The 57,671-nt window shown below is 62.5% G+C and carries 45 protein-coding genes and 2 pseudogenes (1 of these 47 running past the window's edge); 34 read left to right on the plus strand and 13 right to left on the minus strand.

Going from position 1 to position 57,671, the window contains the following annotated elements:
* Positions 1–151 precede the first annotated feature (151 nt).
* Positions 152–1,441 carry a citrate synthase gene (gltA, locus tag ACIPZH_RS22835; protein ID WP_241807051.1) on the minus strand — a complete coding sequence of 430 codons (1,290 nt, stop codon included), beginning with the start codon at positions 1,439–1,441 and terminating at the stop codon, positions 152–154.
* A 352-nt stretch (positions 1,442–1,793) separates the two neighbouring features.
* On the opposite strand from gltA, the gene sdhC reads away from it, so the two are divergent.
* The 11 genes from sdhC to ACIPZH_RS22890 all read left to right on the plus strand — a co-directional run bounded on the left by sdhC (position 1,794) and on the right by ACIPZH_RS22890 (position 15,766).
* A complete protein-coding gene (gene sdhC / locus ACIPZH_RS22840) occupies positions 1,794–2,180 on the plus strand; it encodes a succinate dehydrogenase, cytochrome b556 subunit (protein ID WP_012315350.1) in 387 nt (128 codons plus the stop codon).
* Entirely contained in the window at positions 2,174–2,542 is a 369-nt protein-coding gene (gene sdhD / locus ACIPZH_RS22845; RefSeq protein ID WP_003254214.1) for a succinate dehydrogenase, hydrophobic membrane anchor protein, read from the plus strand. The genes sdhC and sdhD overlap by 7 nt, the downstream gene beginning before the upstream one ends.
* Positions 2,543–2,545: 3 nt before the next feature.
* A complete protein-coding gene (sdhA, locus tag ACIPZH_RS22850; RefSeq protein ID WP_241807050.1) occupies positions 2,546–4,318 on the plus strand; it encodes a succinate dehydrogenase flavoprotein subunit in 1,773 nt (590 codons plus the stop codon).
* Positions 4,319–4,329: 11 nt separating this feature from the next.
* Positions 4,330–5,034 carry a succinate dehydrogenase iron-sulfur subunit gene (locus ACIPZH_RS22855; RefSeq protein WP_012315348.1) on the plus strand — a complete coding sequence of 235 codons (705 nt, stop codon included), beginning with the start codon at positions 4,330–4,332 and terminating at the stop codon, positions 5,032–5,034.
* Between the two features lie 246 nt (positions 5,035–5,280).
* Complete coding sequence (locus ACIPZH_RS22860) at positions 5,281–8,112, plus strand: 2-oxoglutarate dehydrogenase E1 component (RefSeq protein ID WP_241807049.1); 2,832 nt, start codon at positions 5,281–5,283, stop codon at positions 8,110–8,112.
* A 42-nt stretch (positions 8,113–8,154) separates the two neighbouring features.
* A complete protein-coding gene (gene odhB / locus ACIPZH_RS22865) occupies positions 8,155–9,378 on the plus strand; it encodes a 2-oxoglutarate dehydrogenase complex dihydrolipoyllysine-residue succinyltransferase (protein WP_400637953.1) in 1,224 nt (407 codons plus the stop codon).
* A gap of 96 nt (positions 9,379–9,474) precedes the next feature.
* A complete protein-coding gene (gene lpdA, locus ACIPZH_RS22870) occupies positions 9,475–10,911 on the plus strand; it encodes a dihydrolipoyl dehydrogenase (RefSeq protein WP_241807047.1) in 1,437 nt (478 codons plus the stop codon).
* Between the two features lie 172 nt (positions 10,912–11,083).
* Positions 11,084–12,250: an ADP-forming succinate--CoA ligase subunit beta gene (gene sucC / locus ACIPZH_RS22875; RefSeq protein ID WP_011534748.1), complete on the plus strand. Its 1,167-nt coding sequence runs from the start codon at positions 11,084–11,086 to the stop codon at positions 12,248–12,250.
* A complete protein-coding gene (gene sucD / locus ACIPZH_RS22880) occupies positions 12,250–13,134 on the plus strand; it encodes a succinate--CoA ligase subunit alpha (protein ID WP_016393102.1) in 885 nt (294 codons plus the stop codon). Before sucC ends, sucD begins: the two co-directional genes overlap by 1 nt.
* A gap of 391 nt (positions 13,135–13,525) precedes the next feature.
* Positions 13,526–14,839 carry a branched-chain amino acid transport system II carrier protein gene (brnQ, locus tag ACIPZH_RS22885; RefSeq protein WP_267817429.1) on the plus strand — a complete coding sequence of 438 codons (1,314 nt, stop codon included), beginning with the start codon at positions 13,526–13,528 and terminating at the stop codon, positions 14,837–14,839.
* A gap of 177 nt (positions 14,840–15,016) precedes the next feature.
* Entirely contained in the window at positions 15,017–15,766 is a 750-nt protein-coding gene (locus ACIPZH_RS22890) for a DUF599 domain-containing protein (RefSeq protein ID WP_241807045.1), read from the plus strand.
* Positions 15,767–15,833: 67 nt separating this feature from the next.
* Here ACIPZH_RS22890 and ACIPZH_RS22895 read toward each other — a convergent pair whose 3' ends face one another.
* On the minus strand, positions 15,834–16,103 hold the full coding sequence (locus ACIPZH_RS22895; RefSeq protein WP_012315342.1) for a hypothetical protein: 270 nt from the start codon (positions 16,101–16,103) through the stop codon (positions 15,834–15,836).
* A gap of 170 nt (positions 16,104–16,273) precedes the next feature.
* Between ACIPZH_RS22895 and ACIPZH_RS22900 the strand changes: the two genes are divergently transcribed.
* From ACIPZH_RS22900 to ACIPZH_RS22915, 4 genes are all read left to right on the plus strand, one after another.
* Positions 16,274–16,750 (plus strand): PaaI family thioesterase, encoded by a 477-nt coding sequence (locus tag ACIPZH_RS22900; protein WP_400637955.1) that lies wholly within the window; start codon positions 16,274–16,276, stop codon positions 16,748–16,750.
* Positions 16,747–17,229 (plus strand): PaaI family thioesterase, encoded by a 483-nt coding sequence (locus ACIPZH_RS22905; RefSeq protein ID WP_400628370.1) that lies wholly within the window; start codon positions 16,747–16,749, stop codon positions 17,227–17,229. Before ACIPZH_RS22900 ends, ACIPZH_RS22905 begins: the two co-directional genes overlap by 4 nt.
* A gap of 69 nt (positions 17,230–17,298) precedes the next feature.
* Entirely contained in the window at positions 17,299–19,203 is a 1,905-nt protein-coding gene (htpG, locus tag ACIPZH_RS22910) for a molecular chaperone HtpG (RefSeq protein WP_241807042.1), read from the plus strand.
* 64 nt (positions 19,204–19,267) lie between these two features.
* The gene (locus ACIPZH_RS22915) at positions 19,268–19,993 is read left to right on the plus strand and encodes a dienelactone hydrolase family protein (RefSeq protein WP_241807041.1); all 726 of its coding nucleotides are present in this window, start codon (positions 19,268–19,270) and stop codon (positions 19,991–19,993) included.
* A gap of 174 nt (positions 19,994–20,167) precedes the next feature.
* Here ACIPZH_RS22915 and ACIPZH_RS22920 read toward each other — a convergent pair whose 3' ends face one another.
* The gene (locus ACIPZH_RS22920; protein WP_400637957.1) at positions 20,168–21,031 is read right to left on the minus strand and encodes a pirin family protein; all 864 of its coding nucleotides are present in this window, start codon (positions 21,029–21,031) and stop codon (positions 20,168–20,170) included.
* Positions 21,032–21,146: 115 nt separating this feature from the next.
* Here ACIPZH_RS22920 and ACIPZH_RS22925 point away from each other — a divergent pair, with 115 nt between their 5' ends.
* A complete protein-coding gene (locus ACIPZH_RS22925) occupies positions 21,147–22,151 on the plus strand; it encodes an amidohydrolase family protein (RefSeq protein ID WP_400637958.1) in 1,005 nt (334 codons plus the stop codon).
* Positions 22,152–22,241: 90 nt separating this feature from the next.
* Here ACIPZH_RS22925 and fabB read toward each other — a convergent pair whose 3' ends face one another.
* From fabB to ACIPZH_RS22950, 5 genes are all read right to left on the minus strand, one after another.
* The gene (gene fabB / locus ACIPZH_RS22930) at positions 22,242–23,462 is read right to left on the minus strand and encodes a beta-ketoacyl-ACP synthase I (protein ID WP_400637959.1); all 1,221 of its coding nucleotides are present in this window, start codon (positions 23,460–23,462) and stop codon (positions 22,242–22,244) included.
* An 11-nt stretch (positions 23,463–23,473) separates the two neighbouring features.
* Positions 23,474–23,989, minus strand: coding sequence for a 3-hydroxyacyl-[acyl-carrier-protein] dehydratase FabA (gene fabA / locus ACIPZH_RS22935; protein WP_241807037.1), 516 nt, complete (start codon positions 23,987–23,989; stop codon positions 23,474–23,476).
* Between the two features lie 201 nt (positions 23,990–24,190).
* The gene (locus tag ACIPZH_RS22940; RefSeq protein ID WP_241807036.1) at positions 24,191–26,122 is read right to left on the minus strand and encodes an ATP-binding protein; all 1,932 of its coding nucleotides are present in this window, start codon (positions 26,120–26,122) and stop codon (positions 24,191–24,193) included.
* The gene (locus ACIPZH_RS22945; protein WP_400637961.1) at positions 26,119–27,009 is read right to left on the minus strand and encodes an ABC transporter substrate-binding protein; all 891 of its coding nucleotides are present in this window, start codon (positions 27,007–27,009) and stop codon (positions 26,119–26,121) included. The genes ACIPZH_RS22940 and ACIPZH_RS22945 overlap by 4 nt, the downstream gene beginning before the upstream one ends.
* On the minus strand, positions 27,009–29,156 hold the full coding sequence (locus ACIPZH_RS22950) for a TonB-dependent receptor plug domain-containing protein (protein WP_400637962.1): 2,148 nt from the start codon (positions 29,154–29,156) through the stop codon (positions 27,009–27,011). The genes ACIPZH_RS22945 and ACIPZH_RS22950 overlap by 1 nt, the downstream gene beginning before the upstream one ends.
* 349 nt (positions 29,157–29,505) lie before the next feature.
* Here ACIPZH_RS22950 and ACIPZH_RS22955 point away from each other — a divergent pair, with 349 nt between their 5' ends.
* From ACIPZH_RS22955 to ACIPZH_RS23040, 18 genes and pseudogenes are all read left to right on the plus strand, one after another.
* Positions 29,506–30,531 carry an NAD(P)H-dependent glycerol-3-phosphate dehydrogenase gene (locus tag ACIPZH_RS22955; RefSeq protein WP_241807033.1) on the plus strand — a complete coding sequence of 342 codons (1,026 nt, stop codon included), beginning with the start codon at positions 29,506–29,508 and terminating at the stop codon, positions 30,529–30,531.
* Positions 30,532–30,588: 57 nt separating this feature from the next.
* Positions 30,589–30,936 carry a DUF4389 domain-containing protein gene (locus ACIPZH_RS22960; RefSeq protein ID WP_046785237.1) on the plus strand — a complete coding sequence of 116 codons (348 nt, stop codon included), beginning with the start codon at positions 30,589–30,591 and terminating at the stop codon, positions 30,934–30,936.
* Positions 30,933–31,391, plus strand: a complete 459-nt coding sequence (gene sixA / locus ACIPZH_RS22965; protein WP_241807032.1) for a phosphohistidine phosphatase SixA — start codon at positions 30,933–30,935, stop codon at positions 31,389–31,391. The genes ACIPZH_RS22960 and sixA overlap by 4 nt, the downstream gene beginning before the upstream one ends.
* Positions 31,392–31,564: 173 nt before the next feature.
* Entirely contained in the window at positions 31,565–32,353 is a 789-nt protein-coding gene (locus tag ACIPZH_RS22970) for an alpha/beta fold hydrolase (protein ID WP_400637963.1), read from the plus strand.
* Positions 32,350–33,204 carry an alpha/beta hydrolase gene (locus ACIPZH_RS22975; protein WP_400637965.1) on the plus strand — a complete coding sequence of 285 codons (855 nt, stop codon included), beginning with the start codon at positions 32,350–32,352 and terminating at the stop codon, positions 33,202–33,204. Before ACIPZH_RS22970 ends, ACIPZH_RS22975 begins: the two co-directional genes overlap by 4 nt.
* 109 nt (positions 33,205–33,313) lie before the next feature.
* Complete coding sequence (locus ACIPZH_RS22980; protein ID WP_400637967.1) at positions 33,314–34,105, plus strand: DUF4892 domain-containing protein; 792 nt, start codon at positions 33,314–33,316, stop codon at positions 34,103–34,105.
* Between the two features lie 12 nt (positions 34,106–34,117).
* A complete protein-coding gene (locus ACIPZH_RS22985; protein WP_241807028.1) occupies positions 34,118–35,170 on the plus strand; it encodes an AI-2E family transporter in 1,053 nt (350 codons plus the stop codon).
* A gap of 173 nt (positions 35,171–35,343) precedes the next feature.
* Positions 35,344–35,433 (plus strand): K(+)-transporting ATPase subunit F, encoded by a 90-nt coding sequence (gene kdpF, locus ACIPZH_RS22990; RefSeq protein WP_039602773.1) that lies wholly within the window; start codon positions 35,344–35,346, stop codon positions 35,431–35,433.
* Between the two features lie 9 nt (positions 35,434–35,442).
* The gene (kdpA, locus tag ACIPZH_RS22995; protein WP_400637969.1) at positions 35,443–37,137 is read left to right on the plus strand and encodes a potassium-transporting ATPase subunit KdpA; all 1,695 of its coding nucleotides are present in this window, start codon (positions 35,443–35,445) and stop codon (positions 37,135–37,137) included.
* A 10-nt stretch (positions 37,138–37,147) separates the two neighbouring features.
* A complete protein-coding gene (kdpB, locus tag ACIPZH_RS23000) occupies positions 37,148–39,202 on the plus strand; it encodes a potassium-transporting ATPase subunit KdpB (protein WP_400637971.1) in 2,055 nt (684 codons plus the stop codon).
* A gap of 10 nt (positions 39,203–39,212) precedes the next feature.
* Entirely contained in the window at positions 39,213–39,764 is a 552-nt protein-coding gene (gene kdpC / locus ACIPZH_RS23005) for a potassium-transporting ATPase subunit KdpC (RefSeq protein ID WP_400628348.1), read from the plus strand.
* A gap of 149 nt (positions 39,765–39,913) precedes the next feature.
* Positions 39,914–42,568: a DUF4118 domain-containing protein gene (locus tag ACIPZH_RS23010; RefSeq protein ID WP_400637973.1), complete on the plus strand. Its 2,655-nt coding sequence runs from the start codon at positions 39,914–39,916 to the stop codon at positions 42,566–42,568.
* Entirely contained in the window at positions 42,565–43,260 is a 696-nt protein-coding gene (locus ACIPZH_RS23015; RefSeq protein ID WP_241807023.1) for a response regulator, read from the plus strand. Before ACIPZH_RS23010 ends, ACIPZH_RS23015 begins: the two co-directional genes overlap by 4 nt.
* A gap of 396 nt (positions 43,261–43,656) precedes the next feature.
* Positions 43,657–45,429, plus strand: a complete 1,773-nt coding sequence (locus tag ACIPZH_RS23020) for an EAL domain-containing protein (RefSeq protein ID WP_400637974.1) — start codon at positions 43,657–43,659, stop codon at positions 45,427–45,429.
* 39 nt (positions 45,430–45,468) lie between these two features.
* Positions 45,469–46,230, plus strand: a pseudogene (locus ACIPZH_RS23025) (PAS domain-containing protein); the annotation flags it as partial.
* Positions 46,231–46,332: 102 nt separating this feature from the next.
* A pseudogene (locus tag ACIPZH_RS23030) lies at positions 46,333–46,767 on the plus strand (methyl-accepting chemotaxis protein); the annotation flags it as partial.
* Between the two features lie 134 nt (positions 46,768–46,901).
* A complete protein-coding gene (locus ACIPZH_RS23035; RefSeq protein ID WP_400637976.1) occupies positions 46,902–48,254 on the plus strand; it encodes a spinster family MFS transporter in 1,353 nt (450 codons plus the stop codon).
* 201 nt (positions 48,255–48,455) lie between these two features.
* Entirely contained in the window at positions 48,456–50,648 is a 2,193-nt protein-coding gene (locus ACIPZH_RS23040) for a TonB-dependent receptor (protein ID WP_400637978.1), read from the plus strand.
* 229 nt (positions 50,649–50,877) lie between these two features.
* Here the strand turns inward: ACIPZH_RS23040 and ACIPZH_RS23045 are convergent, their stop codons facing one another.
* The 5 genes in view from ACIPZH_RS23045 to ACIPZH_RS23065 are tightly spaced (at most 1 nt apart) and all read right to left on the minus strand, a layout consistent with a single transcriptional unit that may run on beyond the window.
* Positions 50,878–52,482, minus strand: a complete 1,605-nt coding sequence (locus ACIPZH_RS23045; protein ID WP_400637980.1) for an ABC transporter ATP-binding protein — start codon at positions 52,480–52,482, stop codon at positions 50,878–50,880.
* Position 52,483: 1 nt separating this feature from the next.
* Positions 52,484–53,503 carry an ABC transporter permease gene (locus ACIPZH_RS23050; protein ID WP_241807017.1) on the minus strand — a complete coding sequence of 340 codons (1,020 nt, stop codon included), beginning with the start codon at positions 53,501–53,503 and terminating at the stop codon, positions 52,484–52,486.
* A 1-nt stretch (position 53,504) separates the two neighbouring features.
* Positions 53,505–54,578, minus strand: a complete 1,074-nt coding sequence (locus ACIPZH_RS23055; protein WP_400637982.1) for a microcin C ABC transporter permease YejB — start codon at positions 54,576–54,578, stop codon at positions 53,505–53,507.
* Position 54,579: 1 nt separating this feature from the next.
* Positions 54,580–56,415, minus strand: a complete 1,836-nt coding sequence (locus tag ACIPZH_RS23060; protein ID WP_400637984.1) for an extracellular solute-binding protein — start codon at positions 56,413–56,415, stop codon at positions 54,580–54,582.
* Positions 56,412–57,671 carry the 3' portion of an extracellular solute-binding protein gene (locus tag ACIPZH_RS23065; protein ID WP_241807015.1) on the minus strand. Its footprint extends 570 nt past the window's final position, so 1,260 of the gene's 1,830 nt are visible here — the last part of the coding sequence; the start codon falls outside the window, past its right edge; its stop codon occupies positions 56,412–56,414. Before ACIPZH_RS23065 ends, ACIPZH_RS23060 begins: the two co-directional genes overlap by 4 nt.

The raw sequence follows: 57,671 nt of genomic DNA on the forward strand, positions 1-57,671 counted from the left end.
AGGCTGTAATCGCTGTGAGCTTGAATTGCTCGGTGTACTTACCCATAGATCCCCCAAGGGTTGGATTGGTGTCCAACTTCTTGGGGGCAGTCCATCCCTGTGGGAGCCGGCTTGCCGGCGATGGGCCGCAAGGCGGCCCCAAAACCTTGGCTTACTTGCGGTCTTTCAGCTCAACGATGTCACGCTGCTGCTCGCCGGTGTACAGCTGGCGCGGGCGGCCAATCTTGTACGGGCTGGAGAGCATTTCTTTCCAGTGCGAGATCCAGCCCACGGTACGTGCCAGGGCGAAGATCACGGTGAACATGCTGGTTGGAATGCCGATCGCCTTCAGGATGATGCCCGAGTAGAAGTCCACGTTCGGGTACAGCGAGCGCTCGATGAAGTACGGATCGGTCAGGGCGATCTCTTCCAGGCGCATCGCCAATTCCAGCTGCGGGTCGTTCTTGATGCCGAGTTCGCCCAGGACTTCGTCGCAGGTTTTCTTCATCACGGTGGCGCGCGGGTCGCGGTTCTTGTAAACGCGGTGACCGAAGCCCATCAGCTTGAACGGGTCGTTCTTGTCCTTGGCCTTGGCGATGTACTTGTCGATGTTCGAGACATCGCCAATTTCATCGAGCATGGTCAGCACGGCTTCGTTCGCACCGCCGTGGGCAGGGCCCCACAGTGCAGCGATACCGGCGGCGATACAGGCGAACGGGTTGGCACCCGAAGAGCCAGCCAGGCGGACGGTGGAGGTGGAGGCGTTCTGCTCGTGATCGGCATGGAGGATGAAGATCTTGTCCATGGCCTTGGCCAGCACCGGGCTGATCGGTTTGATCTCGCACGGGGTGTTGAACATCATGTGCAGGAAGTTTTCCGCGTACGACAGGTCGTTGCGCGGGTACATCATCGGCTGGCCCATGGAGTACTTGTAAACCATCGCGGCCAGGGTCGGCATCTTGGCGACCAGGCGCACCGCGGAAATTTCGCGGTGTTGCGGGTTATTGATGTCCAGGGAGTCGTGGTAGAACGCCGACAGGGCGCCGACCACGCCGCACATCACGGCCATCGGGTGGGCGTCGCGGCGGAAACCGTTGAAGAAGGACTTCAGCTGCTCATGAACCATGGTGTGGTTCTTGACGGTGCTGACGAACTGGGCCTTCTGCTCGGCATTGGGCAGTTCGCCGTTGAGCAGCAGGTAGCAGGTTTCCAGGTAGTCCGATTGCTCGGCGAGCTGTTCGATGGGGTAGCCGCGGTGCAGCAGCACGCCCTTGTCGCCGTCGATATAGGTGATCTTCGACTCGCACGAAGCGGTCGCCATGAAACCAGGGTCGAAGGTGAAGTGACCAGTGGCCCCCAACCCGCGGACGTCGATTACATCAGGACCAACGGTGCCGGTTAAAATGGGCAGCTCGACGGGGGCAGCGCCCTCGATGACCAACTGCGCTTTTTTGTCAGCCATGTGGCCTCCTATTAATGCTTGAAATCATCAGACAGACCCCCCACGCAGGGCCCGCACCACTATAGAGAAGTAAATTCGAATGTCAATTTGCCTAAAGGCTGGTTGAAACCCGCTCTGGGGCCTGATTTTTCGCGAAATTCTCGCCCATTTACGCCTTTTGCTCGCTAAAGGCAATGCGCTATTTGGGCTACCCCGTCACGTTGTCATAAGCAGCCTAACTGTCTATACTCGGCACCCGACCGCCAGGGGCTTGCAAGCCCGAACTGCTGGGGGTCGCCGTTCCCTGGGTGGTGGGTACCTGACCAGTACACTTACCAACAACTTTGCCCTGATTCGCTAGGGGCTCTTCAGTGTGAAAAAAGCCGTGAAAAGCCAACGACCTGTAAACCTAGACCTAAGGACCATCAAGCTCCCCGTCACAGCGTACACGTCCATTCTGCACCGTATCTCCGGCGTCATCCTGTTCCTCGGCCTTGCCATCATGCTTTATGCACTGGGCAAATCGCTGGGTTCCGAGGAAGGCTTCGGTGAGGTGAAGGCGTGTCTGACCAGCCCGCTGGCCAAGTTCGTGACCTGGGGCCTGCTATCCGCCCTGCTTTATCACCTCGTGGCAGGTGTGCGTCACCTGATCATGGACATGGGCATCGGTGAGACGCTGGAAGGCGGCAAGCTGGGCTCGAAAATCGTGATCGTCATCTCCGTGGTGCTGATCGTTCTGGTGGGAGTTTGGGTATGGTAACCAATGTCACGAACCTGTCGCGTTCGGGCCTCTATGACTGGATGGCGCAGCGCGTCTCGGCGGTCGTTCTCGCGGCTTACTTTCTCTTCCTGATCGGCTACGTGGTCGCCCACCCAGGCATCGACTACACCCAGTGGCATGGTCTGTTCTCCAACAACGCGATGCGGATCTTCAGTCTGCTGGCCCTCGTTGCCCTGGGCGCTCACGCCTGGGTCGGCATGTGGACCATTGCAACCGACTACCTGACGCCAATGTCGTTCGGCAAGTCGGCAACTGCGATTCGTTTCCTGTTCCAGGCGGTATGCGGCGTTGCGATGTTCGCTTACTTCGTCTGGGGTGTGCAGATTCTCTGGGGTATCTGATCCATGGCTAGCATTCCAACCATTTCCTTCGACGCCATCATCATCGGTGGCGGCGGCGCCGGCATGCGCGCAGCGCTGCAGCTGGCCCAGGGCGGTCACAAGACTGCCGTGGTCACCAAGGTCTTCCCGACCCGTTCGCACACTGTATCCGCCCAGGGCGGCATCACCTGCGCCATCGCTTCGGCCGACCCGAACGACGATTGGCGCTGGCACATGTACGATACCGTCAAGGGTTCCGACTACATCGGTGACCAGGACGCTATCGAATACATGTGTCAGGAAGGCCCGGCTGCGGTCTTCGAGCTGGACCACATGGGCCTGCCGTTCTCGCGTACCGAAACCGGCCGTATCTACCAGCGTCCGTTCGGTGGCCAGTCCAAGGACTTCGGCAAGGGCGGCCAGGCTGCTCGTACTTGCGCAGCCTCCGACCGTACCGGTCACGCGCTGCTGCACACCCTGTACCAGGGCAACCTGAAAGCCGGTACCACCTTCCTCAACGAGTACTACGCCGTTGATCTGGTGAAAAACCAGGAAGGCGCCTTCGTCGGTGTGATCGCGATCTGCATCGAAACCGGCGAAACCATGTACATCAAGTCCAAGGCCACCGTTCTGGCCACTGGCGGTGCGGGCCGTATATACGCCTCCACCACCAACGCCCTGATCAATACCGGTGACGGTATCGGCATGGCCCTGCGTGCCGGTGTGCCGGTGCAGGACATCGAAATGTGGCAGTTCCACCCGACCGGCATCGCCGGCGCCGGTGTACTGGTCACCGAGGGTTGCCGCGGTGAGGGTGGCTACCTGATCAACGCCCACGGCGAGCGCTTCATGGAGCGTTACGCGCCGAACGCGAAAGACCTGGCCGGCCGTGACGTGGTTGCCCGTTCCATGGTCAAAGAGATCATCGCCGGCAACGGCGTGGGCCCGAACAAGGACCACGTTCTGCTGAAGCTGGATCACCTGGGCGAGGAAGTGCTGCACAGCCGCCTGCCAGGTATCTGCGAACTGTCCAAGACCTTCGCTCACGTCGACCCTGTCGTCGCGCCGGTGCCGGTCGTTCCAACCTGCCATTACATGATGGGTGGCGTTGCCACCAACATTCATGGCCAGGCCATCACCATGGACGAAGAAGGCAAGGATCACATCATTCCTGGCCTGTTCGCCGTAGGTGAAGTGGCGTGCGTATCGGTCCACGGTGCCAACCGCCTGGGCGGCAACTCGCTGCTCGACCTGGTGGTGTTCGGCCGTGCTGCCGGCCTGCACCTGGAGAAGGCGCTGAGCGACGGCATCGAGCACCTCGACGCCAGCGACACCGATATCGATGTTGCGTTGAACCGCCTGAACAAGCTCAACGAGCGCTCCACTGGCGAAGACGTTGCCAGCCTCAAGCGCGAGCTGCAGAGCTGCATGCAGAACTACTTCGGTGTGTTCCGTACCGGTGAATACATGCTCAAGGGTATCGAGCAGCTGGCCGGCCTGCGTGAGCGTATCGCCAACGTCAAGATCAACGACAAGTCCCAGGCCTTCAACACCGCGCGTATCGAAGCGCTGGAGCTGCAGAACCTGCTGGAAGTCGCCGAAGCTACCGCCATCGCGGCCGAAGCCCGTAAAGAGTCCCGCGGCGCTCACGCCCGTGAAGACTTCGAAGACCGTGACGACGAAAACTGGCTGTGCCACACCCTGTACTACCCGGGTGAGAAGCGCGTGGCCAAGCGTGGCGTCAACTTTGCGCCGAAGACTGTTCCAGCCTTCGAACCAAAAGTCCGGACTTATTGAGGGTGACTGCTATGTTGAAAGTCGAAGTTTATCGCTACAACCCGGATACCGACTCGGCACCCAAGATGGAGTCGTTCGACGTCGATACCGGCGGTAAGGACCTGATGGTGCTGGACGTGCTGGCGCTGATCAAGGAGAAGGACGAGGGCTTCTCGTACCGTCGCTCCTGCCGTGAAGGCGTTTGCGGTTCCGATGGCATGAACATGAACGGCAAGAACGGCCTGGCCTGCATCACGCCGCTGTCCGGCGTGGTCAAGGGTAACAAGCTGGTTCTGCGCCCGTTGCCTGGCCTTCCGGTCATTCGTGACCTGGTCGTCGATATGAGCATCTTCTACAAGCAGTACGAGAAGGTGAAACCGTTCCTGCAGAACGACACGCCGGCCCCGGCCATCGAGCGTCTGCAGTCGCCGGAAGATCGCGACAAGCTGGACGGGCTGTACGAGTGCATCCTGTGCGCTTGCTGCTCGACTTCCTGCCCGTCCTTCTGGTGGAACCCGGACAAGTTCCTGGGCCCCGCTGCCTTGCTGCAGGCCTATCGCTTCCTGGCCGACAGCCGTGACACCAAGACCCAGGAGCGCCTGGCGTCCCTGGATGACCCGTTCAGCGTCTTCCGCTGCCGCGGGATCATGAACTGCGTCAACGTTTGCCCGAAGGGTCTGAACCCGACCAAGGCAATCGGCCACGTACGTAACATGCTGCTGCAAAGCGGCACCTGATTCAAAGCGTTGTAACTGCAGTAAGCCGAGGTGCGGGTGGTGAGCCCGCACTGAGGTAAAACCTGAGCAAGGGCCCACAAAGCCCGCGCTCGATACCTATGAAGATATGAGACCAGCAGGGGCTTTCCGGGCTGGTACCCGGAAAATCAGCAGGATCCAAGTGGCGTGGTTCAGTCGCTGTGTTCGGACTTTTCCAGGTTTGCTGTGGCTCTCGCCGATCAGTCCCCTAACCGAGGGTGACCAAGCATGCAAGAAAGCGTGATGCAGCGCATGTGGGAAAGCGCCCACCTTTCAGGTGGTAACGCTGCATATGTGGAAGAGCTCTACGAGCTCTACCTGCACGACCCTAACGCTGTGCCAGAAGAGTGGCGCACTTACTTCCAGAAGTTGCCCGCCGACGGCAGCACCGCTACTGATGTATCGCACTCGACAATCCGCGACCATTTCGTACTGCTGGCAAAGAACCAGCGCCGCGCCCAACCGGTATCTGCCGGGAGCGTGAGCAGTGAACACGAGAAGAAGCAGGTTGAAGTTCTGCGACTGATCCAGGCCTATCGTATGCGCGGCCATCAGGCTGCCAAGCTCGACCCCTTGGGGTTGTGGCAGCGCCCTGCGCCCGTAGACCTGTCGATCAATCACTACGGCTTGACCAATGCCGATCTTGATACGACCTTCCGTGCCGGCGACCTGTACATCGGCAAAGAGGAGGCGAGCCTACGCGAGATCATCGAGGCGCTCCAGAAGACATATTGTCGCACCATTGGCGCCGAGTTCACCCATATCGTCGATTCCGAGCAGCGCAGCTGGTTCCAGCAGCGCCTGGAAAGCGTGCGCGGCCGCCCGGACTTCTCCGCCGACGTGCAGGCTCACCTGCTCGAGCGCGTGACGGCCGGTGAAGGCCTCGAAAAGTACCTGGGCACCAAGTACCCGGGCACCAAGCGCTTCGGCCTTGAGGGTGGCGAAAGCCTGATCCCGATGCTGGACGAAATGATCCAGCGTTCCGGCTCCTACGGCACCAAGGAAGTCGTGATCGGCATGGCCCACCGTGGTCGTCTGAACGTGCTGGTCAACACCTTCGGCAAGAACCCGCGCGAGCTGTTCGACGAGTTCGAAGGCAAGAAGATGAACGAGCTGGGCTCCGGTGACGTGAAGTATCACCAGGGCTTCTCCTCGAACGTGATGACCACTGGTGGCGAAGTTCACCTGGCCATGGCGTTCAACCCGTCCCACCTGGAAATCGTCTCTCCGGTGGTCGAAGGTTCGGTGCGCGCCCGTCAGGACCGCCGCAACGACACCGCCGGCGACAAGGTGCTGCCGATCTCGATCCACGGTGACGCTGCATTCGCAGGCCAGGGCGTGGTCATGGAAACCTTCCAGATGTCGCAGACCCGCGGTTTCAAGACCGGCGGTACTGTGCACATCGTGATCAACAACCAGGTTGGTTTCACCATCAGCAACCCGCTGGACGCGCGCTCCACCGAGTACGCCACCGACGTTGCCAAGATGATCCAGGCGCCGATCCTGCACGTGAACGGCGATGACCCGGAAGCGGTGGTGTTCGTCACCCAGCTGGCCATCGATTACCGCATGCAGTTCAAGCGTGATGTGGTCATCGACCTGGTCTGCTACCGCCGTCGCGGCCACAACGAGGCCGACGAGCCCAACGGTACCCAGCCGCTGATGTATCAGCAGATCAGCAAGCAGCGCACCACCCGTGAGCTGTACGCCGAGGCGCTGATCCAGGCCGGTCGCATCGATGCCGAGCGCGCCCAGGCCAAGATCGACGAGTACCGCAATGCCCTGGACAACGGCCTGCACGTGGTCAAGAGCCTGGTCAAGGAGCCGAACCGCGAGCTGTTCGTCGACTGGCGTCCGTATCTGGGCCACGCCTGGACTGCGCGTCACGACACCCGTTTCGACCTCAAGACCCTGCAGGACCTGTCGGCCAAGCTGCTCGAGCTGCCGGAAGGCTTCGTCGTCCAGCGTCAGGTGTCGAAGATCTACGAAGACCGTCAGAAGATGCAGGCCGGTGGCTTGCCGATCAACTGGGGTTATGCAGAGACCATGGCGTACGCCACCCTGCAGTTCGAAGGTCACCCGATCCGCATGACCGGCCAGGACATCGGCCGTGGCACCTTCTCGCACCGCCACGCGGTGTTGCACAACCAGAAGGACGCCAGCACTTACGTGCCGCTGCAGAACCTGTTCCCGGGCCAGCCGCGCTTCGACCTGTACGACTCCTTCCTGTCGGAAGAAGCGGTACTGGCCTTCGAATACGGCTACTCGACCACCACGCCGAATGCGCTGGTGATCTGGGAAGCCCAGTTCGGCGACTTCGCCAACGGTGCGCAGGTGGTGATCGACCAGTTCATCACCAGCGGTGAGCACAAGTGGGGCCGCCTGTGCGGTCTGACCATGCTGCTGCCGCACGGCTATGAAGGGCAGGGCCCGGAGCACTCCTCCGCGCGCCTGGAGCGTTACCTGCAGCTGTGCGCCGAGCACAACATTCAGGTCTGCGTACCGACGACTCCGGCACAGATCTACCACCTGCTGCGTCGTCAGGTCATCCGTCCGCTGCGCAAGCCGCTGATCGTGCTGACGCCCAAGTCGCTGCTGCGCCACAAGCTGGCCGTGTCGACCCTGGAGGACCTTGCAGAAGGTTCGTTCCAGACCGTGATCCCGGAAATCGACACCCTGGATCCTGCCAAGGTCGAACGCCTGGTGCTGTGTGGTGGCAAGGTCTACTACGACCTGCTGGAAAAACGCCGTGCCGAAGGCCGCGAAGACATCGCGATCGTGCGTATCGAGCAGCTGTACCCGTTCCCGGAAGACGACCTGGTCGACATCCTGGCGCCGTACACCAACCTCAAGCATGCCGTCTGGTGTCAGGAAGAGCCGATGAACCAGGGCGCCTGGTACAGCAGCCAGCACCACATGCGCCGTATCCTGGGCCGCCACAACAAGGCGCTGGTCCTGGAATACGCAGGCCGCGACGCTTCCGCCGCGCCAGCTTGTGGTTACGCTTCGAAGCACGCCGAACAGCAGGAAAAACTGCTGCAAGACGCCTTCACTGTCTAACGCCTTCGCGCACTTGAAACCGAATTTAAGGAAACACTGCTAATGGCTATCGAGATCAAAGCCCCAACCTTCCCGGAATCGGTTGCCGATGGCACCGTTGCCACCTGGCACAAGAAGCCGGGCGAAGCCGTCAAGCGTGACGAGCTGATCGTCGACATCGAGACTGACAAGGTCGTCCTGGAAGTCCTGGCTACCGCCGATGGCGTGATGGGCGACATCGTCAAGGGCGAGGGCGATACCGTCCTGTCCGACGAAGTGCTGGGTTCGATCGTGGAAGGTGGTGCTGCCGCCGCCGCACCTGCAGCCGCTCCGGCCGCTGCTGCTCCGGCTGCCGCTACCCCTGCCGCCGACGCCGGCGAAGATGACCCGGTCGCCGCTCCAGCCGCGCGCAAGCTGGCTGAAGAGAACGGCATCGACCTGGCGACCGTTGCCGGTACCGGCAAGGGTGGCCGCATCACCAAGGAAGACGTGGTTGCCGCAGTTGCCAACAAGAAGTCCGCGCCTGCCGCTGCTCCTGCTGCCAAGCCTGCCGCTGCCGCCCCGGTAGTGACCGCTGCTGGCGATCGCACCGAGAAGCGTGTGCCGATGACCCGCCTGCGTGCCAAGATCGCCGAGCGTCTGGTCGAAGCCCAGTCCAACATGGCGATGCTGACCACCTTCAACGAAGTCGACATGACCGAAGTCATGGCCCTGCGTTCGAAGTACAAGGACCTGTTCGAGAAGACCCATAACGGCGTGCGCCTGGGCTTCATGTCGTTCTTCGTCAAGGCTGCCACCGAAGCGCTGAAGCGTTTCCCGGCGGTCAATGCCTCGATCGACGGCAACGACATCGTCTACCACGGCTTCGCCGACGTCGGCGTTGCCGTCTCCAGCGACCGTGGCCTGGTAGTACCGGTACTGCGCAACGCCGAATCGATGAGCCTGGCTGAAATCGAGAACGGCATCGCCACCTTCGGCAAGAAAGCCCGTGACGGCAAACTGTCGATCGAAGAAATGACCGGCGGCACCTTCACCATCACCAACGGTGGTACTTTCGGCTCGATGATGTCGACCCCGATCGTCAACCCACCGCAGGCCGCCATTCTCGGCATGCACAACATCATCCAGCGCCCGATGGCCATCAACGGCCAAGTGGTTATCCGCCCGATGATGTACCTGGCGCTGTCGTACGATCACCGCCTGATCGACGGCAAGGAAGCGGTAACCTTCCTGGTCACCATCAAGAACCTGCTGGAAGATCCGTCCCGCCTGCTGCTGGACATCTAATCGCGCAGCTGTAAGCTGCAAGCCGCACGCTTCAAGCCGAAGCCTGCTGGTCTTGCGGCTTGCAGCTTGCCGCTTGAAGCTAAAAAGGAATCTTTTATGACCCAGAAATTCGATGTAGTGGTGATTGGTGCAGGTCCTGGCGGCTATGTGGCTGCCATCAAGGCTGCCCAACTTGGTCTGAAGACTGCCTGTATCGAGAAGTACACCGACGCCGAGGGCAAGCTGGCCCTGGGCGGCACTTGCCTGAACGTAGGCTGCATCCCCTCCAAGGCGCTGCTCGACAGCTCCTGGAAGTACAAGGAAGCCAAAGAGAGCTTCAACGTCCACGGTATCTCCACCGGCGAAGTGAAGATGGACGTCGCCGCGATGGTTGGCCGCAAGGCTGGCATCGTCAAGAACCTGACCGGTGGCGTTGCCACCCTGTTCAAGGCCAACGGCGTCACTTCGATCCAGGGCCACGGCAAACTGCTGGCTGGCAAGAAAGTCGAAGTCACCAAGGCTGACGGCACCACCGAAATCATCGAAGCCGAAAACGTGATCCTGGCCTCCGGCTCGCGTCCGATCGACATTCCGCCGGCTCCGGTCGACCAGAACGTCATCGTCGACTCCACCGGCGCCTTGGAATTCCAGTCGGTTCCCAAGCGCCTGGGCGTGATCGGTGCTGGCGTGATCGGCCTGGAACTGGGTTCGGTATGGGCTCGCCTGGGTGCTGAAGTCACCGTCCTGGAAGCCCTGGACACCTTCCTGATGGCTGCCGACACCGCAGTGTCGAAAGAAGCCCAGAAGACCCTGACCAAGCAAGGCCTGGACATCAAGCTGGGCGCTCGCGTCACCGGCTCGAAAGTCAATGGCGACGAAGTCGAAGTGACCTACACCAATGCCGATGGCGAGCAGAAGATCACCTTCGACAAGCTGATCGTCGCGGTTGGCCGTCGCCCGGTGACCACCGACCTGCTGGCCTCCGACAGCGGTGTCAACATCGACGAGCGTGGCTACATCTTCGTTGACGATCACTGCGCGACCAGCGTGCCGGGCGTCTACGCCATCGGCGACGTGGTGCGCGGCATGATGCTGGCGCACAAGGCCTCGGAAGAGGGCATCATGGTCGTCGAGCGCATCAAGGGCCACAAGGCCCAGATGAACTACGACCTGATCCCTTCGGTTATCTACACCCACCCGGAAATCGCGTGGGTCGGCAAGACCGAACAAGCCTTGAAGGCCGAGGGTGTTGAGGTTAACGTAGGCACCTTCCCGTTCGCGGCCAGCGGCCGTGCGATGGCGGCCAACGACACCGGTGGTTTCGTCAAGGTCATCGCTGATGCCAAGACCGACCGCGTTCTGGGTGTACACGTGATTGGCCCGTCGGCTGCCGAACTGGTTCAGCAGGGCGCAATCGCAATGGAATTCGGCACCAGTGCCGAGGATCTGGGCATGATGGTCTTCAGCCATCCAACCCTGTCCGAAGCGTTGCATGAAGCAGCGCTGGCAGTGAATGGCGGCGCCATTCACGTGGCCAACCGTAAGAAGCGTTAATTATAAGAAACCACGGCGGGCTGCCCGTCGTGAGTCTTGCGTGCATGACTCACCGCGGAACGTCCGCCGGACCGGATCACACGGGAAAACCCGGGGTCAACGGTCACAGGTGGTGCGGCGCCAGTAATGGCGCAGCGCCGAAGCGCAGTACCTAACGAAGACGGTAAAAAGCATGAATCTTCACGAGTATCAGGGTAAGCAGCTGTTCGCTGAGTACGGCCTGCCAGTTTCCAAGGGTTTCGCGGTCGATACCCCTGAGCAAGCTGCAGAAGCCTGCGACAAGATCGGCGGTTCCGAGTGGGTTGTCAAAGCCCAGGTCCACGCTGGTGGTCGCGGTAAGGCGGGCGGCGTCAAGCTGGTTCGCAGCAAGGAAGACGCCAAGGCGTTCGCTGCACAGTGGTTGGGCAAGAATCTGGTTACCTACCAGACCGATGCCAACGGTCAACCCGTCTCCAAGATTCTGGTCGAATCCTGCACTGACATCGCCAAAGAGCTGTACCTGGGCGCTGTAGTGGATCGTTCGAGCCGCCGTATCGTGTTCATGGCCTCCACCGAAGGTGGTGTGGACATCGAGAAAGTCGCTCACGAAACGCCTGAGAAGATCCTCAAGGCTACCATCGACCCGCTGGTCGGCGCTCAGCCGTTCCAAGGGCGTGAACTGGCATTCCAGCTGGGCCTGGAAGGCAAGCAGGTTCAACAGTTCGCCAAGATCTTCGTTGGCCTGGCCAAGCTGTTCAAGGATCACGATCTGGCCCTGCTGGAAGTGAACCCGCTGGTGATCAAAGCCGATGGCGACCTGCACTGCCTCGATGCCAAGATCAACATCGACGCCAACGCCATGTACCGTCAGCCTAAGCTGAAGACCTTCCACGACCCGTCGCAGGACGACGCCCGTGAAGCCCACGCTGCCAAGTTCGAACTGAACTACGTTGCCCTGGAAGGCAACATCGGCTGCATGGTCAACGGTGCCGGCCTGGCCATGGGTACCATGGACATCGTCAACCTGCACGGCGGCAAGCCAGCCAACTTCCTCGACGTTGGTGGCGGTGCTACCAAAGAGCGCGTTACCGAAGCGTTCAAGATCATTCTGTCCGACAGCAATGTCGCGGCCGTTCTGGTCAACATCTTCGGCGGCATCGTTCGCTGCGACATGATTGCCGAAGGCATCATCGGTGCAGTGAAAGAAGTTGGCGTTAAGGTTCCGGTCGTCGTTCGCCTTGAAGGCAACAACGCCGAACTGGGCGCAAAAGTACTGGCAGAAAGCGGTTTGAACATCATTGCGGCAACCAGCCTGACCGACGCTGCTCAACAAGTTGTCAAAGCTGCGGAGGGCAAGTAATGAGCGTCCTGATCAATAAAGACACCAAAGTCATCTGCCAGGGCTTCACCGGCTCGCAGGGTACTTTCCACTCCGAACAAGCCATCGCCTATGGCACCAAGATGGTCGGCGGCGTTACCCCGGGCAAGGGTGGCACCACCCACCTGGGCCTGCCGGTGTTCAACACCGTCAAGGAAGCCGTGGAAGCTACCGGCGCTGACGCTTCGGTGATCTACGTTCCGGCTCCGTTCTGCAAGGACTCGATCCTGGAAGCAGCTTTCGGCGGTATCAAGCTGATCGTCTGCATCACCGAAGGCATTCCTACCCTGGACATGCTCGATGCCAAGGTCAAGTGCGACGAGCTGGGCGTTACCCTGATCGGCCCTAACTGCCCAGGTGTCATCACCCCGGGCGAGTGCAAGATCGGCATCATGCCAGGCCACATCCACCTGCCAGGCAAGGTCGGTATCGTGTCGCGTTCCGGCACCCTGACCTACGAAGCGGTCAAGCAGACCACCGACGCCGGTTTCGGCCAGTCGACCTGCGTGGGTATCGGCGGCGACCCGATCCCAGGCTCGAACTTCATCGACATCCTGAAGCTGTTCCAGGAAGACCCGAAGACCGAAGCGATCGTCATGATCGGTGAGATCGGCGGTTCGGCTGAAGAAGAGGCCGCGGCTTACATCAAGGCCAATGTCACCAAGCCTGTCGTTTCCTACATCGCTGGTGTTACTGCACCTGCGGGCAAGCGTATGGGCCACGCTGGCGCCATCATTTCCGGCGGCAAGGGTACTGCGGACGAGAAGTTCGCCGCCCTGCAGGACGCTGGTGTGAAGACCGTGCGTTCCCTGGCTGACATCGGCAAGGCCCTGGCCGAGCTGACTGGCTGGGAAGCCAAGAAGTAAGTAGCACCCGCTTTACGTAGTACCCCCCACGCGCACAAAGGCCACCTTCGGGTGGCCTTTGTCGTTTTGTGGTCGGTTAACGCCACCCAAAGGTTCGGAAAATTCGACAGAGCTCATCAGGTTTTTCAACCAGACATTCGCTCGAATCAGCAATAAATTGTCGTTGAACACGGTCAACCAGACGACAAACATGTACGCACATCGGACAGGCAGCACTGTTCCAGTGCGTTTGCCGGGTAAAACGGTTAATCTACGCGTTCACTCTGTGCCCGTACCCCAAAAGGGAACGACACGCTAAACGGGTCTGGCCCATCAAGCCGGGCAGCATTTCCCTCACCCATGGGGAAATCCCTTCTCGAATCCCGATTTCAGCAGTGTGGTACTACCCTAAATGAAAGTTTTAAAAGGCCAGGATATCCTGGCGCTTGGCTTTATGACGTTTGCCCTTTTTGTGGGCGCTGGCAATATCATTTTCCCGCCCATCGTTGGCCTGCAGTCCGGGCCGCATGTCTGGATGGCCGCCCTGGGCTTTCTGGTAACGGCGGTGGGCCTGCCGGTCATCACCGTGGTCGCACTGGCCAAGGTCGGTGGGGGCATGGATGCACTCAGCAGCCCGATCGGCAAGTTCTTCGGTGGCTTGTTGGCGGCGGTGTGCTACCTGTCGGTCGGCCCGCTGTTCGCCACCCCGCGCACGGCGACCGTGTCGTTCGAAGTGGGGGTTGCACCGCTCACCGGCGAAAGCCCGCTGGCGTTGTTCATCTACAGCCTGGTGTACTTCATCGTGGTACTGGCGGTGTCCATGTACCCGGGCAAGTTGCTCGATACCGTGGGCCGTTTCCTCGCGCCACTGAAGATCATCGCCCTGGCGGTCCTTGGCATCGCTGCGTTCGCGCTGCCGGCTGGCACCATTGGTGAAGCGCAGCCCGCCTATGCCGCCGCGGCCTTCTCCAAAGGCTTCTCCGATGGCTACCTGACCATGGACACCTTGGGTGCGCTGGTCTTCGGCATCGTGATCGTCAATGCCATCCGTTCGCGGGGCGTCGAATCGCCGAAGCTGATCACCCGCTATGCCATCATCGCTGGCCTGATTGCCGGTGTAGGCCTGGCGCTGGTGTACATCAGCCTGTTCCGTCTGGGGGCCAGCAGCCATGACATCGCGGCTGGCGCCACCAACGGTGCAGCGGTATTGCACGCCTACGTACAGCACACCTTCGGTTCGCTGGGCAGCGGCTTCCTGGCGGTGCTGATCGCGCTGGCCTGCCTGGTGACTGCGGTAGGCCTGACCTGCGCATGCGCCGAGTACTTCAGCCAGATCCTGCCGCTGTCGTACCGTGCGCTGGTGGTGATCCTGGCGGGCTTCTCGCTGCTGATCTCCAACCTGGGCCTGACCAAGCTGATCATGTTCTCGATCCCGGTGCTGACCGCCATCTACCCGCCGTGCATCGTGGTGGTGGGGCTGAGCTTCGTCAATGACCTGTGGAATTCGCCTACGCGCATCCTCGCGCCAGTCATGCTGGTGTCGCTGTTGTTCGGCATGGTTGACGCGATCAAGGGCAGCAGCATTGCCCACGTGTTGCCGGACTTCATGGCGCACCTGCCGCTGAGCGATCAGGGCCTGGCCTGGCTCGTGCCGTCGGTGGTGACACTGGTTGCTGCCGTGGCGTGCGACCGCATGCTTGGCAAGCCGCGTGAAGCGCTGGCCTGACAGGTTGACGCCTGCCGTTGGCACCGGCCACAAGCCGTAGGGTGCCCGCGCTGGCTGTACACCGAACCCCGCATCCCTGAGGATGCGGGGTTTTTTATTGTGCGGATGTGGCTTTGCGTGCTCGCAGGCGTCGAACAGCGGTGCCTATCCTTGTGCCCTGGCCTTCAGGAAAACTGCATGAATTTCATCCAAAGCAATCTTCACAACGTGTTGGCCCTGTGCTGGTTCGCGCTTTGCTGGGGCGGCTATACCCGCTATGCCATCTGGAAGGGCCGCGACACCGCCTGCCTGGCCAGTGTCCTGCATTTGTATCGGGAAGACTGGATGCGCCGCATGCTGCTGCGCGACAACCGCATCGCCGATGCCAGTGTCATCGGCAATCTGGAGCGCAACGCGTCGTTCTTCGCCTCCAGCACCCTGATCATTCTGGCCGGTATCCTGACCGTTCTTGGGGCTACTGACCGCGCCCTGTCGCTGCTGGCCGACCTGCCACTCGTACAACAGGCCTCGCAAGGCATGTCGGAAATCAAGCTGCTTTGCCTGGCGATGGTGTTCGTCTATGCGTTTTTCACGTTCAGCTGGTGCATGCGCCAATACAACTTTGCCGCAGTGCTGGTGGGGTCTGCGCCCATGATAGGCGAGCGGCTGGTCAGTGAGCTTGAGCGCAAGGCTTTCGCTTCGCGGGCGGCGAGGGTGTTGTCGCTGGCGGCCAACCAGTTCAACTTTGGCTTGCGCGCTTATTACTTCGGCATGGCCATGCTCACTTGGTTCATCAGCCCCGGGTTGTTCATGGTCGTCAGTGTTGGGGTGGTAGTGATCCTTTATCGCCGGGAGTTCCACTCCGATGTGCTGGAAGTGATGGTTTTCACACCGACGGAAAGTGCGCCTACCGAGACCAGCAAAGAAGGCGTCAACACAAACGCCTGAAACGTTTAATCCCTACATGACAGGCACAAAAAAACCCGACATTGTCGGGTTTTTTTGTGCCTCGCTATTACTGCTTGGCAGGCTCAGCGGGTGCGGTAGCCGGAGTGGCCGGCGCGGCCTCTTCAGCAGCTTTCTGCTCGGCTTCAGCCTGATCTTTGGCAGCTTCGGCGTTTTCCTCGGCGGCGTCGTTCATTTTATCCTGAGCTTCGCCCATTTTTTCCTGGGCCTGCTCGGCATGTTCCTGTGCGTCTTGGGCTTTGTCTTCGCTCGCTTTATCGCAAGCAGCCAGGCCCATGGCAGCAGCCAGCATCAGAGCAAAAGCAAATGGTTTACGCATTGGGTGTTTCTCCTTGGTGGAATAAGTGACTTGTTCCTTCGAGTTCGGCCGTGCGGCAATAGTTCCGTATCGTTTACAGATATATAACACTGCAGTGCGCATAGACTTTTTATCACACTTATGCAGATGTAACTGGCGCCAGCGGCCGTGAAGTGAAGTGGAGTGTACCGATGACCGATTCAAGCTTGATGGCCATGGCCGAGCGATTCTTGTCGGCACTGAAACATTGCCAAATGTTACAAATGCGCGTGGAACAGGCGGACACCGATGGCATGACGCTGATCTTGCCCTGGTCACCGGCCATCGTCGGTAACCCGCAGACCGGCGCAGTGCATGGTGGCGCCCTGACCACGCTGATGGACACCACCTGCGGGATGGCCACGCTTTGCGTGCTGCCAAGCTTTGAGGTATGTCCAACCCTGGACCTTCGCATCGACTACATGCATCCGGCAGACGCAGGCAAGCCCATCTATGGTCATGCCCAGTGCTATCGGGTCACCCGGGACGTGATCTTCACCCGAGGCATGGCCTATCAGGACGACCCCGCCCAGCCGATATGCCAGGTTGTCGGCACCTTCATGCGCCTGGGGCAGGAGGTCAAAGGTGGCATCCGCTTCGGCAAGGCACTGAAGGAGGGCAGGGCATGATTCCCCAAGACGTACGTCGCCAGCTCAACGCGGCCCATGCCGTGGGCGATTACCAGCCATTGCTGGCGTTGATACCTTATGCCGGCCTGATCGGCATCACCTGCGAGCGCCAGGGCGATGATTTGCTGTTCTGCCTGCCGGCCAACCCCGACAACATCGGCAACCCTTTGCTGCCGGCCATCCATGGGGGTGTGATCGCTGGCTTCATGGAGCTTTCTGCCGCCTTGTATCTGCTGATCTACAGCGAGAGCGCCAGCATTCCCAAGATCATCGATTTCTCCATCGACTACCTGCGCGCCGGGCATTTTCGCGACACCTATGCGCAGTGCCAGTTGTGGCGCCAAGGTCGGCGGGTGACCAATGTGGCGATCACGGCCTGGCAGGGCGATCGACAAGCCCCGATCGCCACTGCCCGCGCGCATTTCAAGATTGAGCCGGAAAAGCCCTTGAAATCGTCAGGGCTGCCCCCATCTGCATGACATCCGCCGTTAATGCATGCCGACTCGGCTGCAGGCGCCCACTGCCATCAGATCGGAGTTTTGAAGACCATGAGTGTGGAAACACAAAAGGAAACCCTGGGCTTCCAGACCGAGGTGAAGCAGCTGCTGCACCTCATGATTCACTCGCTGTACTCGAACAAGGAAATCTTCCTGCGTGAGCTGATTTCCAACGCCTCCGACGCCGCCGACAAGCTGCGCTTCGAAGCCCTGGCCAAGCCAGAACTGTTCGAAAACGATGCCGACCTGAAAATTCGCCTGAGTTTCGACAAGGACGCCGGTACCGTGACCCTCGAGGACAACGGCATCGGCATGAGCCGCGAAGACGTGATCACTCACCTGGGCACCATCGCCAAGTCTGGCACGGCCGACTTCATGAAGAACCTCACCGGTGATCAGAAGAAGGATTCGCACCTGATTGGCCAGTTCGGCGTGGGCTTCTATTCTGCCTTCATCGTCGCCGACAAGGTCGACGTGTTCAGCCGCCGCGCCGGCCAGCCGGCTGCCGAGGGTGTGCACTGGTCGTCCAAAGGCGAGGGTGAGTTCGAAGTTTCCACCGTCGAAAAACCACAGCGCGGCACCCGTATCGTCCTGCACCTGAAGAAGGACGAGCAGGAATTCGCCGATGGCTGGCGCCTGCGTAACGTGGTCAAGAAGTACTCCGATCACATTGCCCTGCCGATCCAGCTGCCCAAGGAACAGGCAGCCGCCGAAGGTGAAGAGCAGCCGGCCGAAGAGTGGGAAACCGTCAACCGCGCCAGTGCCCTGTGGACCCGCCCGCGTACCGAAATCAAGGACGAGGAATACCAGGAGTTCTACAAGCACATCGGCCATGACTTCGAAAACCCGCTGGCCTGGAGCCACAACAAGGTCGAAGGCAAGCTCGAATACAACTCGCTGCTGTACGTGCCGGCCCGCGCGCCGTTCGATCTGTACCAGCGTGAAGCGCCCCGCGGCCTGAAGCTGTATGTGCAGCGCGTGTTCATCATGGACCAGGCCGAGTCGTTCCTGCCGCTGTACCTGCGCTTCATCAAGGGTGTGGTCGACTCCAATGACCTGTCTCTGAACGTCTCCCGCGAGATCCTGCAGAAGGATCCGATCATCGATTCGATGAAAACCGCGCTGACCAAGCGCGTGCTGGACATGCTGGAGAAGCTGGCGAAGAACGAACCCGAGCAGTACAAGGGCTTCTGGAAGAACTTTGGCCAGGTACTCAAGGAAGGCCCGGCCGAAGACTTCGCCAACAAAGAGAAGATCGCCGGTTTGCTGCGCTTCGCCTCTACCCATGACGAGAGCGGCGAGCAGAGCGTCTCCCTGGCCGACTACCTGGCGCGCGCCAAGGAAGGCCAGGACAAGGTCTACTACCTCACCGGCGAGTCGTACGCGCAGGTCAAGAACAGCCCACACCTGGAAGTCTTCCGTAAGAAGGGCATCGAGGTGCTGCTGCTGACCGATCGCATCGACGAGTGGCTGATGAGCTACCTCAACGAGTTCGACGGCAAGGCCTTCGTCGATGTCGCGCGTGGCGACCTGGACCTGGGCAAGCTGGACTCCGAAGAGGACAAGAAGGCCCAGGAAGAAGTCGCCAAGGAAAAAGAAGGCCTGGTCGAGCGCTTGAAATCTGCGCTGGGTGAGAGCGTTGCCGAAGTGCGTGTGTCGCACCGCCTGACCGATTCGCCGGCAATCCTGGCCATTGGTGAGCAGGACCTGGGCCTGCAGATGCGCCAGATCCTCGAAGCCAGCGGGCAGAAGGTGCCGGACTCCAAGCCGATCTTCGAATTCAACCCGACTCATCCGCTGATCGAAAAGCTGGATAACGAGCAGAGCGAAGACCGCTTTGCCGAGTTGTCGCACATCCTGTTCGATCAGGCGGCGCTGGCGGCCGGTGACAGCTTGAAGGACCCGGCGGCTTACGTTCGTCGCCTGAACAAGCTGTTGGTCGAGCTGTCTGCTTGAGTTGATGCATCGATAAGCCCGCTTCGGCGGGCTTTTTTAATGGTGAATGCCCAAGGAGTGCTTGATGAGCAAGGTAATCGTCGAATCGCTGGTTTATCACCTGTCCGGCAAGACGTATGAAAGCCGCCTGGTGTATGAGCCCGGTGCGCTGGGGCGCCCGGGGCTTGTAATGGCGCCGAACTGGATGGGTATTGGCGAAGGTGCCGAGCGCATTGCCAAGGAAGTGGCCGAGAAGGGCTACGTGGTGCTGATTGCCGACTTGTACGGGCAATCGGTACGCCCTGCCAATGCTGAAGAGGCGGGCGCGGCCATGACGCCTTTGAAGGATGACCGTGCTGAGCTGCGCAAGCGCATGCGCGAAGCACTCTCGCAGCTGCTGGCCCAATCCAAGGCACTGCTGACCCCCGGCAAGGTAGCCACGTTCGGCTTTTGCTTCGGCGGCTGCTGCGCCCTTGAGTTGGCTCGCGATGGCGCTGACCTGAGGGCTGCTGTGTCATTCCACGGCACGCTGGATACCCCCAACCCGGAAGATGCCAAACGTATCCAGGGCTCGGTACTGGTGCTGCACGGTGCCTCCGACCCGCTGGTGCCGAAGGAGCAGCTGCCGGCGTTCGAGGAGGAGATGAACGCGGCCAAGGTGGATTGGCAGCTGTTGAGCTACGGTGGCGCGGTGCACTCGTTCACTGACCCGGGCGCCAATGTACCGGGCAAGATGCAGTATGACCGTCGCACGTCGGAGCGGGCCTTCCGCTCGATGCACAACCTGCTGACAGAAGTGTTCCAGCGCTGACATAGCGGGGGCGCTTTGCGCCCCATCGCCGGCAAGCCGGCTCCCACCCCGACTGCGCCGTTCTTCAGGCCTGCGCTTTACCTGCGCAAGCAACCGTCTTGCCCAATTTCTAAAAGCCGGCGCAAGTCCATGTGGGCTGGCTTGCCGGCGATGGGCTGCAGAGCAGCCCCAACATTACCGGGGCAACTCGATCCTTGAGGTTTCCCCAGGCACCTGCGGCCAATCTCCCGCAGCCCAGCGGGCTCTGGCCTGCTCGATCAGTTCCGGGTCACTGGCCAGGAAATTCCAGTTCATCCGCCGCGGCCCGTCCAGCGGCTCCCCGCCAATCAGCACCAGCTGGCACTCGCCCTGCGCATACAGCGTCACATCCTCGCCCTCCGGTAGCACCACCAGGCTGCAAGGCTCCACATCCTCATCGCCCAGCAACAACTCGCCATCGAGCAGGTAAAGCGCCCGCTGCACGTGGTCAGGCGGTATCAGCAGCGTCGTTGCCGGCTGCATCTGTACGTGCGCATAAAGGGTGGGGGAGAGCACGGGCACCGGTGATTCCAGGCAAAAACCGCTGCCGGCAATCATACAAATGCGTACCCCAAGGCTATCGCTCACGGGCAGGCTGGCGGCGGGGTGATGGCTGTAGCTCGGCGGGCTTTGTTCCAGCTCACGCGGCGATGCCAGCCACACCTGCAGCCCGTGCAGGCGTGAGCCGTGGGCCAGGGCGTCGGCAGGCGTGCGCTCGACATGCGCCACACCGCTGCCGGCAGTCATCCAGCTGACATCGCCAGGCAGAACGCGCTGCTCGGTGCCCAGGCTGTCTTTGTGCAGGATCGCGCCTTCGAACAGGTAGGTCAGGGTCGACAGGCCGATATGTGGGTGTTGGCGGATATCCATGCCATGGCCCGGCGCATAGTCGGTTTCGAGCATGTGGTCGAAGAACACGAACGGGCCGACGCTGCGGCACTGCGCCGACGGCAGTGGGCGCAGGATCGGTTGGCCCTCGACCGATTCGGCGCGCGGGCGAATGACCAATGGGCTGCTCATGCTGTGCTCCAGGCGATGGGAAATAGCACCAGCATAGCGGTTTGCCGTGCACGGCTGAACCGCTGGCTAGCCCGTCAGGTCTACTCTGCTCATACACAGAGAAGGATGCTGCCCCATGATTGCCAGAGTGCTGGCCTGCCTGTTGTTGTGCGTAACGTGGTGCCAGGCGGCACAGGCACGTGATTATCGCTACAGTGACGCCCACCTGCACTATGTGGACTTCTTTCAGGAGACTGAAGGCATGTCTGCACTGATCAAGGCCATGGATGAAGCCGGTGTCGATCACTCGATGATTTCCGGTATTCCGGTGGCCAAGAAATGGCACGAGGATGAGCCCAAGCGGCCGCGCTACTACGCCGGTGACGACGCCGATGCCTACTGGTACAGCGCAACCGATACCTACGTGGCGGCGGCGCTGCAGAAGCTGCCGGCAGAGCAGCGCAAGCGCTTTCACCCTTTCCTGACCGGTTTCAATCCGGTAGACAAGAATGCGGTCAGCCATATCGAGCGCATGCTCGATCTCTACCCGGGGCTCTGGCAGGGCATAGGTGAAGTCTTCACCCGGCACGACGACCTCACTGCGCTCACCAGCGGGGACACGCCACGCGCCAACAACGAGGCCATGACGCGTATCTATCACCTGGCAGCCGAACGCGACATGCCGGTGCTGCTGCATTCGAACATCACCTCAAAGCGTGAGCGCAACCCGCTTTACCTGGCCGAGATCGAGGAACCGTTGCGTAATCATCCGCATACTCGGTTCATCTGGGCGCACGCGGGCACGAGCATGGAGATTCATCGGCATCAGACGCAGATGGATTTTTTATTGCCGGTGCTGACGCGCCTGCTCCAGGACTACCCCAACCTGTATATCGACTTGTCCTGGACTGTGCTCAAGCCGTACCTGCTCGATGACAAGGGGGTGCCGCGCAAGGCGTGGCTGGCGCTGGTCGAGCGTTTCCCTGAGCGCTTCATGCTCGGGTCTGACGTGGTGGGCAAGTTTGGCAGCGTGGGGGAGCAGATGCACGGCTTCGAGCCGTTTCTGGATGCTTTGCCGCAGGAGGTGGCGCAGCAGGTGGCGCGGGACAACTTCCTGGCGGTCTTGCCCAAGGCTCGCTGACGCTCTGCCCGCAGCGCTGCGCGGCACAGGCATACACAAAAGAAAACGCCCCGAACCAGTCGGGGCGTTTTCATTTACAGCGTCAAAGCATCACTTGCCAGTCCAGCGCTTGAGCACGAGGGTGGCGTTGGTGCCGCCAAAGCCGAAGCTGTTGCTCATGACCGTGTCGATCTTGGCGTTTTCTTCGGTTTTGCGCAGGATCGGCAGGTCAGCGACTTCCGGATCCAGTTCGTCGATGTTGGCGGAACCGGCGATGAAGTTGTTCTCCATCATCAGCAGGCAGTAGATCGCCTCATGCACGCCAGCAGCACCCAGCGAGTGGCCCGACAGGCTCTTGGTCGAGCTGATCTTGGGCGCCTTGTCGCCGAACACTTCGCGAACACCTTTGATTTCGGCAACGTCGCCGACCGGCGTCGAGGTGCCGTGGGTGTTCAGGTAGTCGATCGGGGTGTCGACCGTGGCCAGTGCCTGCTGCATGCAGCGAATGGCACCTTCGCCGCTTGGGGCAACCATGTCGTAGCCGTCGGAGGTCGCGCCGTAGCCGACGATTTCGGCGTAGATCTTGGCGCCACGGGCGAGGGCGTGTTCCAGTTCCTCGATCACGACCATACCGCCGCCGCCAGCGATGACGAAGCCATCACGGTCGGCATCGTAAGCGCGCGAAGCCAGTTCTGGCGTATCGTTGCGCTTGGTCGACAAGGCACCCATGGCATCGAACAGGAACGACTGGCTCCAGTGCTCTTCTTCACCGCCACCGGCGAAGACGATGTCCTGCTTGCCCCACTGGATCTGCTCCAGGGCGGTGCCGATGCAGTGTGCCGAGGTGGCGCAGGCCGACGAGATCGAGTAGTTCAGGCCCTTGATCTTGAACGGGGTGGCCAGGCACGCCGAGACGGTGCTGCCCATGGTGCGGGTGACGCGGTAGGGGCCGACACGCTTGACGCCTTTCTCACGCAGGGTGTCCAGCGCTTCCATCTGGTTCAGGGTCGAGGCCCCGCCGGAGCCAGCCACCAGGCCGGTACGCGGGTTGGAAACCTGCTCTTCGGTCAGGCCGGCGTCCTTGATCGCGTCCTGCATCGCCAGGTAGGCGTACGCCGCAGCGTGGCCAACGAAGCGGTAGACCTTGCGGTCGATCAGTTCTTCGAGGTTGAGGTCGATGGAGCCGGAAACCTGGCTACGCAGCCCCTGTTCCTTGTATTCCGGGTTGTAACGGATACCCGGACGGCTGTTGCGCAGGTTTTCGGTGACGGTAGCTTTGTCATTGCCCAGGCACGATACGATGCCCAGACCAGTTATAACGACGCGGCGCATGCGAATAACCCTTAGAAATTGTCAGTGGAGGTGAACACGCCGACCCGCAGGGCGTCGGCAGTGTAGATCTCGCGGCCGTCAACGCTGACCGAGCCATCGGCGATGGCCATGTTCAGCTTGCCCTTCAGGACGCGCTTGATGTGAATGTTGTAGGTGACTTTCTTGGCGGTGGGCAACACCTGACCAAAGAATTTCACTTCACCCGAACCCAGGGCGCGGCCACGGCCGGGCAGGCCCTGCCAGCCCAGGAAGAAACCAACCAGCTGCCACATGGCATCCAGGCCCAGGCAGCCAGGCATTACCGGGTCGCCTTCGAAATGGCAGGCGAAGAACCACAGGTCCGGGGTGATATCCAGCTCGGCGACCAATTCACCTTTGCCGTACTTGCCGCCTTCTTCGCTGATATGGGTGATGCGATCGACCATCAGCATGTTCGGCGCGGGCAGTTGCGCATTACCTGGGCCGAACAGCTCACCGCGACTGCAGCGCAGCAGGTCTTCCCGAGTAAAGGCGTGTTGTTTGGTCATGCGAGCTCCTCAATAACCCCCTGTGGCAGGGGATGAATCTTCCCGGCCAACCCGGCATCAGTCCGGGCGGCAGCCTACAGGTAGACTATTGCGTTGTAGTGAAAGTCACAGCGCACCTGGCGAAAGAAGTACAGGTGTGCACTGAAACGTCTATTTTCAGGGCCGATGACGGTCCTGTCCAGTCCTTAAGACTGCCGCACTTTAGCATTTATCGCCAGTCGCGACTGTCCGGCCAGGCAGCCAGCGTTGCAACACCTGCTGCAGGTCAGTGCGACGCAACGGTTTGCTCAGGTAATCGTCCATGCCGGCGGCCATGCAGCGCTCCCGGTCACCCTGCAGGGCGTTGGCGGTCAGGGCGATGATCGGTAGCTGGCCGCCGTTGGGCAGCAGGCGTATGCGTCGGGTGGCTTCATAACCATCGAGCTGTGGCAGGCGGCAGTCCATCAGGATGGCCGCAAAGCGCTGCTGGCTGACCTTTTCCACGGCCTGGATGCCGTCCTGGGCCACGCTGACCTCCAGGCCCAGGCTGCGCAACATGGCTTCGATAACGCTCTGATTGACCGGATTGTCCTCCACCAGCAGGATCCGTTCGCCTTGGGCGAGCGGGGTGTGAGCCGCCAGCGCGCCGGGCAATGCCGCAGCAGCAGAGCTGGCCAGAGCGAGCGGCATTTCCAGGGTGAAGGTCGAGCCCAGCCCTTCGTGGCTCTCCCCGCGCAGCGTGCCGCCCATGCGTTCAGCGAGGGTACGAGCGATGGACAGCCCCAGGCCGGTACCGCCATAGCGCCGTGAAATCGAGCTGTCGGCCTGCTGGAAGGCGACGAACATCATTTCCAGGCGTTCGCTGTCGATGCCGATACCGGTGTCGCGCACGCTGCAGGTGAACCAGAGCGTCTGACGATCGAGCGCCTGCCAACGAGCCTCGACCTGCACCTGGCCCCGTTCAGTGAACTTCAAGGCATTGCCGACCAGGTTGAGGAGGATCTGGCGGATGCGCGTGGGGTCGCCGACCACCTGCAGCTGCTGGCTCTGGGGCGGTAATTGCAGTTGCAGGTCCAGGCCCCGTTGCTGTGCGCTGTGCTGGAAGGACTGCACGCTGCTGGCGATCAGGTCGGCGAGGTTGAAGTCGATATGCTCCAGTTGCAGGGTGGTGCGTTCGATCCGGGAGAAATCGAGAATGTCGTTGATCACCTTGAGCAAGTGCCCGGTGGACTCGCTGGCCACAGCGGTGTACTCGGCCTGCTCGCTGGTCAGCTGGGTGGTTTCGAGCAGTTGCAGCATGCCCAGCACGCCATTCATGGGGGTACGCAACTCGTGGCTCATCATCGCCAGGAATTCCGACTTGGCGCCGTTGGCCTGCTCGGCCTCCTCGCGGGCCTGGATCAACTGGGCAATGGCTTGCTTCTGTTCGGCGCTGGCCTGTTCCAGGGCGCTGGCCAGGTTGTTGATGTGGCGCGCCAGGTGCCCCAGTTCGCTGTCGTCGACCACTGGCAGCGGGGTGTTGTAGTCACCTTGCTGAATGGCCTTGACCGCATGGCCCATGTCGCTGATCGGCTTTGCGAGGCTCATGGCCAGCCGGCGTGCGAGCAGGAAGGTGAACAGCAGGGCGAACAGTGCCAGGATGCCGGCCTTGATGACGATCTCCTGTTGGCGCTGGCTGAAGGCGTCGTCCGACATGCCGACGATCACCCGCCCCAGATAATCGTCCCCGATCGCCGGCGATGGCGCCTTGCCCTGCTGCAGGAAGTCACTGTCCAGGCGGATCTGTTGAAGGCGGATCGGAGCCTGGAATACCTCTACCCGCTGCGCCCGGTTGGTGCTTTCGTCGGCCTGCTCGACGTAGACGAGGATATGGTTGCGGCTGTCCTGCACTTCCAGAAAGCGCACATGTGGAATGCTCAGGGTGGCGCGCATCAACCCCTCGAGCACTTCGTTGTTGCCTGAGATCACCCCATATTCGGATGCCGGGGCCAATTGGTTGGCGATCAGTTGGCCGGTATGGTTGAGCTCCTGACGCAGGTCCTGAATACGCACGAAGGTGAAGAAGCTGATCAGCAGCAACGTCAGCAGCAGCGCAGGGCCCAGGCTGATGATCTGGGTGCGGGTGTGGATATCCCAGCTCAGGCGTTTGCTCATGGGGTGGGTTCTCCTTCGGCCAAAACCTTGGCAGTGGCGTTTGGATCGATCGGTTCCAGGCCCAGGGCGCGAGCCACCTGCTGGTTGCCACTGACCCCGAAGCGGTCGGGGTACAGGCTGCGCGGCCATTGCGCTGGCGGGCGGTCGAGCAGTCGGTCGAGCACCGCCAGCCAGTCTTCCTGATCGCTGTAGGTACTGGCCAGAGCACCGGCGCGGACAAAACCAGCGTTCGGGCCGATCAACGCCATCTGCCGGCCGTAGCTGCTGAGCAGCAGGTTCTTGGCGGTCTTGGAGTTGTAGAGGTCGGGGTCTTCCAGGCCCAGCAGCACGTCGCTGTTGCCCAACAGATTCAGCAGCGGCCGGCTGTCGCGCTGGTCCGGCCATTGCTGGGCGACGATTTCCAGCCCCAGAGGCCGGGCTGCCTGGCGCAGCTCGTCAAGCAGAAAATGGCTGTGTTCTGCGTACAGCACGCCGATGCGTTGGGCTTGCGGCAACAGGTAGCGGGCCAGGCGCAGCTGGCGGGCCAGGGGCGGATCACTCCACAGCAGGGTCAAGTACGCCGGTCGCGACTTTCCCAGGCGCTGCTCGGCCTCTACGCGGCTGATGCGCATGGCCAAGGCCGGCGGGCCTTTGCTCTCGGCCAGGCGCCACTCCAGTGCGGCGCTGTCAATCAGCACCAGGCGCAGGTCAGCCGGAAGCTTGCCTGGGCGCGGCAGTTGGTCGACGGTCTGAAACCTTACCTGATCGTGGTTGCGGCGGCTTTCGAGCGCTGCGACAAAGCTGCGGATGCCGGGCTGTTCCTCGCCACCGACCAACAGGATTTCGCTGGCGGACAGCGAACCCATTGGCCAAAGGCAGAACACCAGCAGGCGCAGCAGACGGGCCATCAGAACTCCAGCTCCGCGCTGACGCTCAGGCGGTGACGGCTGTCATAGCGGTTCTGCACGGTGGTGGTCGGTTCGTTGTCCAGGCGCTGCTGCCATAACGCGGCCAGTTCGAGGGTGCTGCCCTGGATACGAAAGCGTTTGGCCAGACGCAGGTCGAGGCGCTCGTAGCGGTACTGGTTGAGTGCATCGTCCCCGTAGTAGAACAGCGCACTGGACCAGCCATCACCCCATTCGCGCATCCACCCCGCCGAGCCACTGTTGCGGGCAGTGTTGGCGCTGTCGGCGGGGTTGCTGGCCCAGGCATCGACATAGGCATAAGTGAGCCGCAGGCGGTCGCGCCGGGTGGGTCGCCAGTCCAGCTGTGCCTCGCTGCCGCTGAATCGGGCCTTGTTGGCGTTACTGGCGATGTACTGGTTGTTGCGCAGTGGCTCGCTGATCATTCCGGTGATCTCGTCGTAGAACAGCTTCACATCCATGTTCAGGTCGATATCGGTGAACTGGCCGTTGTAGCCCAGCTCACGTGAGCGCATGCGTTCCTGGTCGAGGTCGCCCGGCCCGCGGGTCTTGACGAAATACTCGCCGTTCTGCTGGCCGAACGCAGTAGGGGTCAGGTTCGTAACCGTGTAGCTCCAGTTGACGTTGTTCTCGAACATGTCCGGGGAGCGCACTGCCTCGGAATACACCGCACGCAAGCCGTGGCGTGGGGTGATCAGGTAGTTGACCGCCATGCGCGGTGACAGCGAGCTGCCGGACAGTTGCGAATCTTCGAACATCGCGCCGCCCTGCACGATCCAATGCTCGTCCGCGCGCCACTCCAACTGGCCAAAGAGGCGCCAGGTCTGATCGTCGAGGCCGCCGTCGAAATACGTCTGCGAGTCGGCGCGGTCATAACGGTAGTTCATGCCGCTGAGCAGGCGCAGGTTTTCGGTCAGGCTCAGGGTGTCCTGGATTTCCAGGTCGTAGCGGGTTTCCCGGGTGCTCTGGTCGACATCGCCGCACACCACGTTGCTGCCGCCCTGGTTGTTCCACTGGTCCTTGATGGCATCGACCAGCGCCTGCTCTTCGGGGTTGCTGCTGTTGGGCGGGTTGTTGGCGCCGCGGGCGACCTGCTCGGCGAAATTCGGGTTGAGCTGCCACAGCCGGGTCAGTTCCGGGCTGAACGACAGCGCTGCGTCGCAGGCGCGCCAGACCTGCTGGCGGTCGAAGTGCTGAGCCGAGCCCTGCACGTACAGGCTGTGGTCAGGGTTGAAGTCGATGTTCCAGCGCACGGAGCCTGCGTAGTCCTTGGCGTTGACGTCGGCATTGTTGCCGCTTTCGGTGACGAAGGGGAATACGGGCTGGTAGGTATAGGGCCGCTGGTTGCTGCCTTCTTTGGCTGCCAGTTGCCATTCCAGTGTCTGGTTTGTCGCCAGGTTGTGGCTGACGCTGAGGTTGAAGCGGTTCAGGCGGCGGCTGTCGCGGTAATCCTGGCCGAACTGGTTTTCATCGAAGCCGTCATCTTTCTGGCCCGACACCGACAGGCGCAGGTCACCGCCGTCCCAGCCGAAGCCGTGGCTGAGGTAGTAGTCATCGATGCCATCCTGGCCGCGGGTCAGCTTCATGCGCGTGCCGTGGCTGTCGGCGGGATTGCGGGTGAGAATGTTGACCACCGCCATCAGTGCGTTGGCGCCGTAGCTGACGGTGTTGGGGCCGCGGAACACCTCGATGCGTTCGATGTCCTCCAGCGCCACCGGGATGTCGCTCCAGTCCACCGTGGCCAGGCCGGCGCGGTACACCGAGCGGCCGTCGATGAGCACCTGCATGCGTCGGGCTTCGTTGACGTTGGTGCCGTGGTAGTTGACGGTCGGCTGGTTGCCGGCGCCGTAGCCGATCATCATCCCCGGCACCAGGCGCAGCAGTTCGGGAATGTCGCGGGCGCCGCTGGCTCGGATCAGTTCGCTGTCGAGCACGGTCATGCTGCCCGGCACGGCGGCCGGGGACTGTTTCAGCCGGGTGGCGGTCAGAACCTGTGGCAGGTCGGCGTTGTCGATGAACAGGTCGTCGGCCACGGCCGGGCTGCCGAGCAATGCTGTCAGCAGCAACAGGCGAGGGTAGGGAGGCGTGCCAGGGAACACGATACGGCCTTGTATCAGAGTTGAAACAGGCATGTTAACTGACCATGGAGCTTTTGCCAGCCAAACGGTGGGCTGCGGGCTGCAAGCTACGAGCTACAAGCTACAAGCTACAAGCTGCAAGAAACAGCGACCTCACTGGCCACAAGGGTTTCTTATGGCTTGAAGCTTGAAGCTTGAAGCTTGAAGCTTGAAGCTTGAAGCTTGCGGCTTGCGGCTTGCGGCTTGCGGCTTGCGGCTTGCGGCTTGCGGCTTGCAGCTTGCGGCTTGCAGCTTGCGGCTTGCAGCTTGCAGCTTGCAGCTTGCAGCTTGTAGCTCGCAATCCCTGGCTTGGTCGTATAATGGACCCCGTCGCCAATTAACTAATGGCTTTAACGGATTGAATATGACTGAACAGCAACCTGTTGCAGTTCTGGGAGGCGGCAGCTTCGGCACCGCAGTGGCGAACTTGCTGGCGCAGAACGGCGTGCCGGTGCGCCAATGGATGCGTGACCCTGAGCAGGCCGAGGCCATGCGCATCAATCGCGAGAACCCGCGCTACCTCAAAGGCATCCGCCTGCATGACGGCGTCGAGCCGGTCAACGACCTGCTGGCCACGTTGCACAGCAGCGACCTGATCTTCGTTGCGCTGCCTTCCAGCGCCTTGCGCAGCGTCCTGGCCCCGCATGCCGGGCTGTTGCGCGGCAAATGCCTGGTCAGCCTGACCAAAGGCATCGAAGCACAGAGCTTCAAGCTGATGAGCCAGATCCTCGAAGAAATCGCACCCGATGCACGAATCGGTGTGTTGTCCGGGCCAAACCTGGCCCGCGAGATCGCTGAGCATGCGCTGACCGCTACCGTGGTCGCCAGCGAAGATGAAGACCTCTGCCAGCGCGTGCAGGCGGTATTGCACGGGCGTACCTTCCGTGTCTACGCCAGCAGCGACCGCTTTGGTGTCGAGCTGGGCGGTGCCCTGAAGAACGTCTATGCGATCATCGCTGGCATGGCCGTGGCATTGGGGATGGGCGAAAACACCAAGAGCATGCTGATTACCCGGGCGCTGGCCGAAATGACCCGTTTCGCCGTGAGCCAGGGTGCCAACCCCATGACCTTCCTCGGCCTTGCCGGGGTCGGCGACCTGATCGTCACCTGTTCTTCGCCCAAGAGCCGCAACTACCAGGTCGGTCACGCCCTGGGCCAGGGCCTGACGCTGGAGCAGGCAGTCACTCGCCTGGGCGAAGTGGCCGAAGGGGTCAATACCCTCAAGGTACTCAAGGCCAAGGCTGAGGAGGTCCAGGTCTACATGCCGCTGGTGGCCGGGCTGCACGCCATCCTCTTCGAAGGCCGCACGCTGAACCAGGTGATCGAGCGCCTGATGCGTGCCGAGCCCAAGACCGACGTCGACTTCATTTCCATCAGCGGTTTCAACTGAGCCTTCAGCGGCTTCAACTGAGCCTTCAGCGGCTTTGGACAGAACAAGGAGCGACACATGAACGATACCCCTGAGCGCGCCCAGCGCGAATCGATCATCCTGCGCGTGTTGTGGATGCTGGTGTTTCTGGTGGTGTGGCAATTGGCCGAGCTGTTGCTCGGCGGCCTGGTGCTGGTGCAGCTCATCTACCGCCTGATCTACGGCGCGCCGAGCGCCAGCCTGATGAACTTCGGCGACAGCCTGAGCCAGTATCTGGCGCAGATCGGTCGCTTTGGCACCTTCCATACCGACAGCAAACCGTGGCCTTTCGCTGACTGGCCCACGCCGCGTGCGCCGGAAGGCGAAGCGCCCCATGCCGTTGCCCCAGCACCCCATCCGGTACGCGACGAGGAGCCTAAACTGTGAAACTGTGGGTATTGCGCCACGGTGAGGCTGAGCCCAGGGCCAACACCGACGCCGAACGGCGCCTGACTGCCCACGGCCGCGAGCAGGTGCTGCACAGTGCTGCGCACCTGCTTGGCCAGCCGCTGCAGGCCATCCTTGCCAGCCCCTACGTGCGTGCTCAGCAAACGGCCGCCCTGGTACATGACACTCTGGGCTTCGCCGAGCCGGTGCGCACCGTGCCCTGGCTGACGCCGGAAAGCAATGTGCAAGAGGTGATCGCCGAACTCGAACGCCTGGGGCTTGAGCAGGTATTGCTGGTCAGCCACCAGCCGTTGGTGGGCGCGCTGGTGGGCATGCTGGAGCATGGCCACGCGCAACAGCCTGCGCCGCTGAGCACCGCCAGCCTGGCGCAGCTTGAAGGCGACTGGCCGCTGGCGGGGCTGATGACCCTGCAGGCCCTGCATCACGCCCCTTGAGTGATCGGCAACGGGCCTTGGTGCCTGTTGCCGTGCCCTCTGCCGATCGCTCGCATACCCGCCTGGTGAGCCCTCGGTGACCTGATCGCCCTCGCCGATGACCTTTACAGGCGTTGCCGAGCGCGAGCGGGATGCCGACAATGGGCCATCATCCCCGTACCGGACCAGGTGCCATGTCGCAGCAGATCTTCTTCGCCCATGCCAACGGATTCCCGTCGGCCACCTACGGCAAGCTGTTCGCTGCCCTGGCGCCGGATTACCAGGTGCAGCATTTGCCCCAGCATGCTCATGACCCCCGCTTTCCGGTGAACGAGAACTGGCAGAGCCTGGTGGACGAACTCTTACACCACCTGGCCAGGCAGGATCAGCCGGTGTGGGGTGTCGGGCACTCGCTCGGTGGCGTGCTGCACCTGCATGCAGCCCTGCGCTGCCCGGCGTATTACCGCGGTGTGGTCATGCTTGACTCACCGGTGCTGACCCGCGCCGATCAGTGGTTGCTGCGCACCGCCAAGCGCTTTGGCTTCATCGACCGCATTACCCCTGCTGGCCGCACCCTGGGCCGGCGAGAAGCGTTCAGCGACCGCGCCAGCGCACGGGATTATTTCGCCAGCAAGAAGCTGTTCCGGCATTTTGACCCCGACTGCCTGGAAGCCTACCTCGAGCATGGCCTGGAAGACGTGGAGCAGGGGGTACGCCTGTGCTTCGATCCGGCTACCGAGATCAGCATCTACCGCAGCATTCCTCACGCCAGCCCGGCCCCTGCACGGCAGCTTCAGGTGCCCCTGGCGATGGTGCGGGGGGAGCGCAGCGATGTGATTCGTCGCCACCATACGTTGGCGGTGCGCGGCATGCCCAAGGGCGAATACCACAGCGTGCCCGGTGGGCACATGTTCCCGCTGGAGCGGCCGACAGACACTGCCAGCCTGATCAAAGGCCTGTTCGACCGCTGGGGCCAGGCATGAGTGCCCATGTCGAGGAAATCCGCCTCAGCCTCGGCCATATCGAACTGGCTGCTCACCTGTTCGGCCCCGAAGATGGCCTGCCGGTGATCGCCCTGCATGGCTGGCTGGACAACGCCAACAGTTTTGCCCGCCTCGCACCGCAGTTGAAAGGCCTGCGTATCCTCGCCCTGGACCTTGCCGGGCACGGCTACTCGCAGCACCGCCCGCCAGGCGCCGGCTATGCGCTGGCCGACTACGCCCATGATGTACTGCGGGTTGCCGAACAACTGGGCTGGCAACGGTTTGCCCTGTTGGGGCATTCGCTGGGGGCGATCATTTCGGTGCAACTGGCCGCCGCCCTGCCAGAGCGGGTCAGCCACCTGGCGCTGATCGATGGCGTCATCCCGCCGACCGGGGCCGAGGAGGATGCCGGCGAGCGCCTGGGGTTGGCGCTGCAGGCCCAGTTGCGCCTGGATGGCAAACGCAAGTCGGTCTACAAGTCCCTGGAGGAGGGCGTGCAGGCGCGCATGAAGGGCATGGTCGCGGTCAGCCGGGACGCTGCCGAGTTGCTCGCCCAGCGCGGACTGATGCCGGTGCCTGGCGGTTACAGTTGGCGCAGTGACAGCCGCCTGACGTTACCGTCGCCGGTGCGCTTGAGCCATGCCCAGGCCATGGCCTACGTGCGCCGGGTGAACTGCCCGGCCTGCCTGGTGGTGGCGGCCGATGGCATGCTGGCGCGCCACGCTGAGTTGCTGCAGCAGCTAACCTTTGAACAGACGGTGCTGCCCGGTGGCCATCATCTGCACCTGAACGATGACCACGGTGCGGCCCTTGTCGCAGACTGTATCAATCGCTTCTTTGGCTTTGCTTGACTTGGGCCGGACAAGTGTCGAGGCTTGGCGGGTTGAACAGGGAGACAACCATGCAACTGCCAGACATCCTGGAGCTTCATCACGGCGCTCGCCGCCGCGCGGGTCGCCGATGAGCGTGCCCGTCATGATTCGTACTGCCGGCGCCTGCCTGGCGCTCGTCAGCCCGTTGCTGTGGGCCGGCGCCCTGCCGGTGCCTGTGGATGCCAAAGTGGTCGAACAACGCCCGGCAGTCGAGCAGGAACGCATCTACCCAATGGGCCCACTGCGCAAGATCAGCGGCCGTCTGCGCGTGGACGACAAGGTCGAGAGCCGGGGCCAGGTCAGCTCCATCACCTACGAGCTGCCGGAAGAGCGCACGGCGCGCGAAGCTTTTGCCAGCGCCCGTGAAGCACTGCAGCGCGATGGCGGCTATCCGTTGTTCTGGTGTCTGGGCCGCGATTGCGGCGAAGCCAGCCTGTGGGGCAACGAGGTATTCGGCAGCGCGCGGCTCAATGGCGGTGACGAGCAGCAGGCGTTCATCCTTCTGCGCCGCTCCGCCGAAGAGGCCGATACCCTGGTGGCGCTTTACGCCGTAACCCGCGGCAACCGTCGCGCCTACCTGCACGTGGAAGAGTTCGTCGCCAGCAGCCCGCTGGGTGAATTGCTGCCGACACCCGCCACGGTGCTGCTTGAAATGCGCGACACTGGCAAGCTCGACTACCCCGACCTGGGGGCACCTGAGCCTGCGTGGGTGGCGCTGTTGGGGCGCAGCCTGAAGCTGGATATCACGTTGCGCGCCAGCCTCAGCGGTGCCCAGGCCGAAGCCTGGCGTCAGCAACTGATCAAGGCCGGCGTACGCAGCAACCGGCTCGAAGTCGGCAATACCCCCACCGATGGCCTGCACCTGGAACTGATCCGTTGAATGAGCGCCACCATGGCCAACAATGATCGCCTGCTGATCCAGATTATCCTGCTGACCTTGCTCGGCGCCACGTTGTGGGTGATGGCGCCGTTCATCTCCGCGTTGTTGTGGGGGGCAATCCTGGCATTTGCCAGTTGGCCGCTGATGCGCCTGCTGACGCGCGCACTGGGTGGGCGTGAAACATTGGCGGCAGGCCTGCTGACCTCGGCCTGGATCCTGATCGTGGCCTTACCGCTGGTGTTGTTGGGCTTCAACCTCGCCGACCACGTTCGGGACGCCACTGCCTTCGTGCGCGACGTACAGGTCGATGGTTTGCCTGATGCCCCGGCATGGCTGGGTGGCATTCCGCTGGTAGGTGAGCGGCTGGTCAGCGGCTGGCAATCCCTGGACCAGCAGGGTGCTGCGCTGATCGCGTCGGTCAAACCTCACCTGGGGCAGGTCGGCAACTGGTTGCTGGCGCGCAGTGCGCAAATCGGCAGCGGTGTGCTGGAGCTGACGCTGAGCCTGGTGTTCGTATTCTTTTTCTACCGCGATGGGCCGCGCCTGGCGGCGTTCGTCCTGCGCTTGCTGAACCGCCTTGTAGGTGAGCGTGCCGAGTATTACCTGGACCTGGTAGCGGGCACCGTGCAACGGGTGGTGAACGGGGTGATCGGTACTGCGGCGGCACAGGCACTGCTGGCCTTGATCGGCTTCCTGATTGCCGGTGTGCCGGGGGCCATCGTGCTGGGCCTGGTCACCTTCATGCTCAGCCTGATCCCCATGGGGCCGCCACTGGCGTGGATACCCGCGACGGCATGGCTGGTATGGAAGGGTGAGTACGGCATGGCGGTGTTCCTGGGTATCTGGGGCACCTTCGTCATCAGTGGTGTGGACAACGTGCTCAAGCCTTACCTGATCAGCAGGGGCGGCAACCTGCCGCTGGTCATCGTGCTGCTCGGGGTGTTTGGCGGTTTGATTGCCTTTGGCTTCATTGGCCTGTTCATCGGGCCGACCCTGCTGGCGGTGGGGTATAGCCTGCTGCTGGACTGGAGCCGCAACGCCGGGCAGCCAACCCCCCAACCTTAGCCTGCCTGACCCCTGGCGGGCTTGCCCGCCGATGGGCCGGTGCAGGCAACGGCCCGTCCTGATCTTTACGCATTCTTTATCCCCAGCCCCGCGCCTCGATCTCGCCCCTTTACGCCTTCCCCTCGGACAATTCCCCCAAAGCGGCCCAAGCCGTAACCAGGGGAGATCCACACATGAACATGCTCGACGGGCTGTCACTGCTACTGGCAGTGGCATTGGCGGTTTACCTGCTGATGGCGCTGCTGCGCGCCGATCGCAGCTAGGGAGCGGCCATGCACAGTTATGACTACGCGTTGCTGTTGGCGTTTTTCGCTATCGTGCTGCTATCGGCACCCTGGCTCGGGCGGTTCTTCTTCAACGTCATGGAAGGCCAGCGGACTTGGCTGACGCCGCTGCTTGGGCCGGTGGAGCGGGGCTGCTACCGGCTGGCCGGCGTGCGCGCCGATCAGGAACAGAACTGGAAGCAGTACGCCCTGGCGCTGATGGCGTTCAACCTGGCCGGCTTCGTGCTGCTCTTCAGCGTGCTTTTGCTGCAAGGGTACCTGCCGCTCAACCCGCAACACTTGCCCGGCCTGGAATGGTCGTTGGCGTTCAACACCGCGGTGAGTTTCGTCACCAACACCAACTGGCAGGCTTACAGCGGTGAAGCTTCGGCCAGTTACCTGAGCCAGATGCTTGGCATGACCGTACAGAACTTTGTCAGCGCCGCTACCGGGCTGGCCGTACTGGTCGCCTTGTGCCGCGGCATCGCCCGGCGCTCGGCCAGCAGTATTGGCAACTTCTGGGTCGACATGACCCGTGCCACCCTGTACGGCCTGTTGCCGTTCTGCCTGGTGCTCGCGCTGCTGCTGGTCTGGCAGGGTGTGCCGCAGACTTTCGCTGACTACGCCCACGCAGTGACCCTGCAAGGCGCTGACCAGACGATTCCGCTCGGCCCTGCCGCCAGCCAGATCGCGATCAAGCAATTGGGGACCAACGGTGGCGGCTTCTTCGGTGTCAACTCGGCGCACCCGTTCGAGAACCCCACGGCCTGGAGCAACCTGTTCGAGGTGGCTTCGATCATCCTGATCCCGGCCGCCCTGGTCTTCACCTTCGGCCATTACGTCAAGGACCTGCGCCAGAGCCGGGCGATTCTTGCCTGCATGCTCGGCCTGTTTCTGATTGGCGGCGCGACCGCGCTGTGGTCGGAGCACCAGCCCAACCCGGCGCTTGACAGCGCGCAGGTTCAACAGAGCGCACCCCTGGAGGGCAAGGAAAGCCGCTTCGGCACGACCGGCTCGGTGCTGTGGGCGGTGACCACCACCGCAGCGTCCAACGGGTCGGTCAACACCATGCACGACAGCCTCAACCCACTCACCGGCATGGTCGCCATGGTCAACATGATGGTCGGCGAGGTGATCTTCGGCGGTGTTGGCGCGGGGCTCTACGGCATGTTGCTGTTCGTGTTGATCGCCGTGTTCCTGGCCGGCTTGATGATCGGCCGGACCCCGGAATACCTCGGCAAGAAACTGCAGGCTCGGGAAGTGCAGCTGTTGGTGGCAACCCTGCTGGTGATGCCGGTCGGCGTGCTGGTGCTTGGCGCTATCGCCGCCAGCCTGCCAGGCCCTGCCGGCGCGGTCAGCAACCCGGGTGCCCATGGCTTCAGCCAGTTGCTCTACGCCTACACCTCCGGCGCCGCCAACAACGGCTCGGCGTTCGCAGGTTTCGGCGCCAACACAGTGTTCCACAACGTGATGATCGGCCTGGCCATGCTCATCGGCCGCTTTGGCTACATCCTGCCGATCCTGGCCTTGGCTGGCAGCCTGGCAGCGAAGAAAAGCGCGCCCCAAGGGCTCAACAGCTTCCCGACCCATGGCCCGCTGTTCACCGGCCTGCTGCTGCTGACCATCCTGCTGGTCGGCGGCCTGACCTTCCTGCCAGCCCTGGCCCTTGGGCCAATCGCTGAACACCTGAGCCTGGGTTTCTGAGGAACCGACCATGAATATGCCCATTCCTGAAGTGAACGCCCGGCACAGCGCCAAGGACCAGACCCGCTTCGCCGCGCTGTGGCGCCCGGCGCTGGTGCAGGCATTCGTCAAGCTTGACCCGCGTCAGCTCAAGCGCTCGCCGGTCATGCTGGTGGTGGCTTTGACCGCCGTCTTGACCACCGTGCTGTGCTTTGCGCCCGGCAGTGACGTGAGCACCGGCGTTGCTGTGCAGATCGCGTTGTGGCTGTGGTTTACCGTGCTGTTCGCCAACTTTGCCGAAGCGCTGGCAGAGGGCCGGGGCAAGGCCCGCGCCGATAGCCTCAAGGCCGGCAGCCAGGGGCTGACCGCAGAGCGCCGGACGCGCGACGGCACGTTCGAGACCGTTGCCGCTGCGCAGTTACGCAAGGACGACGTAGTCCGTGTGGTGGCCGGCGAGATGATCCCAGGTGACGGCGAGGTGCTCGAAGGCATCGCCGCGGTCAACGAAGCGGCCATCACCGGTGAGTCGGCGCCGGTGATCCGCGAATCCGGTGGTGACCGCTCGGCTGTCACGGGCAATACCCGGCTGGTTTCCGACTGGTTGCTCATTCGCATCACCAGCAACCCTGGCGAGTCGACCCTGGACCGCATGATCGCCCTGGTCGAAGGCGCCAAGCGGCAGAAGACGCCCAACGAAATCGCGCTGGACATTCTGCTGATCGGCCTGACGTTGATCTTCCTGATCGTCGTGGTGACGCTGCAGCCATTCGCTCACTTCGCCGGCGGCAGCCTGCCACTGATTTTCCTCGCGGCACTGCTGGTGACGCTGATCCCGACCACCATTGGCGGCCTGCTGTCGGCCATCGGTATCGCCGGCATGGATCGCCTGGTGCGCCTTAACGTGATCGCCCGCTCGGGCCGTGCCGTAGAGGCGGCCGGTGACGTGCACACACTGATGCTCGACAAGACCGGTACCATCACCTTTGGCAACCGCCGCTGCAGCGCCCTGCATGCCGCCACCGGGGTGACTGCCAAGGAACTGGGCGAAGGTGCCTTGCTCGCTTCGCTGGCCGATGACACAGCCGAAGGCAAGTCGATCGTCGAGTACCTGCGCCAGTTGCATGACTTCGTCGAGCCGGGCGCGGGGCAGTTCAACGCCGTCGCCTTCAGTGCCGAGACACGCCTGTCGGGCATCGATTTCCAGCAGCATTGCTACCGCAAGGGCGCCGTTGATGCCGTGCTCGCCTTCGTCGGCATGCAGCGCCTGGAAATGCCGCTGGCGCTGACGCGTGAAGTTGAACGCATCGCCCAGAGTGGTGGTACGCCGCTGCTGGTGTGCGTGGACAAGCGCCTGCTGGGTGTGATCCACCTCAAGGACGTGGTCAAGCCTGGCATCCGCGAACGCTTCGCCGAGTTGCGCAAGCTGGGTATTCGCACGGTAATGGTGACCGGCGACAACCCGCTGACTGCCGCGGCCATCGCCGCCGAAGCCGGTGTTGACGACGTGCTGGCCGAAGCCACGCCGGAGAAGAAGCTGGCGCGCATCCGCCAGGAGCAGAACGACGGCCGCCTGGTGGCCATGTGCGGCGACGGTGCCAACGACGCCCCGGCCCTGGCCCAGGCTGACGTGGGCATGGCCATGAACGACGGTACCCAGGCTGCGCGCGAAGCCGCCAACATGGTCGACCTGGACAGCGACCCGACCAAGCTGCTGGACGTGGTCCAGGTGGGCAAGGAGCTGCTGGTGACCCGTGGCGCGCTGACCACCTTTTCCATCGCCAACGACGTGGCCAAGTACTTCGCCATCCTGCCGGCGTTGTTCGCCGCCATCTACCCGCAACTGGGCGTGCTCAACCTGATGCACCTGGCCAGCCCGCAGAGTGCGATCCTTTCGGCCATCGTGTTCAACGCGCTGATCATCATCGTACTGATCCCGCTGGCGCTGCGCGGTGTGCGGGTACAGGCGGCCAGTGCTGCTCATCTGCTGCGACGCAACCTGCTGATCTACGGCCTGGGCGGCATCATCGTGCCATTTGTCGGGATCAAGCTGATCGACCTGCTGCTCAACGCTTTGCACCTGGTCTGAGGAGGCCACCATGAACACATATGTACGCCCGGCGCTGAGCCTGATCCTGTCGCTGGCAGTGGTCACCGGTGCGCTGTATCCACTGGCGGTGACCGGGGTTGCGCAAGTGGTTTTTCCGGAGCAGGCCAATGGCAGCCTGGTGCGCGATGAGCAGGGCAAGGTGCGCGGCTCGGCACTGATCGCCCAGGATTTTCAGGGCGATGGCTGGTTCCATTCGCGGCCTTCGGCGGGGGCTTATGCCACCGTGGCCAGCAGCGCGAGCAACCTGTCGCCAAGCAACCCGGCGCTGGCCGAACGGGTCACGGGCGATGCCGCGAAGCTGTACCAGGCTGGGCAGGGGCCGGTGCCGCAGGCCTTGCTGACCACCTCGGGCAGTGGCCTGGACCCGCATTTGCCACCGCAGGCCGTGGCCTACCAGATTCCCCGGGTGGCGGCGGCGCGCCAGATACCGGTAGAGCGCTTGCAAGCCCTGCTGGAAGAGGCCACCCTCCACCCATTGATCGGGCCGCCTGTGGTCAATGTGCTGGCCCTTAACCAAGCGTTGAGCAAATTGGGGTCATGAATGTGGGGCCGCTTTGCGGCCCAATCGCCGGCAAGCCGGCTCACACAGGTCGTGCACAACTTTCCAAAGCTGTGAACCGCCTGTGGGGGTCGGCTTGTCGGCGATGCAGGCTCAGAAAAACCGATCGTGGCGCTATTGAAGGATGAAGCATGAGTGACGCAGCCCGCGCAGACGCGCTGTTGGCCAACCTGCCGCGCGAAGGGCGTGGCAGGCTCAAGGTATTTCTCGGTGCAGCACCCGGGGTGGGCAAGACCTACGCCATGCTCCAGGCGGCCCACGCCCAACAGCGCCAAGGCGTGCAGGTACTGGCAGGCGTAGTCGAAACCCACGGCCGCGCCGAAACCGAATCACTGCTCTCTGGCCTGGTCCAGCAACCTCTGCTGCGCAGCGAATACCGTGGTGTCACCCTGGAAGAAATGGACCTGGACGGCCTGCTCAAGGCCGCCCCGGATCTGGCCCTGGTCGACGAACTGGCCCACAGCAACGCCCCGGGCAGCCGTCACGCCAAACGCTGGCAAGACGTTCAGGAACTGCTAGCCGCCGGGATCGACGTGTACACCACGGTCAACGTCCAGCACCTGGAGAGCCTCAACGACAAGGTGCGCGACATTACCGGCGTGCACGTGCGTGAAACCCTGCCGGACTGGGTGCTGCAGGAGTCCTTCGAACTGGTGCTGATCGACCTGCCGCCGCGCGAGCTGCTCGAACGTCTGCGTGAGGGCAAAGTCTACGTGCCCGAGCAGGCTCGGGCTGCGATCGATGCCTATTTTTCCCAGACCAACCTCACCGCGTTGCGTGAGCTGGCCATGCAGGCCGCCGCCGCACAGGTCGATGCCGACCTGGCCCATGGCTACCGCCAGCGTGGCCAAGAGGCGCCGGCACTGCGCGGGCGTCTGCTGGTGGGTGTCGATGGTGACGACCAGGCCGAACGCCTGGTGCGCCATGCCAGCCGGGTTGCGCAGCGTCGGCATTTGCCCTGGAGCCTGGTGCATGTGGACAACGGGCGGCTGCGCGACGAAACCGCACGGCAGCGTTTGCAGGCGGCGCAACAACTGGCTGAGCGCCTGGGCGGGGAAGTGGTGCTGCTGCGCGCAGGCGAGGTGGCACGCACGCTGATCCAGCATGCCGTCGAGCGTCGAGCCAGCCTGGTGCTGGTAGGCCAGTCTCGGGACCGCCTGCGTCGTCGCCTGTTCGGTGCAGGCGTGGCTGCCCGGTTGCTGCGTGAAAGCCACGGGCTTGAAATCAACGTGCTCGACCGCGATGTTCAGCCGGCCCCGGCACGTTCGACCGTGCGACGGGTGTGGGTATGGCGCCACTATCTGTTGGCACTGGCTGCCACCGCGCTGGCGACGGGGTTGTCCTGGGCGGTGTCGAGCGTGTTGGCGCTGCCCAATATTTCGCTGGTGTTCCTGGTCGCCGTATTGCTGGTTGCGGTGCGCAGCAGCCTGGGCCCGGCCTTGGCCTGTGCTGCCTTGTCGTTCCTGACCTATGACTTCCTGTTCATCCCGCCGAATTTCTCCTTCAGCATTCAGCGCGAAGAAGACGTGCTGACGCTGGTGTTCTTCCTGTTGATGGCTGCGCTTACCGGCAACCTCGCTGCGCGTCAGCGCCGGCAGTTGCAGGCCCTTCGCGAAACCCAGGCGCAGACCAACCAGTTGCTCGACCTGTCGCGGCGGCTGACGGTCGCCACCGACCGGCAAGCCGTGTTCAACGCCGCCGGCCAGCACCTCAATGGCTGGCAGGACGTGCACGTGTGCCTGCTCGAACGCAACCCTGAAGGGCAGTTGCAAGTGGCCAGCGGCCAGGCTCAGGCCCTGAGCGACAACGAGCGCGCCGCCGCCGAATGGGCCTGGCAGCATGGGCAGGCCGCTGGCCATGGCAGCGACACCCTGCCTAACGGCCGCTGGTGGTGGTGGCCATTGATCGTCGACGATCATCCCCTGGCCCTGCTCGGTGTGCGCCCCCAGTCCGGCGAACCTCTCAGTGCCCAGCGCCGCCGGCTGCTCATGGCACTTGGTCAACCGCTGGCCCAGGCGCTGGCCCGGGCTCGCCTGGCCGAGCAACTGGAAGCCGCTCGGCTGCACGGCGAGACCGAGCAGTTGCGCAGTGCGCTGCTGGCCTCGGTGTCCCACGACCTTCGCACACCGCTGACCGCCATGCGTGGCAGTATCGACAGCCTGCTGGCGCTGGGCGAGGCCATCCCCACCGAAGACCGCCGCGAACTGTTGGAAGGCACCCGCAACGAAGCCGAGCGCCTTGACCGCTATATCCAGAACCTGCTCGACATGACCCGCCTGGGCCACGGCGGCCTGAAGCTGGCCCGCGACTGGGTCGCCCCGGCCGATATCGTCGGCAGTGCCCTGAACCGCCTTCGCGTGGTGCTCGCGCCGCTGCGCGTGCACACCGAGGTGCCCGCCGAGCTGCCGTTGCTGTTCGTGCACGCCGCGCTGATCGAACAGGCGCTGATCAACGTGCTGGAGAACGCGGCCCGCTTCTCACCTGCCCAAGGCCGCCTCGAACTGCAGGTGTCGGTGCACGAAGAGCAATTGCGCTTCGCGGTCAGCGATCAAGGGCCTGGTATCCCCGTGGCCGAGCGCGAGAAAATCTTCGACATGTTCTACACCGCAGCCCGCGGCGACCGTGGCGGGCAGGGCACCGGCCTGGGCCTGGCGATCTGCCAGGGCATGATCGGTGCCCATGGTGGGCAGATCCTGGTCAGCGAAGGCATCGATGGCCATGGCACCTGCATCACTCTATGCTTGCCCTTGCCCCAACAACCCGAAGCCGAAAGCGAAACCCCATGAGCCAGTCCGCCACCCTCCTGGTCATTGACGATGAACCGCAGATCCGCAAGTTCCTGCGCATCAGCCTGGCCTCACAAGGCTACAAGGTAATCGAGGCGGCCACCGGTAGCGAAGGGCTTGCTCAGGCTGCCTTGGCCAAGCCTGACCTGGTGGTGCTCGACCTCGGCTTGCCTGACATGGACGGGCAGCATGTGCTGCGTGAGTTGCGCGAGTGGAGTGCGGTGCCGGTGCTGGTGCTGTCGGTGCGTGCCAGCGAACTGCAAAAGGTCGATGCGCTGGATGGCGGGGCCAATGACTATGTGACCAAGCCGTTCGGCATCCAGGAGTTTTTGGCCAGGGTCCGTGCGCTGTTGCGCCAGGTGCCGCAAGCGGGTGGGGGCGAGGTGACCGCGAGCTTTGGGCCGTTGACCGTGGACTTCGCCTTTCGCAAGGTGACGCTTGAGGGCGCAGAGGTGGCACTGACCCGCAAGGAATACGCGTTGTTGGCGCAACTTGCCGGGCATCCGGGGCGGGTCATTACCCAGCAGCAGTTGCTCAAGGATATCTGGGGCCCGACACACGTGGAGAACACCCATTATCTGCGGATTGTCGTGGGGCATTTGCGGCAGAAACTGGGCGATGATCCAACCGCACCGCGGTTCATCATCACCGAGGCCGGGGTCGGATACAGGCTGGTTGCGCCTTCCTCCTAGGGCCGTTGCCAGGCAAGCTGAACGTCAGTTGAAGCGCAAACCGAATCACCCCCTCCATTACTCCCCCTTTTCTGAATAGTCGCAGCAACCCGCCAGTTGCAGCGACAGCGCCTCCATTCGCGCTTTTTGCCAGGCGCAGCCTGGGGCGCGACCGTTCATTCCTTTGTACGCTAATTTAATTTTGTACAGGTATGCAGCGCTGAATTTGCCGAATTCACGGCGGATAGGTCTTTCCTGCCATCAAAAAATTGTACAGCCATCTGGATTTGTACAGGTTTTGTCGGTACTGTTGAATTCCTCGCAGGAGCGCGGAACGTTCAAGGGAGTGATCGAGTCTCAGTAATAGCCTATTGCCATAACCTAGTTACCATTCCGATCGGGGCAGGTGAAATGAACATGAATGTCGCCCCAGTGCCGTCCAACGAAGAGCAGCGCCTGGCCGCGGTCGCCGAGTGGTGTGTTGCGCACCAGGACTGCAGCACCGAACTGCGCACGCTGGTCGAATGGGCCGGGCGGTACTTCAGTGCGCCGATATGCCTGATCTCGATCGTAAGTGAGTGCCAGCAGTGGTTCATGGCCAAGACTGCATTGGAGGCCGACAGTACGCCGCGGGATGTCGCGTTCTGTGCCCACACCATTCTTCAGGCGCAGCCGCTGGAAGTACTGGATGCGACGCTGGACCCGCGCTTTGCCGACAACCCACTGGTCACCGGTGCGCCCGGTATTCGCTACTATTGCGGCGCTCCGCTGCTGGTAGACAAGCAGGTCGCGATTGGCAGTTTCTGCATCATCGATACAGCCCCGCGTGCGGCCTTGGATGATGCCCAGCGCGGGATGTTGCAGGCGTTCGCCGACATGGCAGTGCAGATCATTGCCGGCATACGTCGTCGAAATTTCTACGACCAGCCGACCGGGCTGTTCAACCGGGTAAAACTTGAATGCGACGTGCAGACGCGCCTTGAACGCCATGATGCCCTGACCGTGGTGGTGTTCGACATCATGCCGGCGCAGGTGCTGACGCACATGATCAAGGTGTTGGGCTACAACTTCGCCCACGACCTTACCCTTCAGGTGAAAGACCTGATCGTCAGCCAGCTTGATTCCGATCTGGCGCTGTACAAGATCAGCCCCACCCGGTTTGCCGTCATCGTGCACCAGCACCCGCTGGCAATGTGCGCGCGGGTCATCGGTGTGCTGAGCGATCCTGTGCTGTGTCATCAGATTCCTGTCCTGCTGGATGCCTCGGTCGGTATTTCACCGGTCAGCCGCTGCGACGACGATGGCAGCCTTGACTGGTTGCGCCGTGCGGTCGGCGCCGCCGACGCGGCCCGTGGCAACCCTGGGCGCTGCGCGCACTATCAGCCGGAGGTGGACGCCGCACAGCGCAGGGCCTTCTCCCTGCTGACCTCACTGGGGGCGGCGCTGAAGCGCGATGACGAGCTCAGCCTGCACCTGCAGCCGCGCGTCGAACTGCAAGGCCATACGTGCAACAGCGCTGAAGCGCTGTTGCGCTGGCGCCACCCGCAATTGGGAGATATTTCCCCTGCCGAGTTCATCGCCCTGGCCGAGAAAACCGCGCTGATAGCGTCGATCAGCCTGTGGGTGATGCACGCGGTGTTGAACATCCTGCAACACGCTCAGGCGCCAGACTTACGTATCAGCATGAATGTCACCGCGCGCGACCTGGAGAGCGCAGCATTCATGGACGCCTTGCTCGCCGAGCTCCAGCGCAGGGCCATCGCGCCGGGGCGCCTGCAGCTGGAGTTCACGGAAAGCGTGCTGATCGAGCAACCCGAAGAAGTGCGGCGGCAATTGCTGCGCGCCCGTCAGGCCGGGGTCGACGTCGCCATCGATGACTTTGGTACCGGCTATAGCAACTGGGCCTACCTCAGCCGCATTCCTGCCACGCTGGTGAAACTGGACCGTTCGTTGATCCAGAAGGCCACGCACAGTGCCAAGGACCTCCTGCTGGTGCAGTCGCTGGTGGGGCTGGCTAACCAGCTCGGTTACCAGGTGGTGGCCGAAGGCATCGAAACCGCTGAACAGCTCACCTGTGCCAAGGCCTGGGGTTGTGCCCAGGCGCAAGGCTATTACCTGGCAAGGCCCATGCCACTGGCCGCCTTCCAGACTTGGTACTGCAACAACCGGCTTCGCTGGTCGCAGTCCTGATTTGACTTATTCGTCGCTTATCCTCAGCAGGTAGCCAGCATGTTCAACCGGCAATTGAAAACCACGCTCGCCGAGCGTGAACGCGAACTGGAAAGCCTTCGGCAATGCCTGGAGCAGATAGAGCAGGCCGGTTTTTTTCTGCGGCTCGACGGCGATTGGCGGATCCTCGACTGCAACCTCGTCAGTGCAGCTGCGTTCGGCGTGACGGTGGATGCCTTGGCCGGCACCTCCTTGAAGCAATGGCTTCCCGCCCAGGCCTTGGGCGGGTTGGCCAGCGCGCTTGCCAAGGGTGCGCCGGTGCACGATGACATGAGCCTGAGCGCGGCCAATGGCAAGTCGGCGTGGTGGCGCCTGGGCTGGTATCCGCGGTTGGATGCACAAGGGCGGGTATGCGAGGTACGGGCATTCGGGCGCGACGTGTCGCAAGAGGTCGGGCTGGCCCGGGAGAACCAGGCGCTGCTCGACGCGCTGTTACGCTCCAGCGCGGTCATCCAGTTCGACCTGGCAGGCAATGTACTGGCCGCCAATGACACGTTCCTGGCGGGCATGGGCTACCGCCTCGATGAAGTGGTGGGTAAGCATCACCGGATGTTTTGCTGCGCAGAAGACACTGCCAGCCCGGCTTATGCAGAATTCTGGCGAACGCTCAACACCGGCCGCTACGTCACTGGCCGCTTCCGCCGGCTGGACCGGCACGGGCAGGAAGTGTGGCTGGAAGCCAGTTACAACCCGGTGAACGACGCCCAGGGAAAACGGGTGCGGGTGGTGAAATTCGCCTCGGTGGTGACCGCACAGGTCCAGCGCGAAGAGGCCATCAGGCAGGCTGCGCAGATGGCGCTGGAGGTGTCGCGCGATACCGTGGGCGGAGCGTCCGAGGGCGCGGCGGTGGTGCAGCAAGTGGAGCAGACCATGCAGGGCATGACCCAACAACTGCAATCGGCCGGCACGACGATCACTGCACTGGGTGAGCAATCGGTATTGATCAGCTCGATCGTGCAGACCATCGGCGGCATCGCGGCGCAGACCAACCTGCTCGCGCTCAATGCAGCCATCGAAGCGGCCCGCGCCGGCGAGCAGGGCAGGGGCTTTGCCGTGGTAGCCGACGAAGTGCGAAAGCTGGCGGCGCGCACCAGCACCGCTACCGATGAGATCGTCTCGGTGGTGGCGCATAACCAGACCCTCGCCAGCCAGGCCGTGGGCGAAATAGAAACCAGCCGCAGTCATGCCACGCAGAGCCTGCAACTCGCCTCGCAGGCAGGTCAGGCGATTGGCGTGATCCTGCAGGGCGCGACGGGTGTGGTGAACGCTGTAGAGCGAGTGAGTCAGGATTTGCGTTGAGCCGGGCCGGCGTACCGTTCAGCGGGCATCGCTCGGTATCAGCGCGGTCAATGGTGGCAGACGCACAGCTGTTGGCCCTCTAGATTCGTGTGGCGTGCTGGAAGCCCCGAACAACAATAAAGAGGGACCTGACGATGCCGACCGCCATCCAAGCGAACAACGCCTGGCGCATCCTGTTGCTGCTGTTTCTGGCCAACCTGTTCAATTTCTTCGATCGCACCATACCCGCCATCATCATCGAACCGATTCGCCTGGAGTGGCACCTTAGCGACTTCCAGATCGGCCTGATCGGCACCGCCTTTACCCTGGTCTATGCCATCGCCGGCCTGCCACTGGCACGGCTGGCCGACACCGGCTCGCGCAGCCGGCTGATGGGCTGGGGCCTGATGGCGTGGAGCGGGCTGACGGCAGTCAACGGCATGGTCGGCAGCTTCTGGAGCTTTCTGCTGGTGCGCATGGGGGTGGGCATCGGCGAAGCCAGCTATGCGCCTGCCGCCAATTCGCTGATCGGCGACCTGTTCCCTGCCGAGCGGCGGGCACGGGCGATGGGTATCTTCATGCTCGGCCTACCGCTGGGCCTGTTGCTGGCCTTCTTCACCATCGGCGCCATGGTGCAGGCCTTCGGCAGCTGGCGCGCACCGTTCTTCATCGCCGCTGTGCCGGGTGTGGTGCTGGCGTTGTTTTTGTTCCTGATCCGCGAACCCGCACGCGGTGCGGCCGAGACCGTAGCCGTCTCCCAGGCGCCACTGGACCGGCCCCTGCGCCGCGTACTCAGCGTGCCCAGCTTCGCCTGGCTGGTGCTCGCGGGCCTTACGTTCAATTTTGCGTCGTACGCCTGCAACTCGTTCATGGTGCCCATGCTGCAGCGGTACTTCGAGCTGCAACTGCAACAAGCCGCAGTGGCCACCGGGGTCATTGTCGGTGTGACCGGTCTGGTTGGCCTCACCCTGGGTGGCTGGGTAGCCGACAAGGTGCATCAGCGCTTTGCCAACGGCCGGCTGATGTTCGCCGTGTTGAGCATGCTGGTCGCCACGCTGGCCACCGCCTGGGCGCTGCATGCCGGGCGGATCGAGCTGGGCCTGTTCGTAGCGCTGTTCGGCGTGGGCTGGCTGTTTTCGTACAACTTCTATACCTGCGTGTACACCGCCATCCAGGACGTGGTGCAGCCCCGCTTGCGCGCCACGGCCATGGCGCTGTATTTCGCCGGCCTCTATCTGCTGGGCGGTGGCCTGGGGCCGGTGGTGGTCGGTGGGCTGTCGGACCATTTCGCCGTCGCCGCCATGGACGCAGCGGGGGATGTAATGATGAGCGAGGCGTTCAAGGCCCAGGGGTTGCACGACGCGATGTACCTGATACCGGTGGCGCTGATGTTGACCATGGTGTTTCTGCTGGCCGCGTCGCGCTGTTTCAGTCGCGATGCGCAGCGCATGCGGGAGGGGATGGTGGCTGACAGCGAAGCCGCGGTGGGCCGGGCTGTTCAGGCCTGAGTATTTTTAGCTGAAAAGCGGTCTGCGCGGGCGCTGCAATGCAGGCTCAGGCATCGGTGGCTTGCTCGCGCTGTGACGGCTCGAAATGCCACTGGTCCTATAGATGGCATTTGGCCTTGTTTCAGGTTGATGCTCATATATGGGAAGCATTATCATTCACGCTATCACTCTAACTCACAATTCTTTGTCAGGATTTGTACGATGGCGTCTCGCTTCCCATCGCGCCCAGCCATGCTGGCGCTCTGCTGTTCCGTAACGCTGATGGCGCAAGCGGCCGAGCCTATTCAGCTCGACGCCACTGACGTCAACGCTGACGCCGTCAAGCCCACCCCCGGCGCGCTGCCCGAGGCGTTCGCCGGTGGCCAGGTCGCCCGCGGCGGCAGCATGGGCGTGCTGGGCAATCAGGATAACATGGACGTCCCGTTCACCCTGACCAGCTACACCTCCAAGCTGATCGAAGACCAGCAGGCGGAGGACATCGGTGACGTGCTGGCCAACGACCCGTCCGTGCGCGAGTCGTTCGGCTTCGGCAACCAGTCGAAGGTCTTCGTGATACGCGGGCTGCCGCTGGCAGGGGATGACATCTCATTCAACGGCCTCTACGGCATTCTGCCGCGCCAGATCATGTCCACCGACGGTGTGGAGCGTGTTGAAGTATTCAAAGGGCCCAATGCGTTTCTCAATGGTGTGAGCCCGACCGGCACTGGCCTTGGTGGTAACGTCAACTTGCAACCCAAGCGTGCTGGCGATGTTCCTACCCGCCGTTACACCCAGGACATCAGTGCTGATGGGCGCATCGGCGAGCATCTGGATATCGGCCAGCGCTTCGGCGAAGACAACCGCTTTGGCGCGCGGCTGAACCTCAGCCAGCGTGAAGGTGAAACCGCTGTTGACGATCAGGACCAGCGGACCAAGCTATTCGTTGCCGGCCTGGACTACCGCGGCGACACGGTGCGCATCTCCACCGACTTCGGTTACCAGAAGCAGCGTATCAACCACCTGCGCAACTCAGTGCGCCCAGGCACCGCCACCCAGGTGCCAACCGCACCGGATGCCAGCCACAACTACGGCCAGGCTTGGAGCTACAGCGAGTCGGAAGATACCTTCGGCATGATTCGTGGCGAATGGGACCTGAACGAGAGCTGGACCGCCTATCTGGCCGGTGGTGCGCGCCATACCCGCGAGCATGGCACCTATGGCACGCCGGTGCTGGTGGGCAATAGCGGCACGGCTACGCTCTCCGGTTCGGATATCGTCCACGGCGAAGACAACACCAGCTTCAGCGCCGGCCTCAATGGCCGCCTGCAGACCGGGCCGTTCAGCCACCAGATTGCCGTGGGCGCCAATACCCTGTGGACGCAGGCGGAAAACGCCTACACCTTTTATCGCCCAGTCCCTGGCAATACCAATATCTACGACAAGGTCACGCTGCCCAAGCCAACCGACGGCTACCTCACCGGTGGTGATATGGGTGACCCCGGTGTGACCGGCAAGACCCGTAACCGCAGCATCGCTATTTCCGACACGGTGGGCATGTTCGATGACCGTCTGTTGCTCACTTACGGGGTGCGTCGTCAGCAACTGCGCATCGAAAACTATTTCTATGACGGTACCACTTTCAATGGCGTCGCCAACCCGGCCAATGACGGAAGCCGTAACGGTCCTGCTTATGAAAAGGGCGTGACCACGCCTGTCTATGGGATCGTGTACAAGGCCACCGACAGCATCTCGGTTTACGCCAACCGCATCGAAGGCTTGGCCCAGGGCCCGACGGCGCCGGCGAACACTGTAAATGCCGGGCAGATGTTCCCGCCTGGCCGAACCAAACAGCTTGAGGCAGGTATCAAGCTCGATAAGCAGACCTACGGCGCGAACCTGGCTGTGTTCCGCATTGAAAAACCGTCCGATGGCTATACCGAGGGCACTACCTACATTCGCGATGGCGAGCAGGTCAACAAAGGCCTGGAGCTGAGTGTCTACGGCGAACCGATCGAAGGTTTGCGCCTGATGGCCGGCGGTACCCGCATGGCGTCGGAGCAGAAAAAGACTGCCAATGGTACCAATGACGGCAACCACGCCATCGGCGTGCCGACTTTCCAGCTGAACGCCAGTGTCGACTGGGATGTGCCGGGGGTGCCAGGGTTGGCACTCAATGCCCGGATGCTGCGCACCGGCGGCCAATACGTCGATGCCGCCAACGACCTCAGCCTGCCGACCTGGAATCGTTTCGATGCCGGTGCACGCTACAAGCTGAAAGTCGCCGAGAAGGACCTGACCCTGCGGGTGAACGTGGAAAACCTTACCGACAAGAACTACTGGGCTTCAGCCAATGGTGGCTACATGACCCAGGGCGATCCGCGGTTGGTGAAGTTCTCGGGCACGATTGATTTCTGATCCGGAGCGCTTGCACCACTGTACGGGCTGCCTAGCTCCAGCGCTGCGCTTGCGTAGCTGCTGGAGGGGCTCGTCTCGCGATGAGGGGTTCGTTGGCGCTGGGCCTTCTCAGGCCAACACTTCAGGCCCGGTGCACCCTGCGTGGCGCTGTCAGCATCTGCAACCAGGGCAGTGCTGACAGCGCCGCACGCGTCGCGACGCACGCGCTGGCGCTTGAAGGCAGTCACCCTCAGCTGTCATGGCGCAAAAACGCTGCCTCCAACAGTTGCTGCGTATAAGCGTGCTGGGGTGAATGGAAGATCTGCCGGGCCTCGCCCTGTTCCACAACATGGCCATGCTTGATCACCATCAGTTGGTGGCTCAACGCTTTGACCACGGCAAGGTCATGGCTGATGAACAGGTAGGTGAGGTTGTACTTCTGCTGCAGGTTGCGCAGCAATTCCACCACCTGCCGCTGCACCGTACGGTCCAGCGCAGAGGTCGGTTCGTCCAGCAGAATCAACGCCGGCTTGAGCACCAGCGCCCGGGCGATGGCGATACGTTGACGTTGCCCGCCCGAAAACTCATGCGGGTAGCGATGGCGGGTGCGAGGGTCCAGGCCGACTTCTTCCAGCACCGCGATAATCGCCGCTTCCTGTTCCGCGGCTGTACCAATCTTGTGAATCCGCAGCCCCTCGCCAACGATGTCCGCCACGCACATACGTGGGCTCAGGCTACCAAAGGGGTCCTGAAACACCACTTGCATCTCGCGTCGCAGCGGCCGCACCTGCTGCTGGTTCAAGCCTTCCAGTGCCTGGCCGTGGAAGCGGATGCCCCCTTGGCTGGAAATCAAGCGCAAGATCGCCAGCCCAAGCGTCGACTTGCCCGATCCGGACTCACCCACGATCCCCAGGGTCTGCCCCTGGGGCAGGCTGAAGTTGATCCCGTCCACGGCCTTCACGTGGTCGACCGTCTTGCGCAGCAAGCCTTTCTTGATCGGGAACCATACCTTCAGGTCGTTCACTTCCAGCAGTGGCGCACCCACTGCGGTTTGCGCCGGCAACCCGCTGGGTTCTGCATTGATCAGCATCTGCGTGTAGTGGTGCTGCGGCGCGCTGAACAGCGTTGCGCAATCGGCCTGCTCGACAATCTGCCCGCGCTGCATCACGCAAACACGGTGGGCAATGCGCCTGACCAGGTTCAGGTCATGGCTGATCAACAGCAATGCCATGCCCAACCGCGCCTGTAGTTCCTTAAGCAGTTGCAGAATCTTCAACTGCACGGTCACGTCGAGTGCAGTGGTGGGTTCATCGGCAATCAGCAGCTCCGGCTCATTGGCCAGGGCCATGGCAATCATCACCCGCTGCCGCTGGCCACCGGACAGCTCGTGGGGCAGGGCCTTCAAGCGTTTGCGTGGCTCGGGAATGCCCACCAGTTCAAGCAGCTCCAGCGTGCGCGCAGTGGCTTGCTTGCCGGTGAGGCCCTTGTGCAGCAGCAGGATTTCGTTGATCTGCTTCTCGATGCAGTGCAGCGGGTTCAGCGAGGTCATCGGCTCCTGGAAGATCATCGCGATGCGGTTGCCGCGAATCTTCTGCATGGCCTTCTCACCTTGCTGCAGCAGGTCCTTGCCTTCGTAGCCAATGCTGCCACTGGGGTGGCGTGCCAGCGGGTAGGGCAGCAGGCGCAGAATCGAGTGGGCGGTAACGGACTTGCCCGAACCGCTCTCGCCGACCAGCGCCAGGGTCTCGCCCTTGCGGATGTCGAAGCTGATGCCATCGACCACACGGTTGACCTGTTCGCCGGTAACGAACTCTACCGCCAGGTCGCGCACTTCGATCAGGTTCTGTTCACTCATCTCACTTCCTCGGGTCGAAGGCATCGCGGGCGGATTCGCCGATGAATACCAGCAGGCTCAGCATGATCGCCAGTACGGCAAAGGCGCTGATGCCCAGCCATGGCGCCTGCAGGTTGGACTTGCCTTGGGCTACCAGTTCGCCCAGCGACGGCGCGCCCGGTGGCAGGCCGAAACCGAGGAAGTCCAGGGCGGTGAGGGTGCCGATGGCACCGGTGAGGATGAAGGGCATGAACGTCATGGTCGAGATCATGGCGTTGGGCAGAATGTGCCGATACATGATCGCGCCATTGCGCATACCCAGGGCACGGGCGGCACGCACGTACTCGAGATTGCGCCCGCGCAGGAACTCGGCGCGCACCACGTCAACCAGGCTCATCCATGAGAACAGCAACATGATGCCCAGCAACCACCAGAAGTTGGGCTGTACGAAGCTGGCAAGGATGATCAGCAGGTACAGCACTGGCAAACCGGACCAGATCTCCAGAAAGCGCTGGCCGGCAAGGTCTACCCAGCCACCGTAGAAACCCTGCAGGGCACCGGCGATGACGCCGATGATGGAGCTGAGGATGGTCAGGGTGAGGGCGAACAGTACCGAAATGCGGAAGCCGTAGATCACCCGCGCCAGCACATCGCGGCCCTGATCGTCGGTGCCCAGCCAGTTGTCCGCCGAGGGCGGCGCAGGGGCGGGTACGCGCAGGTCGTAATTGATGCTCTGGTAGCTGTAGGGGATCGGGGCCCACAGTACGAAGCTATCTTTCTTGGCCAGTAGCTCCCGGATATACGGGCTCTTGTAGTTGGCCTCCAGTGGGAACTCGCCGCCGAAGGTGGTTTCCGGGTAGCGTTTGAAGGCCGGGAAAAACCACTCGCCGTCGTAGCGCACGGCAATCGGTTTGTCGTTGGCGATCAGCTCGGCACCCAGGCTCAGGCCGAACAGGATGAGGAACAGCCACAGCGACCACCAGCCGCGTCGGTTGGCCTTGAAGCGCTCGAAGCGCCGACGGTTGAGAGGGGACAAGGCCATGTCAGTGCTCCCGGCTGGCGAAGTCGATGCGCGGATCGACCAGGGTGTAGGTGAGGTCGCCGATCAGTTTCACCACCAGCCCGAGCAGGGTGAAGATGAAGAGGGTGCCGAACACCACCGGGTAGTCGCGGTTGATGGCCGCCTCGAAACTCATCAGGCCCAGGCCGTCGAGGGAGAAGATCACCTCGATCAGCAGCGAGCCGGTGAAGAAGATGCCGATGAACGCCGAAGGGAAGCCTGCGATCACCAGCAGCATGGCATTGCGGAACACGTGGCCGTAGAGCACCCGTGAGCGGCTCAGGCCTTTGGCTTTGGCGGTGACCACGTACTGCTTGTTGATCTCGTCGAGGAAGCTGTTCTTGGTCAGCAGGGTCATGGTGGCGAAGTTGCCGATCACCAGGGCGGTGATCGGTAGCACCAGGTGCCAGAAGTAGTCGAGCACCTTGCCGGTCGTGGACAGCTCGTCGAAGTTGTTCGAGGTCAGGCCGCGCAGCGGGAACCAGTCGAAGTAGCTGCCGCCGGCGAACAGCACGATCAGCAGGATGGCGAACAGGAACGCCGGGATGGCATAGCCGACGATGATCGCCGAGCTGGTCCAGACGTCGAAGTGGCTACCGTGGCGCACCGCCTTGGCAATGCCCAGGGGGATCGACACCAGGTACATGATCAGGGTGCTCCACAGCCCGAGCGAAATCGACACCGGCATCTTTTCGGCGATCAGGTCGATGACCTTGGCGTCACGAAAGAAGCTCTCGCCGAAGTCCAGTTGGACGTAGTTCTTGACCATTATCCATAAGCGCTCGGGGGGCGACTTGTCGAAGCCGTACATGCGCTCGATTTCCGCGATCAGCGCCGGGTCGAGGCCCTGGGCGCCGCGGTAGTTGGAGCCGGCCACGGAGACCTCGGCGCCACCGCCGGCGATCCGGCTGGTGGCGCCCTCGAAGCCTTCGAGCTTGGCGATCATCTGTTCGACCGGGCCGCCGGGGGCGGCTTGGACGATGATGAAGTTGATGACCAGGATGCCGAACAGGGTCGGGATGATCAGCAGCAGACGACGCAGGATGTAGGCCAGCATGTCAGTTGGCCTCTTGAGCGGGCGTTTCGGACACGGCTGGCGTCACGTCAGGCTTGATCCACCAGGTGTCGATGCCGATGTCGTACTTGGGCGAAACATCGGGGTGGCCGATGTGGTTCCAGTAGGCCACGCGCCAGGTCTTGATGTGCCAGTTGGGGATCACGTAGTAGCCCCATAGCAGCACCCGGTCCAGGGCGCGGGAGTGGTCGATCAGGCTTTGCCGGGAGTCGGCGTTGATCAGTGCTTCGACCAGCTGGTCGATGGCCGGGTCACGCAGGCCGATGAAGTTGCGGCTGCCGGGGTTGTCAGCCGCCGCACTGGACCAGAACTCGCGCTGCTCGTTGCCTGGGGAGTTGGACTGCGCAAAGCCACTGACGATCATGTCGAAGTCACGTGAGCGCAGGCGGGTGATGTATTGCGAGACGTCGACGCGGCGGATGTTCAAGTCGATGCCAAGGTCGGCCAGGTTGCGTTTGAACGGCAGCAGGATGCGCTCGAATTCTGTCTGGGCCAGCAGAAACTCGATGGACACTGGCTTGCCGTTCTTGTCGACCATCTTGTCGTCGACGATCTTCCAGCCAGCGTCCATCAGCAATTTGTAAGCCTGGCGCTGCTGTTCGCGGATCATGCCGCTGCCGTCGGTGACCGGGTTGTGGAAGACCTCGCTGAACACCTGTTCGGGAATCTTGCCGCGCAGCGGCTCGAGTATCTTCAGCTCGGCAGGCGAGGGCAGGCCTCGGGCGGCCATTTCGGAGTTTTCGAAGTAGCTGCCGGTGCGGGTGTAGGCGCCGTTGAACAACTGCTTGTTGGTCCACTCGAAGTCCAGCAGCAGGCTCAGCGCCTGGCGCACGCGGATGTCCTGGAACAGCGGTTTACGCAGGTTGAAAATGAAACCCTGCATGCCGGTCGGGTTGCCGTTGGGCAGCTCTTCCTTGATCAGGCGGCCATCGCGTACAGCGGGAACGTTGTAGGCGGTGGCCCAGTTTTTCGCGCTGGTTTCCAGGCCATAGTCGAACTGGCCGGCCTTGAGTGCTTCCAGCGCGACGGTGTTGTCGCGGTAGGAGTCGAAGGTCATGGCGTCGAAGTTGAACTGGCCGCGGTTGAGCGGCAGGTCCTTGGCCCAGTAGTCCTTGACCCGCTCGTAGCGGATCGAGCGACCGGGCTTGACCTCGGTGATCTTGTACGGGCCGCTGCCGAGCGGGATTTCCAGGTTGCCGCGGTTGAATTCGCGGCCTTCGTACCAGTGCTTGGGCAGTACCGGCAACTGGCCAAGGATCAGCGGCAACTCGCGGTTGTTCTTGTGCTTGAACGTGAACAGCACACGCAGCGGGTCTTCGGCGACGACTTCGGCGACATCGCCATAGTACTGGCGGTACAGCGGTGCGCCGTCCTTGATCAGGGCGTTGAAGGTGAATACCACGTCTTCGGCGCGCATCGGGTGGCCGTCGTGGAAGCGTGCCTCGGGGCGCAGGTAGAAGCGCACCCAGCTGTTGTCCGGGGCTTTTTCGATCTTGCCGGCAACCAGGCCGTACTCGGTAAAGGGCTCGTCCAGGCTCTGGCGCATCAAGGTGTCGTAGATGGCACCGACGTTTTCGGCGGCCACGCCTTTGTTGATGAAGGGGTTGAGGCTGTCGAAACCACCGAAGCTGGACTGGCGGAAGGTGCCGCCCTTGGGCGCGTCGGGGTTGACGTAGTCGAAGTGCTTGAAGTCGGCCGGGTATTTCGGCGCTTCATCATAAAGGGTCAGTGCGTGTTGCGGCGCGGCCATGGCCGGCAGGCTCAGGCAGGCGAGCAGCAGGCTCCCTGCCAGTTGGCGCAGGCGGTACGTTGGCATCATTGGGCTTTCTCCGAAGTCTTAAGCCACCAGGTATTCAGCCCGAGGGTATAGGGCGGTGTGGTGACGAAACCGAACCGGTTGCGGTAGGCCAGGCGGTGATTGTCGAGATACCAGTTGGGGATCATGTAGTACTGCCAGGAAAGCACGCGGTCCAGGGCGCGGGCGGCGGCGACCTGGTCATCGCGGGTGCGTGCGGCGAGCAGGGTATCGAGCAGGTGGTCGACCACTGGATCCCTGACCCCCGCGTAATTCTTGCTGCCCTTGGTCGCAGCCTGGCTGGAATGGAAGTACAGCCACTGTTCCAGGCCGGGGCTCAAGGTCTGGCTCAGGGTCATCAGAATCATGTCGAAGTCGAACTGATCCAGGCGTTGTTTGTACTGGGCACGGTCCACGGTGCGCAAGCGCGCATCGATGCCGATGCTCGCCAGGTTTTCGACATAGGGCTGCAAGATGCGTTCGAGGTTGGGGTTCACCAGCAGCAGTTCCATGCGCAGCTGCTGCCCGTGTGCGTCGACCAGGCGCTGGCCGTCGAGCTTCCAGCCGGCGTCGCCGAGCAGGCTCAGCGCCTGGCGCAGGGTCTGGCGGTTGATGCCGCGGCCCTCGGTGTGGCTGACCTGATAGGGTTGGGTGAACAGCTTTTGCGGCAATTGGTCACGGAACGGCGCCAGCAGCAGCCACTCCTTGCCCGTGGGCAAGCCGCTGGCGGCAAACTCGCTATTGGGGTAGTAGCTGGTCGAGCGGCGGTAGGCGCTGCTGAAAAGGGCGCGGTTGGTCCACTGGAAGTCGAGCATCAGGCCCAGCGCCTGGCGTACCCTGGCGTCGCTGAAGGTGGGCCGGCGGGTGTTCATGAACAACCCCTGGGTCTGGGTCGGGATGCGGTGCGGGATCTGGGCCTTTATCACCTCGCCACGGCGCAGTGCCGGGAAGTTGTAGCCGTTGGCCCAGTTCTTTGCCTGATGCTCGATATAGATGTCGAATTCGCCGGCCTTGAAGGCTTCGAACGCGACCGTGGCGTCCCGATAGAACTCGTATTCGACGCGGTTGAAGTTGTACTTGCCGCGGTTCACCGCAAGGTCCTTGCCCCAGTAATTCTTCACCCGCTCGAACACCAGGCGCCTGCCGGGCTGCACCTGGGTGATGCGGTAGGGGCCACTGCCCAGAGGCGGCTCGAAGGTGGTGGCCTTGAAATCGCGGCCTTGCCAGTAGTGTTTGGGCAGCACCGGCATCTCGCCCAGGCGCAGGATCAGCAGCGGGTT

Source organism: Pseudomonas sp. NPDC089758 (assembly GCF_044748705.1).
Classification (GTDB): Bacteria; Pseudomonadota; Gammaproteobacteria; order Pseudomonadales; family Pseudomonadaceae; genus Aquipseudomonas; species Aquipseudomonas putida_X.

Bases quoted from the DNA above. Each gene is read 5' to 3' on its own strand.
- ACIPZH_RS22980 (WP_400637967.1), top strand. From the start codon at position 33,314: ATGAGCGTGCCCGTCATGATTCGTACTGCCGGCGCCTGCCTGGCGCTC.
- ACIPZH_RS22920 (WP_400637957.1), bottom strand. From the start codon at position 21,031: ATGAGCAGCCCATTGGTCATTCGCCCGCGCGCCGAATCGGTCGAGGGC.
- ACIPZH_RS23055 (WP_400637982.1), bottom strand. From the start codon at position 54,578: ATGCTGGCCTACATCCTGCGTCGTCTGCTGCTGATCATCCCGACCCTG.
- kdpF (WP_039602773.1), top strand. From the start codon at position 35,344: ATGAACATGCTCGACGGGCTGTCACTGCTACTGGCAGTGGCATTGGCG.
- lpdA (WP_241807047.1), top strand. From the start codon at position 9,475: ATGACCCAGAAATTCGATGTAGTGGTGATTGGTGCAGGTCCTGGCGGC.
- ACIPZH_RS23020 (WP_400637974.1), top strand. From the start codon at position 43,657: ATGAATGTCGCCCCAGTGCCGTCCAACGAAGAGCAGCGCCTGGCCGCG.
- ACIPZH_RS23035 (WP_400637976.1), top strand. From the start codon at position 46,902: ATGCCGACCGCCATCCAAGCGAACAACGCCTGGCGCATCCTGTTGCTG.
- ACIPZH_RS22970 (WP_400637963.1), top strand. From the start codon at position 31,565: ATGTCGCAGCAGATCTTCTTCGCCCATGCCAACGGATTCCCGTCGGCC.
- ACIPZH_RS22890 (WP_241807045.1), top strand. From the start codon at position 15,017: ATGAATTTCATCCAAAGCAATCTTCACAACGTGTTGGCCCTGTGCTGG.
- ACIPZH_RS22925 (WP_400637958.1), top strand. From the start codon at position 21,147: ATGATTGCCAGAGTGCTGGCCTGCCTGTTGTTGTGCGTAACGTGGTGC.
- htpG (WP_241807042.1), top strand. From the start codon at position 17,299: ATGAGTGTGGAAACACAAAAGGAAACCCTGGGCTTCCAGACCGAGGTG.
- ACIPZH_RS23045 (WP_400637980.1), bottom strand. From the start codon at position 52,482: ATGAGTGAACAGAACCTGATCGAAGTGCGCGACCTGGCGGTAGAGTTC.
- ACIPZH_RS22975 (WP_400637965.1), top strand. From the start codon at position 32,350: ATGAGTGCCCATGTCGAGGAAATCCGCCTCAGCCTCGGCCATATCGAA.
- ACIPZH_RS22895 (WP_012315342.1), bottom strand. From the start codon at position 16,103: ATGCGTAAACCATTTGCTTTTGCTCTGATGCTGGCTGCTGCCATGGGC.
- ACIPZH_RS22940 (WP_241807036.1), bottom strand. From the start codon at position 26,122: ATGAGCAAACGCCTGAGCTGGGATATCCACACCCGCACCCAGATCATC.
- ACIPZH_RS22985 (WP_241807028.1), top strand. From the start codon at position 34,118: ATGGCCAACAATGATCGCCTGCTGATCCAGATTATCCTGCTGACCTTG.
- kdpC (WP_400628348.1), top strand. From the start codon at position 39,213: ATGAACACATATGTACGCCCGGCGCTGAGCCTGATCCTGTCGCTGGCA.
- fabB (WP_400637959.1), bottom strand. From the start codon at position 23,462: ATGCGCCGCGTCGTTATAACTGGTCTGGGCATCGTATCGTGCCTGGGC.
- ACIPZH_RS22955 (WP_241807033.1), top strand. From the start codon at position 29,506: ATGACTGAACAGCAACCTGTTGCAGTTCTGGGAGGCGGCAGCTTCGGC.
- ACIPZH_RS22945 (WP_400637961.1), bottom strand. From the start codon at position 27,009: ATGGCCCGTCTGCTGCGCCTGCTGGTGTTCTGCCTTTGGCCAATGGGT.
- ACIPZH_RS22860 (WP_241807049.1), top strand. From the start codon at position 5,281: ATGCAAGAAAGCGTGATGCAGCGCATGTGGGAAAGCGCCCACCTTTCA.
- odhB (WP_400637953.1), top strand. From the start codon at position 8,155: ATGGCTATCGAGATCAAAGCCCCAACCTTCCCGGAATCGGTTGCCGAT.
- ACIPZH_RS23015 (WP_241807023.1), top strand. From the start codon at position 42,565: ATGAGCCAGTCCGCCACCCTCCTGGTCATTGACGATGAACCGCAGATC.
- ACIPZH_RS23060 (WP_400637984.1), bottom strand. From the start codon at position 56,415: ATGATGCCAACGTACCGCCTGCGCCAACTGGCAGGGAGCCTGCTGCTC.
- brnQ (WP_267817429.1), top strand. From the start codon at position 13,526: ATGAAAGTTTTAAAAGGCCAGGATATCCTGGCGCTTGGCTTTATGACG.
- sdhD (WP_003254214.1), top strand. From the start codon at position 2,174: ATGGTAACCAATGTCACGAACCTGTCGCGTTCGGGCCTCTATGACTGG.
- kdpB (WP_400637971.1), top strand. From the start codon at position 37,148: ATGAATATGCCCATTCCTGAAGTGAACGCCCGGCACAGCGCCAAGGAC.
- kdpA (WP_400637969.1), top strand. From the start codon at position 35,443: ATGCACAGTTATGACTACGCGTTGCTGTTGGCGTTTTTCGCTATCGTG.
- ACIPZH_RS22905 (WP_400628370.1), top strand. From the start codon at position 16,747: ATGATTCCCCAAGACGTACGTCGCCAGCTCAACGCGGCCCATGCCGTG.
- ACIPZH_RS23010 (WP_400637973.1), top strand. From the start codon at position 39,914: ATGAGTGACGCAGCCCGCGCAGACGCGCTGTTGGCCAACCTGCCGCGC.
- ACIPZH_RS23050 (WP_241807017.1), bottom strand. From the start codon at position 53,503: ATGGCCTTGTCCCCTCTCAACCGTCGGCGCTTCGAGCGCTTCAAGGCC.
- ACIPZH_RS22855 (WP_012315348.1), top strand. From the start codon at position 4,330: ATGTTGAAAGTCGAAGTTTATCGCTACAACCCGGATACCGACTCGGCA.
- ACIPZH_RS22960 (WP_046785237.1), top strand. From the start codon at position 30,589: ATGAACGATACCCCTGAGCGCGCCCAGCGCGAATCGATCATCCTGCGC.
- sdhA (WP_241807050.1), top strand. From the start codon at position 2,546: ATGGCTAGCATTCCAACCATTTCCTTCGACGCCATCATCATCGGTGGC.
- ACIPZH_RS23040 (WP_400637978.1), top strand. From the start codon at position 48,456: ATGGCGTCTCGCTTCCCATCGCGCCCAGCCATGCTGGCGCTCTGCTGT.
- ACIPZH_RS22900 (WP_400637955.1), top strand. From the start codon at position 16,274: ATGACCGATTCAAGCTTGATGGCCATGGCCGAGCGATTCTTGTCGGCA.
- ACIPZH_RS22915 (WP_241807041.1), top strand. From the start codon at position 19,268: ATGAGCAAGGTAATCGTCGAATCGCTGGTTTATCACCTGTCCGGCAAG.
- fabA (WP_241807037.1), bottom strand. From the start codon at position 23,989: ATGACCAAACAACACGCCTTTACTCGGGAAGACCTGCTGCGCTGCAGT.
- sucC (WP_011534748.1), top strand. From the start codon at position 11,084: ATGAATCTTCACGAGTATCAGGGTAAGCAGCTGTTCGCTGAGTACGGC.
- ACIPZH_RS22950 (WP_400637962.1), bottom strand. From the start codon at position 29,156: ATGCCTGTTTCAACTCTGATACAAGGCCGTATCGTGTTCCCTGGCACG.
- gltA (WP_241807051.1), bottom strand. From the start codon at position 1,441: ATGGCTGACAAAAAAGCGCAGTTGGTCATCGAGGGCGCTGCCCCCGTC.
- sucD (WP_016393102.1), top strand. From the start codon at position 12,250: ATGAGCGTCCTGATCAATAAAGACACCAAAGTCATCTGCCAGGGCTTC.